Genomic DNA, 56,141 nt, shown 5'->3' with positions numbered 1-56,141 from the left:
CCGCGTGCCGGACCCGTCCTGCAACCCGTACTTCGCCTTCGCGGCGATGCTGATGGCGGGCATCGACGGCATCCGCAACAAGATCGAGCCGCCGGAGCCGGTCGACAAGGACCTCTACGAGCTGCCGCCGGAGGAGGCCCGCAACATCCCGCAGGTGCCCGGCTCGCTCACCGACGTGCTCAACGCGCTGGAGGAGGACCACGACTACCTGCTCGAGGGCGGCGTCTTCACGCCTGACCTGATCGAGACGTGGATCTCCTACAAGCGGGAGAACGAGGTCGACCCGATCCGCCTGCGCCCGCACCCGCACGAGTTCGAGCTGTACTACGACGTGTAGTCCGGCCCGGTCTTCCGGCCTCGGCGGCCTTCTGCCGAACGGCCGCTGAGCTGGAAAGGCCTTGTGGTCAGCTGTCGTTGCCGAGCAACGACAACCGGAACGGCCCGGCATCGTCATCGATGCCGGGCCGTATCCGTTCTATGGGGACTCAAGACTGCTTCGGGCCTGCTGAGCAAGTGGACGGGTACAGTCCGATACAGCGGGGCCATGTTGCCTCAAGGGGCTTTCCGCCGGTGCTGATCGCCGGAACGCGGAAGGCCGGTCCATTCCACGACGGTGGTGAGCTTGCCCGCACATTGATGCGGCTGCGGTCGAACAGGGCCCGAACGAGATTCTCGGTGCGCGATCGTCCTGCGGCCCGTAATCGGGTCGCCGGCAGGACCGTACGAAGCCGGTATGGATTTGCGCTGCCCCGGACGAGTACGTCGTAGTGGGCACATATCGGAATAACGATCGAGCCCCCGACGGGAAACTACAACAGGTTCTATTGTGTTACACAACTTTGGCTACCCGTTGTCCCAGTCATCCCAGCCGCCGTGCCTCTGCCTTCCCCTGCCCATGACAGCCACTCCTCTTGACTTTCCTCTCACCTGATGCAGGATTGATATGGCAATCCACCGCATATGATCTATGCCGGCTTCCACGCAAACAGGATTTGCGCGGAAGCGACCCCGTCACGGATCACCAGGGGCATGCATGTCAGAAACAGGCATACCAGCACTACATCCCGACGACGAACGATTTGGATATCAGCGTGTCGTTCGCCGGTCCGTTGTGTTCGTCATGCTTCCGATATGCATCATAGTCCTGCTCTCCATGAACTTCGCCTGGGAGATAGCCCGCAACAACATGGAGCAGCAGCTGCGCAGCGACGCGCCGTTCAGATTCACCATCATCGACGCCCAGACGACCGCGAACATATTGGCATTGGCCATCGGACTCCTGCTGGCCAGGCTGCAATATTCTCGCGCCACCCGCCCGCTCATCAGTATGGCGATCGATGACGAAGGTGCTCAGTTCAACCCGAAGACAGCGACAAATGGCGGGTTTGGCTGCACAATGCAGGCCCAGGAATGGCCACGCTCGAATACATCGGTTACTATGTCAAATTCTTGGGCGAACCGGCGCTCAATGACCAGTATCACTGGGTGCATATATCAATAGTCAACCAGCAGATGCAGTCCCGTGGCCTCGTGGACGGCATCGACTACTTCTTCCGCTGGAAGACCAGAGGGTCGCCGCTGCCTTCGATGCCCAACTATCTCGACGGGATCCAGATAGCCCGCTTCACCATCAAGGCGCTTGCGGAGATGGAGCGTTTCGACATCAAGATGCGCATCGTCGACGGGGTCGGCGACTCGCACGAGAGAATCTTCCCGTGCATCAACCGTCTTCCGAGTGTGACGCAGCGAGCGATTGACAACCATCGGGAAGCGTCGGGACGTGCGGTCCGAGGTGGGCGAGCGGACGGCATCAGGTGAACCGGCCGTCAGCAACGCTCCCTTATCGCGGCGTACAGGATCTGGTCGTACCACCGCCCCATACGCCACTGAGCCCTCCGGAGCACCCCCTCCTTCTGGAAGCCGGCCTTCTCCAGGGCGCGCTGCTCCGCAATGTTGTTTATGTCAGTGGAAGCCTGGATCCGCTCTGCCAGGGTGTGCGAGAACAGGTAGTCGCTCAACTCCTTCTGCGCCGCGGTCCCGACGCCCCTGCCCCGGAATTCGGGAAACAGGATTATCCCGATCGTCCAGCTCCAGGACGTGTCCTCAGGGCCCCAGCAGTGTTTGACCCAGGAAACCCATCCCGCGATCGATCCTTCGACGTCGACAACAAACGCCCCTGAATCCGGGCCGATACACCCGTCCTCGGTCAGTCTTTTTCTCATCTTCTGAAAAGAGCGGAAACCGAACCACTGGAAATCACCAACGCCCTCAGGGGTGGCGGCTTCCTCCTCCAGGACGTTTATGTCCGGCTCACGGATCGGCCGCAGCCTGACTCGCATATGGCACCCTCCCGCCCGCCACCAGCGTCGGTAGACCCTAAGTTTCATCGCTCGCGGCGATCCTGTCAACCGTATGAGCACTCACTAAGACATGACAAAAGCACCGGTTCACCAGAATCAGAAACGAGAGTCATGAAATGAGATTGATTCAGATAAATGGCTGCGTGGACATGGGCCGGTCCGTCCTCGTCGAAAGCCCGTTTGCCACGCCGCCGCTTCGTCAGGGCACGAGAACCGGCGAAGGATGGCGGCAGGCACTCGGCGACAAATCCACTGGCCGTACCGCACGCTCCGAATTCTGCCGCCGAAGCGAGCGTCCTTCCACCGAGGGCGGCAACGGGGCCATTGTTCTTTAGTTCACTCCCGACAATCCCCGGAACCGTGCGCGTACGGGCCCGCCCTCCACCGTAGGCGACAAATCCGACGCTTGGCGTTTCCGGTGACCACGTCTTCTCCTACCGGCAAAGCCCAAATCTCGCACAAGAGCGTGACAACACAAAACGCGAGAAAGCTTCTACTCACCCGGCAGTCGATTACCTGGCGCTGCGACAAGGCTTCGTCAAAGCCGACCGGCGGGGCCCTGGACTCCAGCGAGATCGCCACCTGCGGCGACCCACTGCGACCGGCTCAGCTTTCGCCTGCCGCTGCGCTTCGCCCGGAACGCCACAAACACCCGGACTTCGGAGTGCCTCCGATCGGCGTCACGTCAGGAACTCGAACCGGGGCTCGGACGGGGCGAGGATCGCGGATTCCGGTGTCACGGGCCAGACGGCGGACAGCTCGTCCGAGAGCGTGGAGATGAGGGAATCGACGTCCTTCCAGGCCGTGTCGTGCAGCGCCTCAGCGACGATCAGGACGTCGGTCGTCGTGTCGCGGACGGCCGAGTGGCCGCTCTGGCGGTTGGTCCAGCGGCGGGCGTGCGCCCTTCCCGCCGCGTCGGCGAAGATCACCTCGCCGGGCGGCGGGTGCTCCGTCTCGCCGGAGAAGGTCAGGTACGTCTCGTCGCCCGCCGCATACCTGACCTCCACGTACTGCGAGATCTTGGAGACGTCGAACACCGCCACCGGGATCGCGTACGCGATGGAGACCGCGTTGCAGAGGTCGATCAGCGGGTGCAGGCGCGGCAGCGCGCCTTCCTTGCGGAAGCGGCGCAGCAGGGATTCCGAGGCGCAGCGGTACTGGGTCGGCTTGAGGCCCATCTTCGAGAACGCCCGCCGCCACGCCTGGATCTCCGGCAGCTCGCCCTCCGAGGAGGCCGCGAGCCGCTTCGCGGCGAGCTCGCCGAACCGGGTGACCCGGTCGTCGACGGAGACACCTGCCGAGACGCCGGTCGCCACGAGCACGCCGGGGACGAGCTCCGGGAAGTCCCGCCAGATGTCACTCGAATGCTGGAAACGCACGGTCCACCTCGCCATCCCCGATGTAAAGCCCCCGGCCCTGCGCCGATCACGATACTCGCCTCGTCACGTCAGGGCGGCCGTACGGGCGCGCCAGGCGCCCGCCGCGTAGCAGAGGCAGGTCAGGGCCGTCAGGACGGCCGCCGCCAGCAGGGGCCGGCCGATGACGCCCATGACCGCCACGCCGAGGGTCGCGCCGGCCTGGCGGAACGCGTTCAGGACGCCGCCCGCCGTGCCCGCCGTCCCCGGCGGCGCGCTGTTGAGCATGCCCGCCATCAGCGCGGGCAGCACGAACGACAGCCCGAACCCCGTCACCACCAGCCACAACGCCAGCGTGTCCGTGAGGGCTACGCCGGCCAGGCCGGTCGCGAGCAGGGCCAGGCCGCACAGGATCGGCGGGCGCGGGCCGTAGCGGGCCACCAGGCGGCCGGTGAGCAGCGGGTTCACGGTCATGGGGAGAGTGAGCGGCAGGAAGGCCAGCCCGGCGGCCAGCGGGGGCAGGTGGCGGGTGTCCTGCAGCAGCAGGGTGAGGACGAACAGGGCGCCGGAGAAGGCGAAGTTGGCGACCGTGCCCGCGAGCAGTTCGGGCCAGGTGGCGGCGAGCAGGCCGCCGGGCAGCGCGGGGGCGTGGCTGCGGCGCTCCACCGGCACCAGCGCCGCCAGTACGGCCAGGGCCGCGACGCCCGCCAGGACCGAGGGACCGATCAGTGCCTGCGCCACCAGGCCCAGGAACGCGCAGGCCAGCGCCTGGACCCGCCAGTCGATCTCCCGGTGGCCGCGCGGCGAGCTGACGCGGCGCATGACCAGCAGGCTGATCAGGGCGAGGGGCGGGTTGAGCAGGAAGACGGCGCGCCAGCCGTACAGGTCCACCAGGAGCCCGCCGAGCAGCGGGCCGGCGGCGAGCGCGGTGCCGGTGATGGCCGCCCACAGGCCGGTGGCGCGGGCGCGGGCGGCCGGGTCGGGGAAGAGCTGCGGGAGCAGGCCGAGCGAACCGCCCGTGCAGAGCGCGCCCGCCAGGCCCAGCAGGGCCCGCAGCCCGACCAGCACGCCCAGGTGCGGCGCCGCGGCGCTCAGCAGCGAGATCGCGCCGAACGCCACCACGCCGGCCTTGAAGATCCGGGCCGCGCCGTACCGGTCGGCCACCGCTCCCCCGATGAGCAGCGAGGCGGCGAAGGCCACCGTGTACGCGTTCACCGCCCACTGCTGCCCGGCCAGCGAACCGCCGAGCGAGGCCCGCAGGTCGGGCAGCGCGATCGTCAGCACGGTCGTGTCGAGGATCACGAGAAAGTAGGCGAGGGAGAATCCGAACATCATGCGCCTCAGCCTGCTGAAACCCCCAATCCCTCCTCAACAGGCGCGGCCTCAGGGGGCGTTCGGGAAAACCGTATGCTGGCGGCTATGGATTTGCGGCAGTTGCGGGGGTTCGTCGCGGTGGCGGGGGCGGGCACCGTCACCGGGGCGGCGAACAGCCTCGGCCTCGCCCCCGCGTCGGTGTCGGAGCAGGTGCGCCGGCTGGAGCAGAGCCTCGGGGTCGCGCTCTTCGAGCGCACGCCCCAGGGTATGCGGCTGACCGAGCAGGGCGCCACGCTGCTGGTGCGGGCGCAGGGGCTGCTCGACCACGCCGACGAGGTGCGCCGCGCCGTCACCGGCCGGCGGCGCAGGGTGCGGATCGGCGCGCTGGAGATGCTCGCCGCGGCCAGGATGCCCGCCGTGATCCGCCGCCTGTCGGAACGCCGCCCCGACCTGGACGTGGACGTGCACTCGCACACCAGGCAGTCGCTGCTGGCCGGGGTGGCGGGCGGCGAGCTGGACGCGGCGCTCCTGCTGGACACGGGCCTGCGGATCGGCGGGCTCGGATTCGCCGTGCCGCACGTCCCGGACTCCGGGCCGGCGGCACCCGACCTCGACTTCCTGGACGTGGGCGAGGTCGGGCTGGCGCTGGTCGCGGCGCCGGACGGGGATCGGGAGCCGCTGCTGGTCAGCCCGCCGGGCTGCTCGATCCGGCTGGCCGCCGACCGGGCGTTCGGCGCGGAGGTGCCGCGCAGGGAGCTGACCAGCATCGCCACCGCCCGCGAATGGGCCAGGCAGGGGCTCGGCAGCGCGCTGCTGCCGGACTTCGCGCTGGAGCCCGACCTGGCCTCCGGCGCGCTGGTGCGGCTCGGCTTCGAGGCGCCCGCACTGGCGCTGCGGCTGGTCTGGCTACGCGGCCGCGAGCCCGCTCTGCGCGACGTCCTCTACGCCATGAGCGCCCCTACGGACGCTTGATGCGGTAGGTCACGTGAGGGAACAGGGAGTGGTCCGGCGCCAGCCGCGGGTGGCCGAAGTCGGTCATGTGGGTCATCCCCAGGCGCTTCATCACGGCCTGGGAGCGGGTGTTGGTCTTGGCCGTCATGGAGATGATCTCCTCCAGCCCGGCCTCCTCGAACGCGTACCCGAGAGCCTGCCTGGCCGCCTCGGTGGCATACCCGTGGCCCCAGGCGGGGCGTGCCAGCCGCCACCCGATCTCCCACGCGGGCAGGAACGGCGCGTCGAACGTCTGCCAGATCAGGCCGGCGAAGCCGATGAACTCGCCGCTCTCGCGCACCTCCAGCGCCCACAGCCCGTGACCGGCCTTGTCGAACTCCTCCTCGATCCTGTCGACGAAGTGGTCGCTCTCCGGGCGGGTGAGCGGGGCGGGGAAGTGCTCCATCACCTGGGGGTCGGCGTTCATGGCGGCGAATGGTTCCCGGTCTTCGTCGCGCCATCTGCGCATGATCAAACGCTGGGTCTCCATCCCGCCCACGATAGGCCGTCCACGCCTCTCCTCAGGGGGACGGAGCGGCGGGGGCCTAAAGCACGCGGCTGAGGAACGCCTTGGTGCGGGGGCTGGTGGGGTTGTCGAGGACCTCCTTCGGCGTGCCCGACTCGACCACGACCCCGCCGTCCATGAACACCACCCGATCGGCCACCTCCCGCGCGAACCCGATCTCGTGGGTCACCACGATCATGGTCAGCCCGTCCTCGGCGAGGCTCTTCATGGTGGCCAGCACCTCACCCACCAGCTCCGGGTCGAGCGCGCTCGTCGGCTCGTCGAACAGCATCAGCTTGGGCCGCATCGCCAGCGCCCTGGCGATCGCCACCCGCTGCTGCTGCCCGCCGGAGAGCTGCCTGGGGTAGCTGCCCGCCCTGTCCTCCAGGCCCACGCGGCGCAGCAGGCCGAGGGCCCGTTCCCTGGCCTGCTCGCGGGGCTCGCGGCGGACGCCGACCGGCGCCTCCATGACGTTCTGCAACACCGTGAAGTGCGGGAACAGGTTGAACTGCTGGAAGACCATGCCGATCTCCCGCCGCTGGCGGGTGATCTCGCGCTTGCGCAGATGCCGCACCCTGCCGCCGGACGCCTGGAACCCGATCAGCTCCCCGTCCACGAAGATGGAGCCGCCGTCGATGGTCTCCAGGTGGTTCACGCAGCGCAGGAACGTCGACTTGCCCGACCCGGAGGGCCCGAGGATCACCACGACCTCCCCCGCCTGGACGTCCAGGTCGATGCCCTTGAGGACCTCGAGGTGGCCGAAGTGCTTGCGCACGGCGTGGGCGTGGACCATGGGGACGGTCATGACGTCACCTCCGAGGGACGGCGCCGGCGGAAGGTCAGGAAGGCCCAGAAGCTCTGCGGCGCGTGCCTGGTGGCCCCGCGGGCGTAGTGCCGCTCGATGAACGACTGGCCGACGTACAGGATCGAGGTGATGACCAGATACCAGACGCAGGCGACGATCAGCAGCGGGATGGTCTGGAAAGTGCGGTTGTAGATGGACTGCACCGTGTACAGCAGGTCGGCCAGCGCGATGACGCTCACCAGCGACGTGGCCTTCAGCATGCTGATCACCTGGCTGCCGGTGGGCGGGATGATGAACCGCATGGCCTGCGGCAGCACGATCCTGCGGAAGGTGCGCGCGTTGCTCATGCCGAGCGCCGAGGCGGCCTCGGTCTGCCCGGGGTCCACCGACATGAGGCCGCCGCGGATGATCTCCGCCATGTACGCGCCCTCGTTCAGCCCGAGCCCGAGGATGGCCGCCAGCAGCGGGGTGATGACCAGGTTCGTGTCGGCGCTGACGAACTCGGGGCCGAACGGGACGCCGAAGGAGATCTTGGGCAGCAGGTACGACAGGTTGTACCAGAGCACGAGCTGCACCAGCACCGGCGTGCCGCGGAAGAACCACACGTAGAGCCCGCAGGCCGCCCGCGCGACGGGGTTCTCGGAGAGCCGGCCGATGGCCAGCAGCACCCCGAGCACCACGCCCACGAACATCGCGATCACGGTGAGCAGCAGCGTGGTGAAGACGCCCTGGCCGATGATCTGCGCGTTGACGTACTTGAAGACCACGTCCCACTGGAAGTTGGGGTTGGTGACCAGCAGGCTCACGAGCTGGGCGGCCAGCACCAGCAGGATGATCGAGGCCACCCAGCGCAGCGGATGGCGCGTGCGGGACGCGCCCGCGACGTCGACGTCCGGCAGTCCGCTCATGATCCCGCCAGGTTGACGCCGGCCTTGTCCAGCTTGTTGTCGGACGTGCCCCACTTGTCCATGATCTTGGCGTAGGCACCGTTGTCGATCAGCTTCTGGATGCCGTCCTTGACCACGTCACGCAGCGGCGAGTCCTTGCCCACGACGGCCCCCTGGTAGAGGTCGTCGAAGCCGTTGCTCTGCCCCTTGCCCGCCAGCTCCAGCTTGCCGCCGGACTGCGACACGAAGTACGTGAGCGGCGCCTGCGAGGAGAAGAACGCGTCGGCCCGGCCCGAGCTGACCGCCAGCACCGAGGTGGGCTGGTCCTTGTACGACTGCACGGTGATCTTCGGCTTGCCGTCCTTGGCGCAGGTCTCGGACTGGTTCTTGATCACGGCCTCGGCGGAGCCGCCCGCCATGACCGAGATCTTCAGCCCGCACGTGTCGGCCACCGAGTTGATCTTGTTGGGGTTCCCCTTCGGCACGGCGAAGACCACGAACTCCTTGACCCAGTCCACGAAGTCGTTGGCCTTCTGCCGGTCGGGGAAGTCGCCCACCGGGCCGATGGCCAGGTCGTAGCGGCCCGACGCGATGCCGGTGAGCTGGCTGGGCAGGCCGTCCACGGTGACGTGCTCGATCTTGACGCCGAGCACCTGGCCGAGGGCCTCCGACAGGTCGGCCGCGGCGCCGGTCATGGACCTGCCGTCCGCCCCGGCGATCTCGTACGGCGGGAACGAGCCGTTGTTCACCGAGACCAGCTTGCCGGCGGTCTTCACCTTGTCGGGCAGCCGGTCGTACAGGGCCTGGTCCTTGCCCTGGGCGGCCACGGTACCGGAGGCGGCGGGCTGGGAGCTCAGCGCGCCCTGGGCCTCTTCGGGGTTGGCGCCGCAGCCGGCCAGCAGGAGGGCGGCGCCGAGCAGGGCAGCCGTCGCGTACTTAGACATCTCGCTCCAATCGGGGGTCGACGGTGAAGCGCCGGTTCTCGAGGACGGGGAGGCTGAGGCGGGCTCGCTCGAGCTCTTCCATGGAGGCGTCGGCCCAGAGCAGGCCCGGCGCGTCGCCGAGGCGGGCCCGGGTGATGCCGAGCGGGTCGACGATCATGCTGGCGCCGATGTTGCGGCGGCCGCACTCGCCGGAGGCGGCCAGGTACACGGTGTTCTCCAGGGCGCGGGCGGTCACCATGACCTCCCAGTGCCATTCCTTGGCCGGCCCGCGCACCCATGCGGTGGGCAGCGCGATCACCTGCGCGCCCTGGTCGGCCAGGAGCCTGGCCAGCTCGGGGAAGCGCACGTCGTAGCAGGTCATCATGCCGACCTTCCAGCCGGCCACGTCGATCACCACGGGCGCGTTCGTGCCGGGCACGACGTTGTCGGACTCGCGCCGGCCGAAGGCGTCGTACAGGTGCAGCTTGGTGTACGTCCCGACGATCTCGCCGTCCCTGGCGGCCACCAGGACGTTGAACACGCGGCCGTCGCCCGACGGGGTGTGCACGCCGGCGATCACGGTGGTGGACGAGCCGCGCGTGCGCTCGACCAGCCCGCTGACGAACAGCCCGTCCAGCGGCTGGGCGGCCTGGCGGATGCGCGTGGGCTCGTCGACGAACAGGGCCATCGCGCCCTCGGGCAGGACCAGCAGGTCCGCACCGCCCTCGGTGGCCCGGTCGACCAGGTCCTGGCAGGTCTTGAGGTTGACCGTCCAGTCCTCCGCGGACTCGAACTGTCCAACGGCGATTCTCATCTGTCGAAGACCTCCTCGGGTCGGATGCGGCGGTTCGAGATGCCCTGGGCGTGCAGTTCCTCGCAGAAGGCGGAGACCATGGCGGCGTTGGGCTCGACGCCGTACGGCATCCAGTCGGGGCCGAAGGTCCGCGCCGTCTCCGTCAGGTCGGCGAGCAGCCAGGGCGTGGTGTCGGCGAGCAGCCGCCGCCGGGCCAGCCAGTGCCGCTTGGAGCGTTCGAGCAGGTCCTGTACGGCCCGCGGCAGCCCCGGATCGCGCTCGACGGCCTCGCGCTTCAGCGTCACCAGGTGGATGCCGGGCACGAAGCCGGTCTCCCGGTAGTAGACCAGCTCGGCGGCGCGGTGGTCGGGGAGCAGGTGGCGGAAGCGGCTGTCCGCGGTGAAGAGCTCGTCGGGCATGAACGGGGTCATGATCGCGTCGTAGTGCCCCTCGGCGAGCCCTTCGGCGAGCCCGTCACCGGTCAGCGAGACGTTGTCCGGGAACGGGACGGGGCCGACGCGGTCCTTGCCGGTCTCCCCGGCGACCAGCGGGCCGACCGTCCACTCGATGCCTCTGACGTCCACGCCGGCGGCCCTGAGCAGGGCGCGCGTCCAGGTGTTGCCGGAGTCCGGCCAGCCGGTCAGGCCGATGCGGGCGCCCTTGAGCTCCTCGAGCGTGGTCAGCTCGCTGTCGCGGCGGACCAGGACGCACCGGTGCCGGAAGCCGCGCATCACGAAGACCGGCAGGCCCACCAGGCGGTCGTCGCCCGCGGCGCGGCCGAGCACGTACCTGCTGAAGGACGTCTCACCGCCGTCCAGGCCCGGCTCGCTCAGGACGTCCGGGGTGACGGCGCGGGACTCCAGGTCCAGCTCGAACCCCTCGGGCCGCACCTCCCCCGTCGCCACCGGTACGAGATGGTCCCAGTCCCGCAGACCCAACCGAATACGCACAAACACCCCAAAGTTCCCTTGCTTTGAATTGCTGGAAACCATATGTTCAGGGCGTTTCCCCGCACAAGACGATCTTTGTTGCTGAACAAAGATTTACAGGAGGTCATGTGGAATCCGCCTGGCTGGCGCAGCACATCGGCGAGCCGACCGCACGCGGGATCGCCGCCGCCCTGACCGATCTGATCAGACAGGGCACGGTCACCGCGCAGACGCGCCTGCCGACCGTGCGCAGCCTGGCCAGGGAGCTGGGCGTGAGCTCGGGGACCGTCGCGGAGGCCTGGTCGGAGCTGCGGCGGCACGGGATGATCCACACCGATCGCCGCCGCGGCACGGTGGTGCTCGGGCCGCCCGACGTGCCCCGTCCCATCCGTTACGAGCGCATCGGTCACTGGGGCGACCGGCTGGCGATCGACCTGGCCATCGCCTCCCCCGACCCGGCGCTGCTGCCGCCGCTGGAGGCCGCGCTGATCGCCGCGGCCGGCGCCGAGGGGCTCAACGACTACGCCCGCGAGACGATCACGCCGCGGTTGCGTGCCGCCGTGGAGCCGGACTGGCCCTTCCCCGCGCAGGGCTGGCTCGCGGTCGGCGGCGGGTACGAGGGGGTGCAGCTGCTCTGCCAGACGACCGCGCTGCCCGGCGACCGGATCGCGATCGAGGAGCCGACCGCCGCCCGGCTCCTCGACATCCTGGAGACGATCGGCGTGCAGATCGTGCCGGTGGCCTGCGACGAGCAGGGGCCCGTCCCCGAGTCGCTGGCCAAGGCGCTGCGGGCCAGGCCGGTGGCGTTCGTGTACCAGCCGCGCGGTCAGTCACCCTGCGGCCACGCCGTGACCGCCGAGCGCTCGGCCGAGCTGGCCGCCCTGCTGGAGCCGACCTCGACGCTCATCGTGGAGGACGACGGGATCGGCGAGCTGTCGGTCTCGCCGATGGTGAGCATGGGGACGCGCTTCCCCGACCGTACGGTGCTGGTGCGCTCGTACTCCAAGTCGCACGGCCCCGACCTGCGCATCGCGATCATCGGCGGGGCGGCGGACGCGGTCGAGCGGGTACGGGTGCTGCGGAGCTTCGGCATCGGCTGGACCAGCAGGATCCTGCAGGACACGCTGGCCCACCTGCTCGGGGACGGCGAGGTGCGCGAGCGCGTGGCACACGCGCGCACGGTCTACGCCGGGCGGCGGGCGCGGCTGAAGTCGGAGCTGGCCGAGCGCGGCGTGCGCACCGGCGGCGGCGACGGGCTGGTGCTGTGGGTGCCGGTGCGCGAGGAGTCGGCGGCGCTGGTCACGCTGGCCGCGCACGGCATCTCCGTGGCGGCCGGCAGCCGGTACGTGATCCGCCCCACGAGCACGCACCACCTGCGGCTGGCCACGGCCCGGCTCACCGACGACCCCGGCGAGCTGGCGGCCCTGGCCGACGTGATCACCCTGGCGGCCAGGGGCGGGCTCAGCGCCGGCTCTTGACCCCGGTGAGGCGGCGCAGCACGTCCCACCAGAACGACGCCCCGAACAGCAGCGCCACGTACGTCAGCAAGAAGCCGGGCCAGTGGCTGGGCGTGGTGATCCGCTGCCACCACAGGCCGCCGTTCCAGTGCACGGACGGGTCGCCCTCCGCCGGGATCGACACGCTGACCAGCGCATGGTCGAGCATCTTGACCAGCGCCGGCTGGCTCAGCGTCTCGGTGACGCACGGCACCGGGTCGCCGCCCGTGCAGCGCGCCTTGAGCTCGTTGTACGCGTCCGGCCCCGACCCCGCCACGGCCGTCACCGAGGCGCGGAAGGCGTTGTCGCGCAGCAGCGTCTTGGCGTACTCCAGCCCGTCCATCGTGAACACCAGGGTCACGACCATGCCGAGCGCGGCCACGACCCACTTGACGTAGCGCTTGTAGAGCATGGACAGCCGCTGCATCTCCCCGTCGAACCAGCTCTCCACCCCCTGCCTGAACCGGTCGAGGTCGCGCTGCGCGGTCTCCCACACGCCCTTGAGGTGGCCGTAGAGCGGGCTGCGCATGGCCTTGAGCTTCTCCAGGAAGCCCTCGACGCCGTCCGGCTCCCCCGCGGCCAGCTCCATCAGGGCCACCGCGAAGCGCGCGGGAGGAATGTTGGAGATGCTGGTACGGCCCTTCTTCGGGTGGTCGATCCCCTGGACCCGCTGGTAGAGCAGGTTGACCATGGCGTCCTCGGCCTTGGTCTCCTGCGCCGGCAGCTCCCCCGGCTCGGGGGGCGAGGGCTGGTCGCTGTGCTTGGGGCGGGGGTCGCGTACGAAGGGCAGCGCCGCGAAGACGTCCCGCACCTTGGCGGGCAGCCACGACCTGCCCTGCGCGTCGGAACCGTCCATGGTGTCCCTGAGGTAGGCCCACAGGAACTTGCTGCGGATGGCGAGCACCCGCACGAACGCCTCGTTGAGCCCGCTCACCAGCAGCGACAGCAGCAGGAACGACACCACCACGCCCAGGGCCAAATCCACGTAAACGGATAACACCGGGCTTTGATACACCCCCGCGCAGCGCTGATCAAGCCCCGTAGAAGACTCGGTCCACCACTTGCCGTGCGCGGCGCGTCACGCGGCGGTAGTCGTCGAGGAAGTCCTCCGAGCCGTCGGGCGGGTAGCCGAGCGTCTGGGCGATCAGCTTGCGCTCGCCCGAGTCGCGCGGGACGCTGTCGCCCGGCCGGCCCTTGACCAGCATGATCGCGTCGCGGATGCGGGAGGCGAAGCGCCACGCCTCGACCAGCACGGCCTCATCGGCCGGGGCGAGCAGGCCCTCGGCCACGGCCGCGCGCAGGGCTTCGAGCGTGCGGGGGGTGCGCAGGGATCCCAGCGTGCCCGCGTACCGCAGCTGCAGGAGCTGGGCCACCCACTCCACGTCGGACAGCCCGCCGGGGCCCAGCTTGGTGTGCAGGCCCGGGTCGGCGCCGCGCGGCAGGCGCTCGGCCTCCATGCGGGCCTTGAGCCGCCGGATCTCCCTGACCGCGTCGTCGTGCAGGCCGCCCTTCGGGTAGCGCAGCTCGTCGACCATCGCGGTGAACTCCTGCCCCAGCTCCGCGTCACCCGCCGAGAACCGGGCCCGCAGCAGCGCCTGCGACTCCCACGGCGACGACCAGCGCGCGTAATAGGCGCGGTAGGAGGCCATCGTCCGCACCAGCGGGCCCTGCCGCCCCTCGGGACGCAGGTCGGGATCGATGATCAGGGGCGGGTCGGGGGCGGGCAGCGAGAGCAGCCGGCGCACCTCGTTGGCCACGGCGAAGGCGGCGTCGGTGGCCTCGCGCTCGGCCACGCCCGGCGGCGGGGAGTGCACGAACATGACATCGGCGTCGCTGGCGTAGGAGCTCTCCATGCCGCCGAGCCGGCCCATGGCGATGACGGCGAACCTCGTGACGCGGGGGACCTTGGCGAGGGCGACGTCGAGGGTGGCCTGGAGGGTCACGTCGGTCAGGGACGACAGGGCGCTCCCGACCGTCTCGATGTCGATGAGCCCGAAGATGTCGGCCACGGCCGTCCGGAACAGCTCTTTCCTCCGCAGCGCCCGCACGGCGGCGACGGCCGGCTCGGAGGCGCCCTGGTGTCTGGAGACCGCCGCCGAGGCCTCGTTGGCCAGCGACTCCCGGGAGCGCACGGCGAGCTCGTCGTCCGAGCCCAGCATCGCGACCGCCTCGGGCGCGTTCATGATCAGACCGGTCGCGTAGCGGCTGGTGCCGAGCACGCGCGACATCCTGGAGGCCACCGCGGTCTCGTCACGCAGCAGCCGCAGGTACCACGGTGTGCTGCCCAGCTTGTCGCTGACCTGCCGGAACCCGAGCAGCGCCGCGTCGGGGTCGGGCGTGTCGGCGAACCACCCCAGCATGACGGGCAGCAGCGTGCGCTGGATGGCCGCCCGCCTGGACACGCCCGCGGTGAGGGCGGCGATGTGGTGCAGCGCGCCGGTGGGATCGACGTAGCCGAGCGCTTCGAGCCTGGCCTTGGCCGCCGCGGTCGACAGCCGCGCCTCCGACTCCTGCAGCCGCGACACGGCCTGGAGCAGCGGCCGGTAGAACAGCTTCTCGTGCAGCCGCCGCGCCTCCATGGCGTGCCGCCGCCACCGCGCCGTGAACTCCCCCACCGGGTCGGTCGCCATGCCGAGCGCGCGGCCCAGCCGGCGCAGGTCGGACTCGTCCGAGGGCACGATGTGGGTGCGCCGCAGCCGGTGGAGCTGCAGGAGGTGCTCGATCTGGCGCAGGTACGAGTACGCCTCCGCCAGCCCGCGCGAGTCGTCACGGCCGACGTAGCCGCCCCGGGACAGCGCCGCCAGCGCGGGCAGCGTGGCCCTGCGGCGCAGCAGCGGGTCGAGCCTGCCGTGGACGAGCTGGAGCAGCTGCACCGCGAACTCGATGTCGCGCAGCCCGCCCGGCCCCAGCTTGAGCTGGCGGTCCCCCTCGGCGCGCACGTGCGCCTCGACCCGGCGGCGCATGGCCTGCACGTCCTCGACGAAGTGCTCGCGCGTGGCCGCTGCCCACACGAGGTCGTTGACCGCCTCGACGTAGGCCGAGCCGAGCTCCATGTCGCCCGCGACCGGCCGGGCCTTGAGCAGCGCCTGGAACTCCCACGTCTTGGCCCAGCGCCGGTAGTAGGCCAGGTGGCTGCCGAGCGTGCGCACCAGCGGGCCCGACCGGCCCTCCGGGCGCAGGCCCGCGTCCACCTCCCAGAGCGAGCCCTCGGACGTGGTGACGGAGCAGGCCCGCATCATGGCCTGGGCCAGCCGGGTCGCGGTGCGCAGCGCCTTGGTCTCGTCGGCGCCCTCGCGCGGCTCGGCCACGAAGATCACGTCGACGTCGCTGATGTAGTTGAGCTCCCTGGCGCCGCATTTGCCCATGCCGATGACCGCCAGGCGTACCTCGCCGTCGTCGACCTCGGCCCGGGCGATGGCCAGCCCGGCCTCCAGCGCGGCGCCCGCGAGGTCGGACAGCTCCGCCATGACCTCGGCCAGCGTGGCCTCACCCGTGAGGTCGCGGGCGGCCAGGTGCAGCAGCCGGCCCCGGTAGGCCACGCGCAGCGCCTCCAGCGGGCGCTCCGCGGTGGCGGCCTCCCCCGGCTGCGCGCCGACCGCCTTCAGCAGCTCGGCCCGCGCGTCGCCCGGCAACGGCGCGGCCAGGAGCGCGACCTGGCCGGGATGGCGCACCAGATGGTCGCCGAGCGCGGCGCTGACGCCCAGCACGGCCAGCAGCCTCGTGCGCAGCTCCTCGTCGCGGCGCAGGACGTCGAGCACGGCGGGCTCGCGCTCGGCCAGGCGGGTCAGCGAGACCAGCGCCTGGTCGGGGTCGGCCACGTCCACCAGGAACTCCAAGAGCTCCTCCACTTCGGCTCCGGCCTGCCGGACGAGCTGCGCGGCCCTGGCGCCGTCGGCGAAGCCGAGCCTGGCGAGCCGCGCGGCGGTGGATTCGATCCTGGGCACCCCTCCATCTTGACAGGACTTTCGCGACAGCATAGAAACGCAACGTTGCGTTGCATTCTGGGGAGGCGATCGGCGATGGTTCCCTCTGCCGTCACGTGGGGCCTGCTGGCCGCGTGGGCGGTGCACGACGTGGAGGAGCTGGCGACCATGGCGGGCTGGACGCGTTCGGCCCGGCCCCGGCTGGAGGAGCGGCTGCCGTGGGTGCCGTGGGAGCGGCTCGAGGTCTCGCAGCGGCACGTGAACGTGGCCGTCGGCCTCATGGGCGGGGTGATGGCGGGGGCTTCGGCGCTGGGGGCGCGTACGGGCGGGCGGAGCCCGGTGTTCCAGGCGGCGCTGCTGGGGTTCGGGGCGCACGGGGTGATGCACCTGGCGCAGGCCGCGGTGACGCGGGGGTACACGCCCGGGGCGGTGACCGCGCCCGTGGTGGTCATCCCGTTCTCGGTGTGGGCCTGGCGGCGGCTGCGGGCCGAAGGGGTGCCGGTACGGGCGGGGGCGTCGGGCTGGGCGGGCCTGGCCGCGCTCCCGGTCGTGCTGGCCGGCGTCCACGCCGCGGCCCACGCCCTGACCCGGCCCCGCGTCCTCGCGGCGTTCAGGAGGATCAGGCGCGGCCGCCGGTCCTGACCACCTCCGTGAACGCCTCCGCGACCGGCCGCCAGGTGGCCACGAGCGCGCTCTCAGCGGCCTTGACCTCGGCGTTGAGCTCCTCGGCCGCGTCCAGCCCCGATCCGTCGGTCCAGGACGTGAAGATCTCCGGCGTGGCCTCGGGGTGGAACTGGATCGCCCACGCGGCCTCGCCGAGCCGGTAGGCCTGGTTCGGATACTGCGCCCCGGTCATCAGCGGCACCGCGCCGTCGGGCAGCCGCGTTATCGCGTCCTGGTGGTACTGGACGGCCACGGCCGTCCCGACCCCCGCCAGCAGCCGGTCGTCGGCGGCCGCGGGCAGCGCGACGACCTCGCGGGCGCCCACTTCGAGCCCGTTCGTCCCCCGCTCGACGGCGCCGCCGCAGGCCATGGTCAGCAACTGCGCCCCCAGGCAGATGGCCAGCGTGGGCGTGCCCTCCGCCACGGCCCGGCGCAGCAGGTCGCGGGTGGCGGGCTGCCAGGGGCTGCGCTCGTCCTCCCAGGCGGCCGCCGCACCGCCGAGCACGATCAGCCCGTCCGCCGGGCGCGCGGGGATCTCCTCGCCGAGGTACGGCCGGACGACGTCACAGGGGAGCCCCAGCCAGTCACCGAGGTATCCGAGCCCGGCCTCGTCCTCGTGCTGAACAACGGTAATACGCATATCAGGGGATTATCCGGAATATCACTACACTCCCCCACACCGCCCCCTGCACGTCGATCACCCCTGATGCCTAAGCTCCGACCATGAGCTTCGAGTTGGACGATGTCGGCGGTCTGCGGATCGCCAGGTTCGGCACGGGACCGCGCACGATCATCGCGGTCCACGGGATCACGGCCTCCCTGATGGCCTGGGGCGCGGTGGCGCGGCGGCTGCCCGAGGAGTGGTCGATGGTCGCCATGGACCTGCGCGGCCGGGGTCACAGCGCCGCGCTGCCCGGGCCGTACGGGCTGCCGAGGCACGCCGAGGACGTGCTGCGCGTCGCCGACCACGTGGGGGCGGGGCCGGACGCGGTGCTGACAGGGCACTCGATGGGCGCGTACGTGGCCGCCCTGGCCGCCGCGGAGCGGGACTTCGCGCGGGTCGTGTTGGTGGACGGCGGCCTGCCCTTCCCCCCGCTGCCCGAGGGGGTGGACGCCGACGAGGCGATGGAGGCCACGCTCGGGCCGGCTCTCGCGCGGCTGCGCCAGACGTTCCCCACCGCGGACGCCTACGTCGACTTCTTCAAGGCGCATCCGGCCTTCGTCGGCCACTGGAACGCCGACGTGGAGGCTTATGTCCGCTATGACCTGACGGGCCCGGACGGGGCGCTCAGGTCGCGGGTGGCCCCGGAGGCGGTGCTGCAGGACGGGCGCTGGCTGCGCCTGGAGTCGGAGGCCATCGCCGCCGCCCTGACCGCCATCACGTCACCGCTCTCCCTGCTCAGGGCGCCGCGCGGCCTGCTCAACCAGGACGTCGGCATGCTGCCCGACGACCTGGCCCGCCCCTGGTCCGCCCGCCTCCCGGGGCTGCGGGACGAGGTGATCCCGGACTGCAACCACTACACGATCCTGTTCGACGACCACTGCGTCTCGTCCATCGTCGCCCACCTGACCGCGCCGTCCTGAGAACGCCCCGTCCTGACACCCGGGCCGTCCTGACACCGCGCCGCGCTGACACCGGGCGTGCTGACGCCCGGGCCGTCCTGAGAACGCACCGGGCGGTGCCGGCCACCGCGGCCCGAGCGACGCCACGTCCCGCTCGGGGCGCGAAGGGGGCGGGCGGGAATCGGCGTGGGACGCGGGCCGTGGACGCGGAAACGGCCCCCGAGCCGTGCTCAGGGGCCGTTCTCCGAGATCGCCGGGACCGCTGGTCAGCGTGGAGCGATCCAGGTGGCGCGAGCGGCGGCGACCAGCGTGCCGTCCGCCTCGTAGATGGCGCTCTGGCCGTACATCTTGCGGCCGTCACGGCCGGTCGGGCGGGCCACGACGGAGTAACGGCCGCCGGGGTGGACCGGGCGGTGGATCTGCACGGCCAGGCGGCCGAGCAGCGCGCTCTCGCCGGGGCCGAAGTGGGCCCAGCCGGTGATGCAGTCGAGCACGGCGCCCACGATCGAGGCGGGCACGCCGTCCTCGCCCGTCACCGTGAACGGCACCCGCCAGCCGGCCGCCACCAGGTCCGTGCCCTCCACCGGGCCGGGGAAGATGCGCAGGCCGTCACCCGGCTCGCGCAGGCCGCAGGCGAAGCACTCGGCGAACGGGTGCGCCTTGAGGCCCACGAACCCCGCCTCGGCACGGGCGGCGTCGTTGAACGGCACGAACCCCGGGCCCTCCAGGTCCTCGGCCACGGGGATGGCCTCGACCAGCAGCTTGTCGCCGTCATAGAGGGAGACGGAGTTGGCGACGTGCTCCAGGCGCAACTCGGTTTGCAAGGGGGTCGGCGCATGCAACGTGACCTCGACCGCCGATCGGCCTCCGTTCAGCGCCTCCGCCATGGTGCCCGCGATCCAGCCGCCGTTGGCGACCCCCGCCGGGCCCCGGAAGCGCTCCGGAACCGTCAGCACTGTCTGCAGGGCAGACGTCGTCATGCCACACCCTCCAATATCGCCACATACGGCGACAAGTCCAGAAATGTCAATAGAAGCAGGCCGATTTTACTGGACGCCCGGTTTCGCCAGATCTCGGGGGTCCTGAGGCTGATCGGCACCATCACATAACGCCTCGAAGGGGCCCGAAACTTCCCACCCGCCGAGACGCTATGCGCCGCACATCGCCGGCACGTGACTCGGGGGTCAGAAGCAACGAAAATCGGCCCCACTCCGGGCTTCCCCTGAAGTGAGGCCGATCAAGACGTTCCCTTTACCTTATCCCGGGTTTCCCTTGCCCCGTGACCAAAACCGCCGATCCGGGGCGCGCGCCCGGGGCCAACCTCGGAGAAGCTGTAAGCAACACGAGAGAAGCGGGGTGGGTTGGTGCAGGAGGCGAGGTTGCGGTTTCCGCCGGGGTCGCTGGTCATCTTGACGGGGCTGCCGGGCGCGGGGAAGACCACGCTGCTGCGGCGCCTGTACGGGCTGGACGGCGCGGAGAGTCTGCCCGTCACCGTCGGCGCGGTCGTGGTGGTCGACTCCTACCAGTCCAAGCGGCACTGGCACGAGCGGCTCGGCTGGGCCCCCGGCCCGTTACGCCGTGCCGTGGTCTTCGTCACCCACCTGAGCCGCATCCGCCGCGCCCTGGCCCTGGGCCACTCGGTCGTCGCCCACAACCGGGGCTGCGCGCCGTACGTGCTGCGGGGTTTCGCCTGGCTGGCCCGCAGCCACCGCGCGAGCTTCCACCTGCTCCTGCTCGACGCACCGCCGGAGGCGGCGCTGGCGGGGCAGGTGGCCAGGGGCCGGGTGGTCGCGCCCAGGACCTTCGCGCGCCATCAGCGCAGGTGGGAGAGCCTGTCGGCCAGGGTGAAGTCCGGCGATCCCGCGCCCGCCGCGGGCGCGTTCATCGTCGACCGGGCCCAGGCCGGGCTGCTCCAGGAGATCGTCTTCGATCGGACGCCGACACCCACGCGATGAAATTTCCGCGCGCCGGATGTCGATATGGCCGCGCCGCGTTCGTGTGAGAGGTGACGGAAAGGAAAGTCACATGAAGCAGTACGTGCTCAGCATGCAGCAGCCCGACGGGCCCCCGCCCCCACCCGAGATCCTGGACCCGATCATGCGCGACATCGGCGCCGTCGAGCAGGAGATGCGGGAGGCGGGCGTCTGGGTCTTCTCGGGCGCGCTCCAGTCACCCGGCCAGGCCCGCGTGGTGCGGATGCGTGACGGCGAGCCGCTCACCACCGACGGCCCCTACGTGGAGGGCAAGGAGCACGTCGGCGGTTTCACGATCATCAAGGCGCCCGACATGGACGCGGCCCTGGAATGGGCCCGCAAGCTGGCCGGGGCGGTGGCCCTGCTGCCCGTCGAGGTCCGCGAGTTTCGGGGAAGCGTCTAGAGCACCGGCAGGTAGCGGCCGAGCTCGAACTCGGTGACGTGCCGCCGGTATTCGCGCCACTCCGCGCGCTTGTTGCGCAGGAAGAAGTCGAAGACGTGCTCCCCGAGCGTCTCGGCCACCAGCTCGCTCTGCTCCATCACGGCGATCGCGTCGTTGAGGGAGCCGGGCAGCGGCTGGATGCCGAGGGCCCGCCGCTCGGCGCTGGTCAGCGTCCACACGTTGTCCTCGGCGGCGGCAGGCAGCTCGTAGCTCTCCTCGATGCCCTTCAGGCCCGCGGCCAGGATCAGCGCGAAGGCGAGGTACGGGTTGCACGCCGAGTCGAGCGACCTGAACTCGATCCGCGTCGAGCCGCCCTTGTGCGGCTTGTACATCGGCACCCGGACCAGGGCGGAGCGGTTGTTGTGGCCCCAGCACACGTAGGAGGGCGCCTCGCCGCCCTGGCCCGCGATGGCCTCGGCGCCGCCCCACAGCCGCTTGTAGGAGTTGACCCACTGGTTGGTGATGGCGGTGATCTCGGCGGCGTGCTTGAGCAGCCCGGCGATGAACGAGCGGCCGATCTTGGACAGCCGGTATTCGGACCCGGCCTCGTAGAAGGCGTTCCTGTCGCCCTCGAACAGCGACATGTGGGTGTGCATGCCGGAGCCGGGGTGCTCGGTGAACGGCTTGGGCATGAAGGAGGCCCAGATGCCCTGCTCCAGGGCGACCTCCTTCATGACCAGGCGGAAGGTCATGATGTTGTCGGCCGTGGTCAGCGCGTCGGCGTAGCGCAGGTCGATCTCCTGCTGGCCGGGGGCGCCCTCGTGGTGGCTGAACTCGACCGAGATGCCCATCGACTCCAGCATCAGCACCGCCTGGCGCCTGAAGTCGTGGCCCGCGCTGTGCGGCGTGTGGTCGAAGTAGCCGCCGGAGTCGATCGGCTCGGGCCGCTCGCCGGCCTCCGGGCGGTTCTTCAGCAGGAAGAACTCGATCTCCGGGTGGGTGTAGAAGGTGAAGCCCATGTCGGCGCACTTGGCGAGCGTGCGCTTGAGCACCCAGCGCGGGTCGGCGTGCGACGGCGAGCCGTCCGGCATCAGGATGTCGCAGAAGATGCGGCCGGCGCCCGGCGTCTCGCTGCGCCAGGGCAGGATCTGGAACGTGGCCGGGTCGGGCTTGGCGAGCATGTCGGACTCGTAGACACGCGCGAACCCCTCGATGGCCGAGCCGTCGAAACCTATGCCCTCGGCGAACGCGCCTTCGAGCTCGGCCGGTGCGATGGCCACTGACTTGAGGAAACCGAGCACGTCAGTGAACCACAGCCGGATGAACCGGATGTCGCGTTCCTCGAGCGTGCGGAGCACGAACTCCTGCTGGCGGTCCACGGCGTCCCCTCTATCTGTCAGTACAGGTCCAGCTACCAGCATGCCGCGCCCGTGTTTCGCACACGTTACGGGGGGTGCCGGTGCGAGCCTCGCTGACAAAGGCCCCGCCCGAGCTTACTGTGATCACGCAGTCAGTCTCGGGGGAGGCATTGGTGGCTATCGACCTGCTCAATCACAAGCTAGATCGGGCATTCGACCACATCGACGCAAGCGGCAACGGCGTCGTCGAGCGGGAGGACCTGCTGGGTCTGGGCGCCCGCATCCTGGTGGGCTTCGGGGAGTCCCCCACCTCGGTCACCGGGGCCAGCCTCGTCGACGGCTTCGACGAGATCTGGTCGGCCCTGTCGAAGGCGCTCGAGCGCGACATCGACTTCGGGATCGCGCGCCCGGACTTCCGCGCCGGGATGGTGGCGGCGTTCGTCACGGGCGACCAGTACGACGCGGTGTTCAGGCCGGCGACCGTGGCGGTCGCCGAACTGTGCGACGGCGACGGTGACGGCGAGATCGGCCCGGGCGAGTTCCGCACGATGCTGAGCGCGTTCGGCGTGGCGTACGACGACGTCGACGCGGCCTTCGACCGCCTCGACCGCTCGGGCAGGGGCACGCTCACCGTGGACGAGCTGGTCCTGGCCGCCTCCGACTACTACCGCGGCACCGACCCCGGTGCCGCGGGCAACTGGCTCTTCGGCCCGCTGTGAAGGCCGGCGTGAAGACCGCTGCGAAGAGCACGGAGAGCACCGTGAACACCACAGGGAACACCACCGGGAGCACCACCGTGTTCGCGACGGTGCGTACCGCGCTGCGTTCGGCCCTGACCTCGGTGCTGCCGCTGCCGCGCAGGGGCGGCTCGGCGGCGACGGCGCTGCTGCCGCTCACCGAGCGGGTGCCCGCGATGGCGGCCCCGTGCCGGATGCACCCGGCCGTGTACGCGATCGAGGCCGCGGTCATCGACTGGGCCAGGAGGACCGGCCTGCGGGCCGCCCCGGGCGTGGGCTACCACCGGATGGCGGGCCGGGCGTTCGCCGAGTTCGACGCGGCCGCGGCGGCGCTGTTCGCCCAGTGGCTGACGTGGCTGTTCCACCTGGACGACGAGCTGGACGAGGGCTCGTGCCCGCTGGACATCTTCGACGGCATGCTCAGGGGCGCGGCCCGGCATCCGCTGGAGGCGGCGTTCGCGGACCTGTGGCGGGTGACGAGCGCGCGGATGAGCGACCGGTGGCGGGCCAGGTTCGCGGTCGGGTTGCGGCGCCAGCACGACGCGTGCCGTACCGAGGCCGACAACCGGGCGGCGGGCCGGATGCCGACGCTGGAGGAGTACCCGGCGCTGCGCAGGGGCACCGTGGGGCCGTACCTCTATGACCTGGTCGAGCCGTGCCTGCGGGTCGAGGTGCCCGTGTGGGTGCACGAGTGCGAGCCCTGGCAGCAGCTGGTGAGCGCGTGCAGCGACGTCACGGCGTGGTGCAACGACGTGGCCTCCCGGCCGAAGGAGCGCGGCGACGTGCACAACTTCGTCGTGCTCGCGATGCGCCAGCTGGGGCTGGGCGAGCGGGAGGCGACGGCCTGGGTGCTCGACCGGATCGCCGCGCGCTGCCAGGACATGCACAAGGCCGCCAGGCGGCTGCCGCTGGAGGATCTGGAGCCGAAGGAGGCGAGGGACGTCAGCAAGGTCGCCTGCGCGTACCTGGCGGCGCCGCGCGCCCACCTCGACTGGCTGCTGGAGTCCAAGCGCTACGCGTGACCCGCCAGCGTGTCGCCCGTGGGGGTGCGGCGGTAGACGACCTGCTTGCCGACCCGCATCCCCACGGTGAGCCCGCCGCCGCTGAGCACCCCGAGGTGCTGGCTGACCGCGCCGGGCGTGAGCGCCATGCGCGCGGCCAGGGCCGAGGTCGTGGCGGGCTCGGCGAGCGCGAGCAGGATCTGCGCCCGGCTCCTGCCGATCAGCGCGGCGAGCGCGCCGGGCGCGGGCGGCGGGCCCTGCTCCCACAGCGTCCCGGCGCCGAGGACGGGGTAGACCAGCGTCGACTGGTACGGCGCCGTCATCACGGCCACGGCCGGCCCCCAGAACGCGCTGGGCACCAGCACCAGACCGTCGCCGTGCAGGCCGCCCGCCTCGCACCACGGCCGGTCGATGAGCAGCCGCTCCCCCGTCCACACCACGGCCGGATCGAGCGCGGCGAACAGCTCGTGCGCCCCGCCCTGGGCGAGCTGCCGTGACCGGCGCAGCACGTCGCGTTCCAGCAGCCCGTACACCCGGGGCCAGAACTCGGCGAAGCACGCCTCCCAGTACGCCTCCAGTGTGGCCGCGACCCTGACCACGCCCGCCTCGGGGTCGGCCATGAACCGCTCCAGCACGGCCCGGTCGGTCCCCACGATCTTCGCCGCCTCCGCGCGGGCCTGCCCGGGATCCGCGCTCCTGACCCGCTCCAGCTCGGCGGCGAACTCCGGCATCGGCGTGTCGGGCGGCGGCGTGATGAAGTCGGCGATGTAACCGGTCGGGGGCACGAGCGCGAACAGCTCCGCCAGGTCGAACGCCGCCAGGCGGGGGCGTACGGCCTTGAGCCAGGGCAGGTGGATCGACTGCCTGGACGGCCCCTGGAGGGTGCGCAGGCTGGCGACCAGCTCCCACATGGGCGAGAACGCGAACCGGATCCGGGCGACGTCCTCCGGCTTCAGCATCCACTCGACGGGCATGCTTTTAGCCTGCACTAAATCGTTCGCCCCCACAAACCCGGCATATGAGGCTTTGTCGCGTGTCGAGCAACACTCTTGAGCGAAGGTCGTTTTTCCGGTCCCAGCTGGGCGGGCTGCCCCGCGCGTTCTGGGCCCTTTGGGGCGGCACGGTGGTGAACCGCCTGGGCACCATGGTCATGCCCTTCACCGGCGTCTACCTGACGCAGAGCCGCGGCCTGTCGGTGGCGGCGGCGGGCCTGGTGATGGGCGTGTTCGGGGTGGGCTCGCTGCTGTCGCAGCTGGTCGCGGGGGTGCTCACCGACCGGATCGGGCGCCGCGCCACTCTGTCGGGCGGGATGCTGGCCACGGCGGCGACCATGCTGGCGCTCGGCTACAGCTCCTCGCTGCCGGCGATCGTGGCCTCGATGCTCGTGCTCGGCCTGGTGATGGACGTCTACCGGCCCGCCTCGGCCGCCCTCGTCGCGGACCTGGTCTCGCCCGAGGAGCGGCCCCGGGCGTACGGGCTGCTGTTCTGGGGGATCAACCTCGGGTACGCGGTCGGCGTGACGGCCGGGGGCTGGCTGGCGAGCCTCGGGTTCCTCTGGTTGTTCTGGATCGACGCGCTGTCCAGCGTGGTCTTCGCCGTGCTGGTGTGGCGGGCCGTACCCGAGACCAGGCCGGCGGCCCGGGAGTCGGCGGGCGGGTTCGGCGTGGTGCTGCGGGACCGGGTGATGGTCGGGTTCACCCTGGTGGCGCTGGGTAACGCGCTGGTCTACTCGCAGACGTTCACCATGCTGCCGGTGGCGATGACGAAGGTCGTGGGGCTGTCGGCCGGGGAGTTCGGGGTGGCCATGGCCCTGAACGGGATCCTGATCGTCATCGTGCAGCCCCTGGTGTCGGGGTGGCTGGGGCGACGGGACCCCGCCCGCATGTTCGCCCTCGGGCTGTCGGTGATGGCGCTCGGGTTCGCGATGACGGCGTTCGTCGAGACCACCTTCGGGCTGGTGGTGACGATCGTGGTGTGGACGGCGGGCGAGGTCGTCACGGCGGGCATCCCGGGCGCGATCGTGGCCACCCTGGCGCCGCCCGAGCTGCGGGGGCGGTATTCGGGGCTGTTCGGGTTCTCGTGGTCGCTGGCGGCGGTGCTGGCGCCGCTGATCGGCGGGCCGCTGCTGGAGATCGGCTCCCAGGCTCTGTGGTTCACGGTCGGCGGGGTGGGGGTGCTGTCGGCGGCGGGCATCCTGCTGCTCGGGCCCGCGATCCGACGCCGCTGACAGCGTCGCGGGTAGCGGCGGACAGGCGCCTTGGGAGAACTTGCCATATACCCACGAACCGTCTCCCTCTAAAGTTACGCCTGACATGCTGACATTCACCGCGCTGGGACCGTTCCAGGCCTGGGCCGACGGCGTCCCTCTCGATCTCGGCGGCCAGCGGCAGCGGGCGGTGCTCGCGCGCCTGCTCGTCGCCGGCGGCCGCGCCGTTCCCGTGAACACCCTCATCGACGAGCTCTGGCCGGGCGCGCCGCCCGCGCAGGCCCTGTCCACCATCCAGGGGTACGTCTCCCGCCTGCGCCGCGCCCTCGAACCCGATCGGGCACCCCGCGAGGAGGCCCGCGTGCTGGTCTCCGCGCCGCCCGGATACGCCCTGCGCGCCGGGACCGAGCAGGTGGACGCGTGGCGGTTCGAGGCCCTGGTGAAGTCAGACGGCGACCCCGGCCGGGTGTGGGCGGCCATGGACACGGCGCTGGGGCTGTGGCGGGGGCCCGCGCTGGCCGAGTTCGGCGAGCTGAGCTGGGCCGCGACGGAGGCGGGCAGGCTGGAGGAGCTGCGCCTGATCGCCGTCGAGCGCCGGGCCGGGGCCGGTCTCGCGCTGGGCCGGGCGACGTCGCTGGTGGCCGACCTGGAGGCGCACGCGTCGGCGTACCCGCTGCGGGAGGAGGCGTGGCGGCTGCTCGCCACGGCTCTCTACGGGCTGGGGCGCCAGGGCGACGCCCTGGCGGCGCTGCGCAGGGCGCGCTCGGTGTGGCGGGACGAACTGGGCCTCGACCTGTCGGCGGGGCTGCAGCGCCTGGAGGCCGACATGCTGGCCCAGCGCCTGGAGTCCCCGGCCCCCGAGGAGCCTTCGCAGGTTTCCGTGGAGGCGCCCGCCGCCGTTTCCGACACCGCGCCGCTACGGGTCGTGGTGGCCGACGACCAGGCGCTCGTACGGGCGGGCGTGCGGGCGATGCTGGACGCCGAGCCCGGGGTGACGATGGTCGGCGAGGCGACCAACGGCGAGGAGGCGATCGCGCTCGTGGCCGGGACCGGCCCGGACGTGGTGCTGCTCGACATCCAGATGCCCCATCTCGACGGCCTGGCCGCCGCCCGCCGCATCCTGTCCGAAAACCGGCCGCCGAAGGTGATCATGATGACCACGTTCGGCAGCGACGAGAACCTTTATGCGGCGTTGCGGGCTGGAGTGAGTGGATTCATCCTGAAAACGTCGGCTCCCGAGCAGTTCCTGGCCGCGATCAGGGCCGCCTCCGCCGGGGACGCGCTCATCGACCCGACGATCACCACCCGGTTGATCGCGGGGTTCGCGGGACGCGTCGACCCCGACTCTCCCCCGGCGCTGGCCGGGCTCGCCGACTCGCAGCTCGACGTGCTGAAACTCGTCGCCCGTGGCCTGACGAACCGCCAGATCGGCCAGACGCTCTCCTTGCCCGAGGAGGAGGTGGGCATCGTGGTCAAGTCGCTCTTGGAGCATCTCGGGCTGTTCGACCGCGCACAGCTGGTTATGGCCGCGTATGAGTCAGGTTTTGTTACACCCGGGGAAAAGACTTCCTTTTCGTCGCTTTGACGATAAAAATCGCGCCGTACTAGGCTTGGCGACGTGGCACAACTGCGTATCGCCCTGGCCCAGACGAACCCGACCGTCGGCGACCTTGACGGCAACGCCGAGCGGCTGATCGCGTGGACCCGCGACGCCGCCGACCGTGGAGCCCATCTCGTCGTCTTCACCGAGATGTCCCTCACCGGCTATCCCGTGGAGGACCTGGTGCTGCGTACGTCCTTCGTGGACGCCAGCATCCGGACCCTGGAGGAGGTGGCGCGCAGGCTGGAGCGGGAGGGCCTGGGCGACCTGCCAGTGGTGGTCGGCTACGTCGACCGCGCGGGACTGGCGCCCCGGGTCGGCCAGCCGAAGGGCGCCCCGCTGGACGCGGCCGCGCTGCTCCACAAGGGCGAGGTGGTGACCCGTACGGCCAAGCACCACCTGCCCAATTACGGGGTGTTCGACGAATACCGCTACTTCGTGCGCGGCGACCGGCTGCCGATCTTCCGGCTGCACGGCGTGGACGTGGCGATCGCGGTGTGCGAGGACCTCTGGCAGGAGGGCGGCCCCGTGGCCGTCGTGGGCCAGGCCGGCGCCGGGCTGCTGATCTCGCCGAACGCCTCGCCGTACGAGAAGGAGAAGGACGACGTACGCCTCGAACTGTGCGCGCGCCGGGCACGCGAGGCGGGCTGCGCCCTCGTCTACGTCAACCAGGTCGGCGGTCAGGACGAGCTGGTCTTCGACGGCGACTCGATCGTGGTGGACGCCTCGGGCGAGGTGGTGGCGCGGGCGGGCCAGTTCCGTGAGGAGCTGCTGACCGTCGACCTGGAGCTGCCGGTCTCGGACGCCGAGCCGGGCTTCTTCCCCTACGACGCGGGCGACGGCTCGACCATCACCGTCGAGCGCATGGTGCTCTCCTCGGACCCCGTGGAGCCGTACGAACCGGCGCCCGCGACCATCGCGGAGCACCTGGACCTGCACGGGGAGGTGTACGCGGCCCTGGTCCTGGCGGTGCGGGACTACGTGGCCAAGAACGGCTTCCAGTCGGTCATCCTGGGCCTGTCCGGCGGCATCGACTCGGCCCTGACCGCCACCATCGCCTCCGACGCCATCGGCCCGTCGCGCGTCAACGTGGTGCTCATGCCCTCCCGCTACTCGTCGGACCACTCCCTGGCCGACGCCGAGGAACTGGTCCGCAGGCAGGGCATCAACTCCCGGATCGCCCCGATCGCCGACATCGTCGACGCCTTCGAGAAGGAGATCGAGCTCTCGGGTCTGGCGGCCGAGAACCTCCAGGCGAGGGTACGCGGCATGATCCTCATGGGCCTGTCGAACCAGCACGGCCACCTGGTCCTGACGACCGGCAACAAGAGCGAGCTGGCGACGGGCTACTCGACCCTTTACGGCGACTCGGCCGGCGGCTTCGCCCCCATCAAGGACGTCCCGAAGACGATGGTGTGGGAACTGTCGAGGTGGCGCAACGCCAATTCGCTGCCGCAATTCCTGCTCGACGCGAAAACTCCCATCCCGGAAAATTCCATCACCAAGGAGCCGAGCGCCGAACTCCGCCCCGACCAGCGCGACACGGATTCCCTTCCGCCCTACGAAATCCTCGACCGCCTGCTGGACGATTACGTGGAGAAGGACATGGGGTCGAAGGAGCTCATCGCCGCCGGTCACGATCCGGAGCTGGTCACGAGGGTCATCAGGCTGGTCGACCTGGCCGAGTACAAGCGCCGCCAGTATCCGCCGGGTCCCAAGATCACCCCGAAGAACTTCGGCCGCGACCGCCGCCTCCCCATCACCAACAGGTGGCGCGAAACCACCGACTGAACGGTCATATCCCAGCACAACGATCAATCGACGAAACAGCCATCACCTCACCGCTGATATGGCCCGGCCGATCCTCGGGACGCCGGGTCATGTCAGCGGAAGAGGCACCACCTGACATTTCCGAGGATCGTGCCGGGGGTGGTGGTCGCGGGCTCCTGGCGCCTATCCGTCGCGGGAGGCTGACACCAGGCCCGCTTCATAGGCGATGATGACCAGCTGGACGCGGTCACGGGCATGCAGCTTGGTCAGCAGCCTCGTCACGTACGCCTTGATCGTGGCAACGCTCAGAACCAGGTCGCTGGCGATCTCCGTGTTGGACAGCCCACGAGCGATGAGGGTCAGCACCTCACGTTCCCGATCGGTGATGCCGCCGAGGGACCGACGGCGCGGAGCGGGCTGAGGGCGAGCGGCGAACTCCTCGATCAGCCGACGGGTGACGCTAGGCGCGATCAGGGCATCTCCAGCGGCGACCACCCGAATCGCGCCAAGAATGTCATCAAGCGCCATGTCCTTGACGAGAAACCCGGACGCCCCGGACCGCAACGCCCCATACACGTAATCGTCCTCATCGAACGTCGTCAGAACGATGACGCGGGCATCGGTGGGGCCGGCCGTGATCAAGCGGGTGGCCTCGATGCCGTCCATGCCAGGCATGCGGATGTCCATCACCACGACATCGGGCCGCAACGCCTCGGTCAGCCGAACCGCCTCCGTACCCGTTCCCGCCTCGCCGACGAGCTCAAGATCCGGCGCGTCGGTGATGACCATCTGCAGGGCGGTACGAATCAGCGGCTGGTCATCGGCCAGCAGGACGCGGACGTTCATCGCATCCGCGCCGGCACGGGCAGGCGCGCCACCACCCGAAAACCGCCTTCCTGACGTGGTCCAGCAGAGAAGACACCGTGCAACAGAGCCACTCGTTCACGCATCCCGACCAGACCATACCCAACCCCCGCCATACGCCCCCGACCTCGTCCTCGGCCACCCTGAAACCCAAAACCACGACCAGCACCAGAGCCGGAGCCGGAGCCGCGGGCAGGGACAGCACCGAGACCAGGACCGCTGCCGTCCGAGGAAGAACCCGAACGGAGCTCCGTGGAAAAACCCAGGCCGCGATCCGAGCAAGAGCCCAAGCTGCCGACCGAGGAAAGACTCGGGCGGGAGCCCGGGGAAAAACCGGGGCTGTGCTCTGAGGAAAGACTCCGGCTGCGGCCATAGGAAAAGCTCGGGCTGGGGTCCGGGGAGAGGCCGGGGTGAGGGCTGGGTGCGGGATCAATGACCTCGATGGCCAGCTCCTCGTCGCCGAAGTCGATAGTCACCTGGCACGAGGGGTGCTCGGCGTGGCGGGTGACGTTGGTGACGGCCTCCTGCACGATGCGGTAGGCGGACATGTCGATCTCCGGAGGCAGCGGACGTCGTACACCCCGCCAGCGCAGCTGGACCTGAACACCGGCGGCCGTCGTCGTCGCGGCAAGCCGCTCCAGATCGGCCAGGCCAGCCGGGGTGAGGCCCGGATCGCACCGAGCGAGGCCCGGATCGAGCGGGGCGGAGGCCGGATCGCACCGAGCGAAGGCCGGATCGAGCGGGGCGTGCGGCGCTGTCGAAGGTGTGGGGCCAGATTCGGGTTGGTCGAAGGGCACAGCCGACGGCGCCTGGCCCGATTCTGGACAATCGGACCCCATCCGCTGTGACGGCTCGACCGACGCGTACTGGCTGCACGGCGCGTGCTGTCCCAACCCAACCGATGCATCGTGCCTCTGCTCGCCCGGCGCAGGCCAACTGAGCACCGCATCGTGCCTCTGCTCTACCGGCGCGGGCCGGCTGAGCGCCGCATCGTGCCTCTGCAACACCAGCGCAGGCTGGCTGAGAGCTGTATCCTGGCCCTCCTCAACCGACGTAAACCCGCCGAATGAGCCACCCGGCCCCGACTCGGCCGGCGCACACGGACCGGTAGCCTTTTCAACCAGATCAGCGACCGCAGAGCCGCCGAGGGACGCGCCCGACCTCAGTTCGGCCGGCGCACATCGACCGAACACCTCCTCATCCACCGCAGACCCACCGAATGGAGCGCCCGACTCCAGTTCAATTCGCTGGCCGGGCTGGTCTTCGACGGGCGTGGGGCGGCTGGACGACGCGTCCGGTCGCTGCTCGGTCGGTGTGGGCTGATCGGGCAGCGCGTCCGACCTCTGGTGGGTCGGTGTGGGCTGATCGGGCAGCGCGCCCCTCCTCTGGCCGGTCGGTGTGGATTGATCGGGCAGCGCGCCCCTCCTCTGGCCGGTCGGTGTGGATTGATCGGGCAGGGCGCCCGGTCTCTGGTCGGTCGGTGTGGAGCGGTCGGACGACTCGCTCTGCGGTGGCTGGGCTGGATTGGGGCCAGGAATGGGTGTCGTCTCTCGTGGGTGGGTCGGCTCGGGGTGACGGAGGGCCCCTAGCATTCGGCGTAGGCCGGAGAGTGTCTCGCGGCCGACCGTCTCGATCTCGCCCAGCGCTTCGCGAGCGCGTACGGGCTGAGTGTCGATCACTCGCCGGGCGGCACCGGCCTGCAGGGCGATGATGCCGATGCTGTGCGCGACCATGTCGTGGAGCTCGCGCGCGATCCGGAGGCGTTCGCTGGTGATCGCTTGGGCGGTGGCTTGGATGCGCAGGCTCTCGGCGTGCTCATGGGCCTGGTGCACCGAGCGGCCGACCAGCCACGCGATGACAGCCGTCATGGCCACGGCGAGTTCCGCCGAGGTCCCGACGACCCAGCCGAAGAGCAGCCGGGTCCCCAGATAGCCCGCCAGCGTGATGAGCGACATGGTGATGGCGGCGATGCTCGTACGGCGTGGGGCGGTGGCCGCGATGAAGTAGAGGGCGGCGTCGACCGCCAGGAACTGGGCCGAAGGGATCTCTCCCACACCCAAAGGCATGCATGCCACGGCGGAGGCGGCCAGCAGCAGGGTCAGGGCCCGGAGTGGGCGGCGGTCCAGCAGGACGCTGCCTGCCACGACCAGCGCGGAGGCCACAATCAGGAATGACAGGCCGTCCCATCGGTAGAGCAACGCGCCGGGGCTGTAGGCGGGCTCCGCCTCACCTGGGAGCCTGACGCGCATCAGGAATGTGAGCGCCAGGCCCGCGCACCAGGCCAGCGCCGTCCAGACGCCGGACGGCACCCGCCTCAGCAGTGGGAGGGGTGGGGTGACCTGCATGGGCCGATGGTAGCTGCGTGATGTTGGGCGGGGCATCGGACCACGGTCGTACATCCTGGGTCCACCCTGGGTCGTTGGAATGCGGTCGTGGGTTCGATGTGGTGGGGATGTCGGGTGCGGCAGCGTCGCCTGAGTGATCGAATTTCATGAAGAAGTCCCACGTTGCGGGATGGCGGCACGAGCCGACCGGGCGACCCAAGCAAGGCGACCCATCCGAGCCGGACAGGCAGCCCGAGCAGGGCGAGCCGGACAGGCAGCCCGAGCAGGGCGAGCCGGACAGGCAGCCCGAGCAGGGCGAGCCGGGCGGGCAGCCCGAGGCCGACGGGCCACCCAAGCCGGACGGGCCACCCAGGCCGGACGAGCCGCCCAAGCAAGGCGAGCCTCGCGAACAAGGCAAGCCTCCCGAACGGGGCGGGCCTCCCGAACGGGGCGGGCCTCCCGGACAGGGCAGGCCCTCCGGACAGGGCAGGCCCTCCGGACAGGGCAAATTTCTGGAGCAGGATCGGTACCCCGAGCGGGATCAGTGGCCGCTGCGGGATCCGTGCTCCGAGCGGGACGCGTGGCACTGCGGCGCGGGAGTGGAAGCCCTCAACGGCGGTGCCGGAGTCGTGGGAGACGGCATGGGGACCGGCTGCAGAGGTACGTGAGGCAGACGCCGTGGTTGGCGAGCATGGCGCCGCAGTCGGCGGGGATCGCGCCATGGTCGGCGAGCATGGCGACGTGGTCAGCGGCGATGGCGCCGTGGTCGGCGAGCATGGCGACGTGGTCAGCGGGGATCGCGCCACGGTCGGCGAGCATGGCGACGTGGTCAGCGGGGATCGCGCCACGGTCGGCGAGCATGGCGACGTGGTCAGCGGGGATCGCGCCACGGTCGGCGAGCATGGCGCTGCGGTCGGCCAGCATGGCGTCATGGTCGGCCGCGATGGCGCCGTGGTTGGCGAGAGTAGCGGCGTGGTTGGGGGCGATGGCGCCGTGGTTGGCAAGGGTGGGGCGGGGGTGTGGGAGGTGGCGGCGGGCCAAGGAGGAGGGAGCGCTTCGGGGAAGAGAGTGGTGGCGCTTTCTGGTTGGCGCGTTTGTCGCCGTCGCCGTGGGCGTGCCGGTTTCGGGAGCGGCGTGGCCTGGGGCCGTGCCGGCGCCCGTACCCGATCGTCTCGCGCCGCTCCGGAGTGCTGCTCCCGCTGCCCTTGCGCGGCGGTATGCCGCGAGCCGGGAGGACATTCGGACGGCTGAACGGATGGCGGTCCGGTACGGGCATCTGTGGCGGGCTGCGATGTTGCGGGACATGGCGGATGCCTCCCGCCGGTTCCTGGCCTTCGACGGGCGTGACGGTGGCCGGGCCGTCGAGGTGTTCGGCGATCTGGCTACGGCCGACACGGTCGCCGTCCTGGTCCCTGGCTCCGACACCAATCTCGACAAGTACGGGCTCCTTCGCGGTGGTTCCATGCGGCTGCGGGAGGTGCTAGGGGACAGAGCCGCCGTCATCGCCTGGCTCGGGTACCGGACCCCGAGCACCGTCAGTCTGGCGGCGATGTCGGCCGGTTGGGCTGATGGGGCCGTGCCCGGGCTGCGGGCGTTCGTACGGGAGCTCCTCGCCGCCAAGCCTGCCGCCGCGATTTCGCTGCTGTGCCACTCGTACGGCTCCGTGGTGTGCGCGCGGGCCGCGTCCGGGCTGGATGTCGGCAACATCGTCCTGTACGGGAGCCCCGGCGTGATCGCCCCCAACGTCGCCGCCCTGCGGACGAGGGCCACCGTCTGGGCCGGTCGGAGTGCCAGGGACTGGGTCGCGTACATCCCGAGCATGCGGCTCCGTCTGCCCTTCCTCACTGCCGGGTTCGGCACCGACCCGGTGTCCCCGCAGTTCGGTGCCCATGTCTTCGCGGCGGGCGGCGGTGGGCACAGCGACTATCTCAGGCCCGGTTCGCCGGCATTGGAGAGCATCGCCAGGATCGTCGCGGGGCAGGCCGTCCGCGAGGCGGGCCGTAATGCGTGAGCCCGCTTACATGGACGCGGGTGTCGTCCGGCCCGGGCTGTCCCGCGTTCTCGCGCCGCTGCGCAACTTCGCAGGGCGGGGTGCCCACGGCGGCTCGCCCGAACAGCGCCGCGCTGTCGAGCCGGTACGCAACCTCGCATGGCGGGCCGGCAGAGCCGCCGTGACCGGGCGGCGCCGCGTTCTCGCGCCGTTGCGTGACCTCGTGGGGCGGGTCGAGCGTGCCACGCCGCTCGATCGTGACCGTGCCATCGACGCTCTCCGGGCGCTGGCCATCGGTGGGGTCGTGCTCGGGCACTGGCTGGTGACGGTGCTGGTGCTCGACAGCGGCGCGATACGGGTGACCAGCCCGCTGCGGTACCTCCCGCAGCTGACCCCCGCGACCTGGCTGTTCCAGACGCTGGCGGTGTTCTTCCTCGTGGGCGGGTACGCGGCGGCGAGGAGCCGGGGCGCGGCGGCCGGGACGTACCGGCAGTGGCTGGGCGCGCGGCTGGCGCGGCTGTTCAGGCCGGTCGGGGTCGTGATGGCCGTCTGGAGTGTGACGGCGGTCGGGATGCTGGCCGCCGGAGCCGACACCGTTACCGTGGCCAGGCTGGTCAAGCTGGTGCTGTCGCCGATGTGGTTCCTGGTGGTGTTCGCGGTGCTGACGGCGGCGACTCCGCTGGTGGCCCGGTTGCATCCGCTGTGGCCGCTGGTGACCGTCGCGGTGATCGATCTGGTCCGGTACGGCGTGAGCTGGCCCTCGTGGCTCGGCTCCGTCAACGTCCTGGCCGGGTGGCTGGTCCCGTACTGCCTGGGTGCGGCCTGGGCGCGAGGGGCGCTGCGGAGTCGTACCGCCGGATGGGGATTGTTGGCCGGCGGGACGGCGGGAGCGGTGGGGCTGGTGCTCGGGGCGGGGTATCCGGCGGCCATGGTCGGGGTGCCGGGCGCCGCCGTCTCCAACCTCGACCCGCCCACGCTCGCGGCCGTCTCCTTCGGGCTGGCCCAGTGCGGGGCGGCCCTGCTCCTGCTCGGCCCGCTGCGGCGGGCGCTGCGGCGGCCGGCCGTGTGGACGGCGGTGGCGCTGGTGAACGTGTCCGCCATGACGATCTTCCTGTGGCACCAGAGCGCGATGATCCTGGTCACCGCGCTCGGGCTGCTCGCGGGCGAAGCCCTCCCCGGCCTGCACACGGTGCCCGACGGGCCCGCGTGGGTGCTGGCCCGGCTGGGCTGGCTGCCGGTCTTCGGGATGGCGCTGGCGGTGTGCTGGGTCGCGTTCCACGCTCGCGAGCGGGCGCCGTCCAGGAAGACGCGGCTGGCGAACGCGTAACCGATGGGTTACGCTTTCCCCGTGGACGAGGTGGCAGGAGCGATCGCGGACCCGGTGCGGCGGCGGATCCTGGAGATGCTCAGGGAAGGGCGGCTGTCCGCCGGGGAGGTCGCCGAGCGGTTCGCCATCAGCCGGCCCGCTGTGAGCCGGCACCTGCGGGTGCTCAGGCAGAGCGGGCTGGTTCGCGCGGAGCTGATCGGCAGGCAGCGCTTCTACGCGCTCCAAACCGAGCCGTTCGAGGAGCTCGTCACCTGGCTCGCCCAGTTCGGACGGCCCTCCGGGTGGGAGCACCGCCTGGACGCGCTGGAGACCGAGGTCTACCGGACGCGCCGCGAGCGCCGCCCGATCACTGAGATCGGGAGCAGCGGCAGAGAGGAGGAGACAGCTTGACTTCCTCGCTCTCGTCATCGAGAGGGATTCCCACGGTCGCCCGTGGAGATTCCTGTTTCACCGCCGGTCGCCCGCCCGAAAGGACTCTCGTTGAGGTCTTACACCAGCTCCGCAGGCGTTTCACTGGTCCGCTCGTCTCTTCCACGAGCAGGGCGACGAACCAACCGCCCGCCGCGGCCCGGGAGACGGCGACCGTGGACGGGTCGGCACCCTCCGGCAACGGGCGCGACCACCGAATCCTGTAGGCCCGCATCCCGGTCTGCGCCGCAGTTCACATTTCCGTACGCGATCAGTGTTCGATCCGGCTTCCACACTAAGGAGATCTGATGACTCGCATCCCCACCGGCAGGTTGTTCGGGACGAGCGAGGGGAGCGACCTCGTTCTGTCCCGTACGTTCCGCGCGCCCGCCGAGGACGTGTGGGCCAGCATCACCGAACCCGACCGCACCGCCCGCTGGTTCGGCCCCTGGGAGGGCCACGGCGCGCCAGGTCAGACGATCAAGGTGCGGATGGTGTATGAAGAGCAGGCTCCCTGGCTCGAGATGCGCATCGAGGCATGCGAACCGCCGAAGCGGCTGGCCGTGTCCGCGCTGGACGAGTTCGGGGCCTGGCGGATCGAGTTGCTGCTGGAGGAGCGTGACGGCACGACGGAGCTGCGGTTCGTCCACCATCTCGACACCGAGGACGCGATCGGCGAGGTCGGCCCCGGCTGGGAGTACTACCTCGACATGCTCGTGGCCGCCCGCGACGGCTCCCCCTCGCCGGCCTTCGATGACTACTATCCCTCGATGCGGCCGTACTTCCTCGAGCTGTCCCGGGAGGGCTGAGGGCTCGTAACCGGCGGAGCTGGGGAATCGTCTCCCGGCAGGGCTGGAGGATCGTCTCCCGGCAGGTCTGGGAGATTGTCTCCCGGCAGGGCTGGGAGATTGTCGGTGGCGGCTGGCACAGTGGGCGCGTGCCTCAACCGCTCAAGGACATGATCAACGCCAAGTCCATATCCGTGCTGGCCGACGGGCTGGCCGCCGCCTGGGCGCCGTTCCCACGGGCCGGCTTCATCGAGCGCGCCCTGGCCGGGCTCGACGGGCTCGAGCTCAAGGACCGCGTCCGGCATGTCGCCGCGGCCCTGCACGACGCGCTGCCGCTGCCCTACCCGCAGGCCGCCGAGGTCGTGCGCGAGTGCGCCTCGCGGGTCGGGCTGGACATGTGGAGCGGCTGGCCGGCCACGGATCACACGGCCGTCCAGGGGCTCGATCACCTGGAGGCGGGGATGGGCACGCTGGCCGTGCTGACGCCGTACGCGACGGGTGAGTTCGCCGTACGGCCCTATCTGGAGCGCTACCGCGACGACGCGCTCAAGATCATGTACGGCTGGGCGGAGTCCCCTGACGAGCATCTGCGCCGCCTGGCGTCGGAGGGATCGCGCCCGCGGCTGCCATGGGGCGCCCGGGTGCGCTGGCTGATGGCGCCGGGGCCGACCCTGCCCCTGCTCGACCGGCTGCGCGACGACCCGAGCGAATACGTCCGCCGCTCGGTCGCCAACCACGTCAACGACCTGGCCAAGGACCATCCGGAGGTGGCGCTGGAGCTGCTGGCCCGATGGCGTTCCGACGGCGGCTCGCACGTGGAGAAGGTGCTGCGCCACGCGGTGCGCGGGCTGCTGCGCTCCGGCCACCCAGAGGCGCTGGCGCTGGTGGGCGCCACTCCGGGCAGCGGCGCGGTCGACGTGCTGGCCCTCGAGTCCGACACGGTGGCCGTCGGCGGACGGCTGGCCTTCGCCGTCACGGTCACGGCGGGCGCGCCTGGGCCGGTGCTGCTCAAGTACGCGATCCGGCGGGCGGGCTCGCGCCGGGTGTTCCACCTGGGCCAGCGGGAGGTGGCGGGGCCGGGCACGACGTTCACCGTGCGCAAGAGCCATTCCTTCCGCCCGGTCACCACCCGCGACGAGCCGCCGGGCGCCAGAGAGCTCGACGTGATCGTCAACGGCAGGGTCGCGGCGAGCGCCGCATTCACCTTGGTGGACGCGACAAGCACCGCAGTCACGCCGGTAGACGTGGCGAGCGCCCCAGTCACGCCGGTAGACGTGGCGAGCGCCGCTACCACGCCGGCGCACCCGGCAAGGGCCGCAGTCACGCCGGTGGAGTCGTGACCGTCGGCCTGCTCCGCGTCGAGCTGGGGGTGATCTGGCGCCTCGACGGCCGGGGCCGCCTGCCGGGGCCGGAGGAGCTGGTGATCGGTGTGGCGGCCGACGGCATGACCGCCGCGGTCCGCGCCGACGTGCCCGGCTCGGTGGCCACCCGGCTCCTCGACCTCGTCTCCCAAGGCGTCCCGTCGCCCCCCGGCCAGCCGCCTGACGTCCTGGCGCGGTGCGACGCCCTGCTGGGCGGCGGGCGGGCGGTGTCCGGAGGGCCGTGCTATCTGGTGCGCCCGCCGCTCCGGTTCGAGGCGCCCGCCGAGGTCATCACCTCGGACGACCCGTCGCACGCCGCACGCCTGCGCCCGCTACGCCCCCCGAACTGGATGCCCGGGGAGTGGGACGAGCTCCTCGTCGGCGGCGCGGGCGCGCCCTGGGCGATGATCGTCGAGGACGGCCAGGTGGCGGCGATCTGCCACAGCGCCCGGCGGACCCCCGAGGGGGCCGAGGCGGGCACCTGGACGTCGCCCGCCTTCCGGGGCCGCGGGTACGCGGCGGCGACCACCGCCGCGTGGGCCGGCCTGCTGCCGGGCACCCGCCTGTTCTACAGCACCGCTGCCGACAACCACTCCTCCCAGCGGGTGGCCGCACGGCTCGGGCTCGACGCGATCGGCTGGCTCTGGAAGCTCACGTCCCACGGCTGGAAAGCCTCACGGACGTGATGCCGTGCCGTCGTGGAGGACCTCCCGTTCCCACCGTTCCCGAGGCTGGGTGTGCAGGCGCCAGTAGTGCTCGGCGATGTCGTCGGGGTCGAAGGCCGTGCCGGGCGCGACCGGTCCGGCCACGGTGACGCTGGCCACGTGCACTCCCGAGGGCCCGTATTCCTGGTCGAGCAGCGCCGCCAGCGTCCGCACGCCCGCCTTGCCGAGCGAGAGGCTGACGTACTGGGCCTTGGGCTCGGGCATGCCCCCGGTGATGAGGAAGGACCCGCTGCCGCGCCGGGCCATCGCGGGCGCCACGTGCGCGGCCGCGATGAGCGCCCCCACCACGTTCACGGCCCAGGCGTCCAGCTGGGCCCGCACGTTCGCCTCGCCCGGCGCGTCCGGCCGGATGAGCGCCGCGTTGTAGATCACGGCGTCCGGCGTGCCCAGTTCGGCGGCGGTCGCGTCGAGGGCCGCCCTGAGCCCGTCCTCGTCGGTGCCGTCGGCCTTGTACGCGAGCACCCCGTCCAGATCGAGCGTCGTGCCGGTACGCGAGACGAGCGCGACCGGCAGCCCTTCCCGCGCGAACCGGCGGGCGACGGACCGGCCGATCCCCGGTCCCGCTCCGATGATCACAACTCCAGGCATCATCGGCCCCTTTCCGTTGTTGTGATCGGAAGCTAAGGCGTCACATCGATGTGAAGGTCAAGGAGCCCATGAAGATCGGAGAGCTGGCCCACCGCACCGGGGTGAGCAGGCGGCTGCTGCGCTACTACGAGGAGCAGGGGCTGCTGCGGCCGGTGCGGCTGTCCAACGGCTACCGCGAGTACGGCGAGCCGGACGTGGCGTCGGTCCGCCACATCCGTACGATGCTCGCCGCCGGACTCCCGACGACCGTCATCGCCCTCCTGCTGCCCTGCGTCCACGACGACGGCGCCGGGATGGTGCCGACGGCGTGCCCGGGCATGGTGAGCAACCTGCGGAAAGAGCGCGAGCGCATCGCCGGGACGATCGAGCGGCTGCAGACCTCCCAGCGCGCCCTCGACACCATGCTCGCCATCGTCCAGCCGCCCGCCTAGCGCCGGGCAGGGCCGGGGCGCAGGTCGGTCCGCACCTCGCCCGTGGCCGGGTCGTACGGGTAGGAGACGTGCTGGTGGATCATCACCCACGAGCCGTTGCGCCGCTCGAACACCCGCGTCCCCCGCGACCACGTCTCGGCGTCCCCGCCCACGCGGACCCGGTTCAGCCCCCACGCGACCGCGAGGTCCTCCCTGGCCATGACCTTCAGTTCCGGCATGTCGAAACGGACGTCGGGTCCCTCGTCGAGGCCGCGCGCGCAGACCTCCCGCACCGCCTCGACGCCCACGTACTCGAGCGGCGCGTCGTGCTCGTACGACACGACGTCGTCGGCGATGGCCGCCATCATGCCGTCCAGGTCCTTGGCCGCGGTGCCCGCGTACCACCGCTCGTGCACCCCGCGCACCTCCCGCACGGCGGCCCCGTCGTCGGCGATCGGGAACGAGTGGTGCTCGTGCGCGACGACCCACCGGCCGCCCTCCTCGCGCAGGCCGAGCGTCAGCCGCAGCCGCCGGTCGTCGGCGGGCATGCCGCATCGCAGCAGCGCGTACGCGAAGGCGACGCCGTCACCGGCGACGACGTCCAGCGACTCGACCTCGAACGCCGCCCCCTGCGCCTGCCACTCGAAGAACGGCGGCCAGGCCTTCTCGTACGCCTCGATGCCGCGAACGTCCTCCGGCACGTCGAACATCACGATGTCCGCCGCGTGGTCCGCGAGGACCGTCTCCAGGTCGCCGCGGTGCACCGCCTCGGTCCAGCGCAGGACGAGGTCGCGGATCTGGTCTTCGTTCGTGGCCATGGGTGGGTTCCTTCCGGGCCGATGCCTTCGTTCCGGACGTACAACCCGGGCGGATCCCGAAACTCATCGCACGTCCTCGGGAAGGCCGAAATCGGCGAAACCGGCCTCCAGGAACGACACCACCTCCGCCACCTGGCCGCCCCGCACCGCCAGCAGGTCCAGCCCGGCCGGAAGGTAGGCCGCCCGCTTCTCGTCCCACATGTACGTGCCGAAGGCCAGCTGACCGTTGGCCCGCGCGGGCAGCATCCGCCAGCGCTCCTTGAGCGGCCCGTCGAGCAGGAAACCGCGGATGCGGTCGCGCCCCTCGAACCAGGCCGCCAGCGGCGGCATCGAGTATTTCGCGTCCTCGGCCAGCATGGCCACGATGGCGTCCACGTCCCCGGCCTCCCAGGCGGCCGCGTACCTGCGGGCCAGCTCCCGGCTCCCCGCCTCGCCCAGCTCGCCGAGGGTCTGCCGCTGGGTGCTCGGGGGAAGCAGCTCGGCGAGGTTCCTCCTGGCCCGCTGGAGCGCGCTGTTGACCGCCGCGACCGTGGTGTCCAGCAGTTCGGCGACCTCGCGGGCGGCGTACCCGAGGACGTCGCGCAGCAGCAGCACGGCCCGCTGCACGGCCGACAGGTGCTGCAGCGCCGCCACGAACGCCAGCTCCACGCTCTCCCTGGCCACCACCCGCGCCTCGGGGCCCAGCCCCGCCGTCCAGGCCATCAGGCTGTCCGGGTACGGCTCGAGCCACGCCACCTCGCCGCCGGCCGGGTCGAGGTCGGCGGGCAGCTCGCGGCGGCCCCGGCGTTCGATGAGCGTCAGCGACCTGTTCGTCGCGATCTTGTACAGCCACGGTCTGATCGACCCGCGGTCCTCGAACCGCGCCAGGTTCCGCCACGCCCGGTCCAGCGTGTCCTGCACGGCGTCCTCGGCGTCGTGGACGGATCCCAGCATCCGGTAACAGTGGGCCCGCAGCTCGTCCCGCAGCGGCCCGACCAGCCGCCCGAACGCCAGCTCGTCCCCACCCCGCGCCGCGGCCAGCAGCTCCGCCGCCGTCGCTTCCGCCGCCGTCGCTTCCGTCGCCGTCGCTTCCGTCGCCGTCTCCTCGCCCGCCATCACCTCGCCCGCCATCACCTCGCCCGCCATCACCTCGCCCGCCATCGCCAGTCCCCCTCCCGGTGCGCCCCAAGCTACAGCGCCCGGATCGCCGCGCTCTGCCACGATCGAGGAGAGATGACGACACGCTGCGCCCTCTGCGGCGGCGGCACCGTGGCCCCGGACGGCCACTGCTGGGACCGCGGCCAGGCCCCACCGGCCTTCCGCTCACATGTGGAGATCACGACAGGCGGCGCGGCGGGAGTCAGCGACCGCGGGCTACGGCGCGGCGTCAACGCCGACGCGATGGCGCCGGCCGGGGACGGCGCGCGGACGATCGGCGTGGTGTGCGACGGCATGTCCATGTCGCCCCGATCGGATGGCGCCGCCCGGATCGCGGCCGACACGGGCGCGTCCATCCTGGCGGCGCGGCTGCGGGCGGGCGCGCCGCCGGAAACCGCGCTCGCCGACGCGGCGATCCGCGCGGGCCGGGCGGTCGCCGCCCTCGCCGAGCCGGCGCACGCCGCGCCGGCCTGGCGCTGACCGAGGACGACACGGGCGCCCACGAAGCGCTCTCAGCCTGGCTGGGCGCCGACGCCGGCGAGCCGTACCCGCGCGTCCGCAGCTACCGTCCCCGGGGGCCGGGCCGCCTGCTGCTGTGCACCGACGGCCTGTGGCGGCACCTGCCCGGCCTGGACCGCCTGCGTCCTCGGGGCGATCTGCCGGCGGACGCGCGGGCGCCGTGAAGGACAGATCGCGTACGGCGGTCACGCCGCCGTACCGCTTGGTGAGCTCCCGTACCTCGATCATGTCTTCGACGCTAGAAGAGGGGCCTGCGGCGGACGACCGACCAGAGGCTGAACCCCGCCGCCCCGGATCTCCACCGGAAGTCGTGCCCGTTCCGCTCACAGCAGCAGCGTCAGGCCGCCGATCGTGTAGCAGACCATGAGGACGAACAGCGGGATCTGGCCCGCGACCGCGCGACCGGGCGGCAGGAGGCGGACCGAGCGGTCGTGGGCGGCCACCACCCCCACCACGTGGCCGATCACGATGGCCAGCACCTGGACGGTGGCGATCGTGGCGGGTTCGACGGCGTTCGGGTCGGGCCGGGCGGCCACGCCGAGAGCCAGGAGGAGTCCGTGCCGGCCCTCGATGACCAGCAGGGAGAAGTAATGGGCGATGAGATAGCCGGTGGCGATCGGCACCAGCGAGTGGGCGAAGCGGGCGGTCAGCCCCCTGGTGCCGCCGATCAGTCCGGCCGCGCCAAGGCAGGCGGCGTACAGGAGGGTCACCCCCGCGACGGCCGTCAGCAGGCCGAGCGTGCCCAGCCCGATGCGGCCGAGCGGGCCCGACTGCAGGGCGTTCACCCAGGCGGGGGTGCCGGAGAAGCCGTCGTACGCGGTGCCGCCGAGCAGGACGCAGACCGTGGCGACCAGGCCGGGGGCGGGCTGGATGGCGTCGAGGCCGTCGAAGGGGCTGCGCAGGACGCGATCGCCGTTCGCCCTTCTGCCGAAGGGTGACAGGTGGCCGATCAGGGTCGAGTACACCTCGAACGGGTCGCCGCGTTCCAGCCAGGCGTGGCCGTACACGAGGGTGCCCGCGAGCTGGGTGGCCGCGTACAGGGCGAAGAAGGTCAGCAGGGTGAGCGGGGCCGCGGGCTCGGGGGCGACCAGCTCCGTCCAGGTGAACGCGAGCAGGCCCGCGGCGGCGGGCCGGTAGCCGAGCCTGGGCGGGAGCGGGCGCCGGGGCCGGTCGGGCAGCAGCCGGAACGGGCTCAGCGCCCGCCACACCGGCCCGAACAGCAGCGACGCCGGGACCAGGCCCACCCAGAAGAGCACATACACCAGGTACGGGCCCGCGTTCCCGTCCTCGGAGCCGGCCGCGAGCCAGCCGATCGCGTAGACGGCGACGAGGAGGGCCAGCACGCGCGCCGGGCGGCCGGGCAGGCGCAACGGGATCACCAGCCCCGCCCGGTCGCCGCGGAAGCGGGAGTCGGCCCAGAGCAGCCCGAGCGCCAGGAACGAGACGACGAGCGCCGCGAAGGCGCCCGCGTAGGCGTAGAAGAGCGGGATCGGCAGGTCGCCGCGCGTACCGATCCCGTGGGCGAGCACCCCCGCCGTCACCGGACCGCCAGTTGCGTGAGGACCAGTTTGCTCCTGTGGGTCTCCACCTCGAACACCCCGGTCAGGCCCGCCGTGAAGCGCACGGTCGCGGGCACCCCCGGCCGCAGCTCGGCCTCGATGTCGTAGCCGTGCACGTGCAGCTCGTCGGCCACGTCGCTGGTCACCGTGATGCTGACCTGCCGTCCCTTGGCCACCTCCAGCCAGCCCGGCGGCGGGCTCACCTGGCCGCGGGCGATCGTGATCACGGCGTCCGCCTGCCCGCTCGGTGCCGCCGTGGCCACCTCGTGGCTGTTGCCCGGATTGTGGTGGGTCTCCGACAGCGTCCCGCACGCCGTGACGAGCCCGCACGCCAGCACGCACCCGGCCACCCGGACGAACTCTCTCACGCGCCCACCTCGGCCTCGGCGGGCGTCTTCCGCACGCCGCCCTTGCGCCGCGGCGCCAGCACCACGACCGCGCAGAGCACCCAGAGCCCGGTCAGCAGCCCCCGGATCCATCCCGGTCCCAGCGGGACGACGGGGATCAGGTACACCAGCCGGTCGAAGGCGTCGGCGCAGGCCAGCAGCCCCACCACGATCGTGAACAGGCCGAACGCCGGCCGCCTGCCCCGCGACGCCGCGCCCAGGCAGAGCCACCACGTCCCCATGAGCAGCAGCGCGACCCCGGCCTGCGCCGTGCTGTCCACGGCCGCCGCCACCACGTCCAGCACGAGCCCGGCGGCCCCCGCGATGCTCCCGGCCACGATCAGCCGGTGCCGGCGCCGGACGATGGCCGTCGCCGCGGGCGCCACGCCGTTCCCGGACGGGCCGTCGCCGCCTTCGTGCCGGCGCGCGCCCCGCCGCGAACGCCACCAGAACAGCCCCAGCAGCAGCCCGAGCACCGCCGAGCCGCCGAGGGCGAGTTGCGCCTCCACCTTGCCGAGCCCCGACGCGCCGAACCAGTCGCACCCGGCCGGCAGGCGGGCCTGCGAGGCGCTGAAGTCGGCGCACAGGTACAGCTTGATCAGTTTCACGGGTTCGGCCAGCAGGCGGTTCGCGCCGCCCGACAGCGCGGGCGCCGTGGCGGCGCACACCGGCAGGACGGCGGGCGAGGACGCGCCCGTGTCGCCCTGCCAGCAGTTGCCGGTGCCCTGCCCGTCCCACCACACGTCCAGCCCGTTCGGCCGCCGCTCACCCGCCGGGCTCATGCCGAACACGTTGCGCTCGTAGCGGTTGTAGTCGGAGGTGTCGGCCTGCTTGGCCAGGTCGTTCTCGCCCCTGATGAACGCGGGCACCCCGAACAGGTGGAAGGCCGCCCGCCGGTGGCCCCACATGAGGTTGTTCCTGAAGATGTTGTAGTTGCCGCCCGCGACCAGGATGCCGGTCCCCGGGGGCACGCCCACCTGCGAGCACACCACGCCCCGCTCGTAGCCGCGCTCGGCCGGGGGCTTGGCGCAGGTGCCGTCGCGGGTGTAGCGGTAGTAGTCCCGGTTGTTGTCGTAGATCTTGTTGTTCTCGAACTTGGCGTGGTTCTGCGGCAGTCCGGGGTGCGAGGGCCAGAGGCTGTCCATCGTGGCGCCGACCATGTTGTCGTAGAACTCGTTGTCGTGCACCCACATCGAGTCGCCCGCGGTGCCCGAGTAGCCGAGCGCGTTGTCGTGGCTCTTGCAGCGGCGGATCTCGATGGCGTACCTGGGGACGTCGTGGCCGCGGCCGTCGTTGAGGTTGGAGGCGCTGCCCGGGTAGAGGCCGCCGTCGCCGTTCCCGTACGCCTCGCAGTCGGTGTAGAGGCCGTGGTCGCCGGCGAAGGTGAGGAAGCCGTACTCGTCGTTCCAGCGGGTGAGGACGCGGTCGATGACGAAACCGTCGGTTTCGAGCACGTACAGGGAGTTGAACGTGGTGCGCTGGGCGGTGAAGTTCCGGAAGTAGATGCCGTCGGTACGGTCGGCGCGGACGGCGTTGAGCTTGCGGTACTCCGCGTCGATCACGACGTCGAGCGGGCCGGCGCCGGTGCCCTCGATCTGCAGGTCCTTCTTGCCGAGGATGGCGACGAGGTTCTGGTTGTGGGGGCACTGCTGTTGCTGTTCGAAGGAGAGGATCTGGTAGCCCCACGTGGACCAGCGGGCGGGGAGCTGGGCGCAGGCGCCGGTGGGGGCGGGCCGGCTGGGTTCCTCGCGGTAGAGTCCGGGGAGAATGGCGATCGTCATTCCGGGGCGGTCGACCTGGTCGACGGCTTCCTGGAGGTGCCTGACCCCTTTTTGCTGACATTTCGCGAAAAGGTCGAGGTTGCGGGCTTTGAGCTCCCACGGAAATTTCGCAATTCGACGCTCAAAGTCGGCTTTATCCGTCTTGCACACCAGCAGGTCCGGCTCCCCGGACCGCAACACCGGCACCGTCCCCGTACCATCAGGCAGCGTCACCGGACGCTCCTCATGGGCGAAAGCGGTGCCGCCGGATAACATCAGGCCTGACGTGAGCACGACGATTGTCGCGATTTTTCGCATGGGGGGCATGGCCGCGAGATTAGAACAATGCTCACGTTCTGCCTAGGCCAGAACGATCTACGGGCCTTCGCCGCCACCGAGCCCGGCTGAGGCAAGGCCCGGCGGGGGCGGCGCTAACACGCCCCCGCCGGGAGTCATCATCCCCGAGCCCGATACCTCCGAAGGCAGCGGCGCCGCCCGCTCACACCATCGCTCGCAACCTGAGACACCGGCTCAGAGGGCAACGGACCACACGGTGCTCAAGCGTCGGCCGTCAGGGGGCCATTCCCGCCAGAGCCGCGTCCACGACACGTTCGGCGAGATCCGGGGCGAGGTCACCGTCCGGACCCCACTTGGTGAACCAGAGCATGGTGCCGCTGAGAACGGCCATGCCCATGGAGACGTCCAGGTCGGCGCGGAGCTCGCCGTTGGCGATGCCGCGCTCGATCACCGCGCGCATCGCCTGCCTGCGAGGCTCGATGGCCCGCTTGACGAACCGGTCCATCAACTGCGGATACCGATCGGCCTCGCTCATCGCGATCTTCATCACGCAGCGGTTGCGGGCCACGCCCGACTCGCTGCGCATCGCCTCGAGCAGGGAGATCAGGTCGTCGCGCACCGACGTGCCGGTGAGCGACGGCACCGGGGCCTTGAGCGTGGCGAGGGCGTCGACGACCAGGTCCTCCTTGTTGGACCAGCGCCGATAGATCGTCGTCTTGCCGACGCCCGCCCTCGACGCGATGGCCTCGATGGACAGATCGGAGACGCCCATGCCCTCGCCGATCAGATCGAGGGTGGCCTCGATGATCGCCTTCTCGGCCTTCTCGCTACGCGGACGCCCCGCCGGACGGGCGGTCCCTGATTCCTGGATCGTCATCGCTGCCTCACACTACAGCTGGCGCCTTCTGTTCCGCCTGTGTGACCGGGCGCGCCTTGCCCGGCATCCACTTTGCCACCACCGCGACGCCGGCCAGCGCGATCAACGCCGACACCAGCGCCGTGACGTGCATGCCGTCGACGAACGCGGCGAACGCGGGCTTGATCAGCGCCTGGCCCCTCTCGCCGAGCGCCTGGGCGACGCCCATGGTCTGCACGATCGACTCGCCCGCGGTGTGCTGGACGTCGGCGGGCAGGCCGGCCAGCGAGGGTGTGATCTCGCCGCGGTAGTTGGACGACAGCACCGAGCCGAGCACGGCCACGCCGAGCGCGCCGGCGACCTGGCGGACGGTGTTGCTCATGGCCGAGCCGACGCCGGCCTTCTCCCTGGGCAGCGACTCCATGATGGCGGTCGTCGCGGGCGGCATGATGTTCGCCATCGCGGCGCCCTGGACGAAGAAGATGATCTCGATCAGCAGGATCGGCGTGTCCTGGTCCATGAGCGCGTAGCTGGCCAGGGCCGCCGTCACCACGATCATGCTCACGGTGGCCGACAGCTTGGCGCCGAACCGCTCGTTCACCCGCTGGCTGAGCGGCGCGAAGATGAGCTGCGCGGCGGCGAACGGGATCATCAGCGCCCCCGCCTGCACCGGCGAGAAGGCCAGCACGGTCTGCAGGTAGAAGGTCAGGAAGAACATCCCGCCCATCATCGCGAAGAAGACGATGCCCATCATGCCGATGGCCGAGCTGAAGCGGACGTTGCCGAAGTTGCGGACGTCGAAGATGGGGTGGTCGATGCGCCGCTCCCACCACACGAACGCGCCGAGCACCACTATCCCGAACAGAGTCGGCACCAGGACCTCCGCGCTGAGAACCGTGCCGAGGCCGCCGCCGCGGATGATGCCGTACACCACGGCCACCAACCCGATGATCGACAGCAGCACACCGACCGGGTCCAGCTTGGACGGCTTCGGGTCACGCGACTCCGGTACGAGGGTCGCGATGAGGATCATGGCGATGATCACGATCGGCACGTTGATCAGGAAGACCGAGCCCCACCAGAAGTGCTGGATCAGCAGCCCGCCCGTGATCGGCCCGATCGCCACCGCGAGCCCCACGCCGCCGGCCCACACGCCGATCGCCTTGCCCCGCTCACCGGGCGGGAAGACGTTGGAGATGATCGCCAGCGTCGCCGGCATGATCGCCGCCCCGCCGATGCCCATCGCCGCCCTCGCCAGGATCAACTGCATCGGATCCTGCGAGTAGGCGCTGGCGAGCGAGGCCAGTCCGAACAGCGCCATGCCGATGAACAACATCCGCTTGCGCCCTGTTCGGTCCCCGATCACCCCGAACGTGAACAGCAATCCGGCGAACACCAGCGTGTAGGAGTTGATCGCCCACTCCAGCTCGCTCTGCGTCGCACCCAGACCGACCGTCTTGTCGGCGATGGTCTTCATCGCCACGTTGAGGATGGTGTTGTCCAGCACGACGGCCAGCAGGCTGAACACCAGCACGCCGAGGATCCCCCATCGGCGTGGATGGCCCGCGTTCGGGTCCACTACTACGTCTTTCACGAAGAGCCCCCAATTTCGATACGTACGAGTTTCGCAACGACACCGTATCGCAAGTTATTCCGATACGCAACGGTCTCGTTTCGTAAACCCTGGGTTAACTCTCCCCAACACCCCTTCGACCAGCCATCTCAGGCCCGTCCGCCCTCCTGCCCCAAGGCGGGAGGCGCTACCGAGAGAGGCGCGTACGCCGTCCGCGCACGCCGTCCGGTCACCTCCTCGGCCGGCTCGCCCTCCATCGGCCACCCCGGCCAATCACGCGCGGATCACCACAGCCGCACGGCCTCGCCCCACACCCGCCGGTAGACACCCTCCCGATCAGCACGCCGCCCCGCCTCCATAGACGCCCGCCCAAGGGTCACGCGGCCCTGCCCCGTAGATGCCCCCGGCCCAAGCAATCAGGCCGCCCTGCCCCCGTAGACGCCCGCCCAAGCAGCGCGCCGCCCTCGGGATCGACCCAGTCGGCCAGGCCGATCTCTCGCTGCACCACCCGGCCACGACAACCACCCACCTCACCCCGAAGGTGCCCGCCCATCGCCGAGACGGCAGTCCCCTCTCTCACCGTGAGGGGTCAGGCGCATGAGCAACTGACGCCGTGCGCCCAGGCCACCGCAGAACCGCCGACCCGCCGCACCGACGCGCACCCCGCGAGCACCACCCTGCGGCTCACCGACCTCGGGTCCACCGGTCGCCGGCTGGGGAGGTCACCGGTCAACAAGGGGAGGCGGCTTGCTGGTCACCGATTCATGGGCCTCGGCCGGGGTCGGAGTGGGCTCGGCGGGTGGCGACGGGGTCGGGGCCGGCAGGGTTGGGACGGGCTGGGCGGGGCGGCGGGGCCAGAAGGGGGCGGCGGCGAGCACCATGGCCACTCCCACCAGGCCCGCGAGCACGAACGCCCACGTCGGCCCGCTCGAATCGATCACGGCTCCCGCGATGGGGGCCGAGCTGGCGCCGCCGATCAGCAGGGCCGTGCCGTGGAAGCCCATCGCCTCGCCCCGCGCGGCGGAGGGCACCCACCGGGAAAGCACGTCGACCGTGGACGCCAGTGACGGCGCGCAGAGGAGGCCTGCCGGGAGGAGCATCACGACCAGCCATTGCCAGCCGCTCACCAGACTGACCGGGATCGTGAGCAGGCCCATGAAGGCGATGAGCACCAAGGGCGAGAAGCCACGCGACAGCCCGCCGTACACGAAGCCGCCGACGAGGGAGTAGACGCACCAGATGGCGACGGCGAGGCCGACCCACTGGGTCTGGCCGGCGTTGTTCATGGTCGCGATCAGGGACAGCTCCGTGGCCGTGAGCACGAACGTGGCCGCCGCCGCCGTCCCGAGCAGCGCCACGAACCCGGGCGTCAGCCACTGCCGCCTGGGCACCTTGACCGACTGCTCCTCGAGCTCGTCGGGCGATCGGGTGGGCGGGTTGAGCACGATCATGCCCAGGCCCGCCGCCGCCGTGGCGACCGCGATGGTCGTCATCGTCACCGCGCTGCCCAGCATCGTCAGCCCGGCCACCGCGAGAGCGGGACCGGCCATGTACGCCAGCTCGACCAGCATCGAGTCGAGCGCGAACGCGCTGCGCCGCTGGGCGACCGGCACCATGGCGGCCAGGCACTGCCTGGTCACGCTGAACACCGGCAACGCCAGCAGCCCCGCCACCGCCGCCGTCCCGATCAGGGCCGGGAACGGCAGCGCCCACGCGCACGACCAGAACACCGCCTGCGCCACGGTCGTCACCATGACCACCGGACGTAGGCCGTGCCTGTCGACGAACCTCCCCGCCAACGGCGAGCCGATCGCCATGCCGATGGTGTTGGCCATGGTGACCAGCCCCGCCTTGCCATATCCCAGGTCGAGCGCCACGGCGACGTGCAGGGTGAGCGTCATGCCCATGGCCGTGGACGGAACCCGCGCCAGCAGCCCCATCAGCAGCAACGCGGGGACGCCCGGGATCTTGAGCAGTCGTCGGTAAGGGGCGAGAGCCATGTAGTTTCAACCTCCGCGCTGATTCTGGCAAGAGGCACCGACAGTTTCGCCACAGGTTTTTCGGCACGTGACAGCGCGTGCCATCATCGGAGGGAGTCCGGGGACGCCACTGGGGCGCCTCGAGACGTTTCTGGAGGGTTCACACATGTCCTCTTCAACCACGCTGTACGGGGGCGTTTCCGGGCGCCGGGTCACCGTTCGCGACCTCGCCGCCGCCAAGGAGCGCGGAGAGCGGTGGCCCATGGTCACCGCCTACGACGCGATGACGGCCAGGGTCTTCGACGACGCGGGCATCCCCGTTCTGCTGGTGGGCGACTCGGCGGCCATGGTCGTCTACGGGTACGACTCCACGCTGCCCGTCACGGTCGACGATCTCCTGCCCCTGACGGCGGCCGTCGTGCGCGGCTCGTCCCGGGCGCTGGTGGTCGCGGATCTGCCGTTCGGGTCGTACCAGGCCTCGCCCCAGCAGGCGCTGGAGTCGGCCGCGCGCTTCATGAAGGAGGCCGGGGCGCACGCCGTCAAGCTGGAGGGCGGCCGCCGGGTCGTCCCTCAGGTGGAGGCGCTGGTCTCGGCCGGCGTCCCGGTCATGGCGCACCTCGGGCTGACCCCGCAGTCGGTCAACGTCCTGGGCGGCTACCGCGTCCAGGGACGCGGCCAGTCGGGCGACGAGCTCATGGCGGACGCCAAGGACCTGGAACGGGCGGGCGCGTTCTCGGTGGTGCTCGAGTGCGTGCCGGCGGATCTGGCGGAGCGGGTGACGGCGTCGCTGACGATCCCCACCATCGGCATCGGCGCGGGTGCCGGGACGGACGCGCAGGTTCTGGTGTGGCAGGACCTGATGGGGCTCACGCCGCGTCCCGCCCGGTTCGTCAAGCGCTACGCGGACCTGGGCGCCGAGATGGATCGCGCCGTCCGCGCCTTCGCCGCCGACGTGACCGCGGGCGCTTTCCCGGCTGCTGAGCACACGTACAACTGACAGCGGCCGACAGCACGCCCCCGGTACGCGACGCAACGGGCCCCTTACGGCGGTACGGCCACCTGACGGCGGTACAGCCACCTGACCGTTGGACCGGGCGTCCATGGCCGGGTATTCCAGTGCAGGCGTCCAGGACCAGGCGTTGGAGGGCGGACAGCGGGGTCAGGAACCCACGGCCAGGCCGGGCGCCCGTGCTGCGCGTCCAAGACGGGCGTCTGGGGCGTTGGAGGCCGGGCTCCGGGCTGGGGTTGCGGGCTGGGGTGCGGGCTGGGGTGCGGGCTGGGGTGCGGGCTGGGGTGCGGGCTGGGGTGCGGGCTGGGGTGCGGGCTGGGGTGCGGGCTGGGGCTGCGATTTCGTGAGCGCGGAGTCCGGTCCGTGGGTCCGGATCCGCGCTGCGGAAGTGCACGTGCCAGGCGACGGAGCCCGTGCGCGGGGTGAGGTGACGCCTCGTCCGTCGCTGGGCACGGGGTGGCAGGTGGTCAGGGAGTGGTGAGGGTGCTGGGGTCGGTGTTGGAGCCGCACAGCACCACCGCCACCCGCTCCCCCGGAGCCGGGGTGTACGCGCCCGCCAGCAGTGCGGCGTACGCCGTCGCGCCCGCGGGCTCGGTCGCCACCCGGTGACGCGCCCAGAGGGTACGCCGGGCCTCCACGATCGCCTCATCGGTCACCAGCACGCTCTCCACCCGAGGTGAGGAGAGGATCTCGAACGCGATGGCGCCGATCTTGGTGGCGCCCAGCGCGTCGGCGGCCACCCCGCTCACCTCGACGGGCACCGGGTGTCCCGCTCGCAGTGCCTCGTGGAGGGTCGGGATCCGCTCGGGCTCGACCGCGATGATCCGTGGCCCGGACCCACCCCCCGATGCGGAGCCGGGTGCCGGGGCAGAGCCGGCTGCCGAGGTGGAGCCGGGTGCCGGGGTGGGGGTGGAGGTGCCGAGGGTGATGCCGGCGGCGAAGCCGCCCCCGCCGACGGCGACCACCACCGTGTCCACCCCGCCCGTCTGCTCGACGATCTCCAGCCCCGTGGTCCCCTGCCCCGCCACCACCTCAGCCTGGTCGTACGCGTGCACCACCAACGCCCCCGTCTCCGCGGCCCGCTTGGCGGCGGCCTCGGCGGCCTCCGAGTAGATGGCCCCGGTCTGCGTGATGTGGGCCCCGAGGGCCTCGAGCCCGACGACCTTCACCGGGCTCGTCACCTCGGGCACGAAGATCTCCGCCCGCACCCCGAGGGCCCGCGCCGCGTAGGCGACGGCCAGCCCGTGGTTGCCGCCGCTGGCGGCGATCACCCCGCTGGGCGGCAGCTCGCCCGCCGACAGCATCCGGTTGAAGGCCCCGCGGACCTTGAACGACCCCGAGTGCTGCAGCAGCTCCAGCTTGAAGAAGACGCCGGGCGAGACCTCCAGCACCGGCGTACGCAGCACGAGCCCGTCTATACGACTGGCCGCCGCCAGCACATCCGAGTAATCCACACAGGCCACTATGCCAGCGCCTGCGAGACGTCGGCCCACAGGTCCTCGGGGTGCTCGATGCCCACGGCGATGCGTACGGTGCCCTCGCCGATCCCGTGCCGGGCCAGCTCCTCGGCGTCGAGCGAGCGGTGGGACGTCGTCGCCGGGTGCATGACGAGCGTCTCCACGCCGCCCAGCGACGGGGCGAGGAGCATGAGGCGTACGGAGCTCATGAACTTCTCCCCCGCCTCCCGCCCGCCGGCGAGGTCGAACGAGAGCACCCCACCGAAGTCGGACAGCAGCTTCCCGGCCAGTTCGTGGGAGGGGTGGGTGGCCAGCCCCGGCCAGTGGACGGCCGTGACGGCGGGGTGGGAGGCCAGGCGGGTGGCGAGGAGGCGGGTGTTGGAGCAGTGGCGTTCCATGCGCAGCGCGAGCGTCTGCAGCCCCCGCAGCGACAGCCAGGCGGCGAAGGGGTCGGCGGAGGCGCCCAGCTCGATCGCGAAGTGCCACACCTTCTCGTAGAGCTCGGTGGAGGCGAAGACGGCGAGCCCGCCCACCACATCGGTGTGCCCGGACAGGTATTTGGTGGTGGAGTGTACGACGATGTCCGCCCCGTGCTCGATGGGCCGGCAGAGCAGCGCCGTGGCGAACGTGTTGTCCACCACGGACACGATTCCCAGCTCGCGGGCCGCCGCGCACATCCCCGGCAGGTCCGCGACCAGCGTCATCGGGTTGCTGATCGTCTCCAGGTAGACGAGCCGCGTCTCCGGGCGGACGGCGGCGCGCAGGGCGGCGGGGTCGTTCTCGGGCACGTACGTCACCGTGATCCCGAACCTGCCCACCAGGTCGTTGATCATGGCGGCGGTCCCGCCGTACAGGGACTTCTGCGCGATGAGGTGGTCGCCGGGCTTGAGCAGGCCGAGCAGGACGGTGTTGATCGCGCCCATGCCCGAGCCCGTGGCGATGGCCCCCACCCCGCCCTCCAGCCCGGAGACGGCCTCCTCCATGGAGCGGACGGTGGGGTTGGTGTAGCGCCCGTACACGAACGGCCCGTCGGCCCGCCCCATCGCGTCGGCCATCACGGCGGGGTCGTCGAAGACGAATCCGGAGGTCTGGTAGATCGGCACGGTGATCGGCCGGCTGCCTTCGACGACGGGCTGCGGCACGTGGACGGCGCGCGTCTCGGGGCGGAGCTCGGAGGAATGAGAATCGGTCATGCATCAAGGATCGTCCGCAAAACGGTCCGACGTCAGAGCCAATGCGGCAGAATTGGTCCATGAATGGGGCCAATCTCGCCGACGGCGACCTCGTGGATCTCCTTGGCCGCTGGGCGTCCGGCCGCGGCCCGCTCTACCTGCTGCTCGCGGCCCGGTTGCGGGCGCTCATCGACGACGGCGTGCTGCCGCCCGACCGGGCGCTCCCGCCGGACCGGGTGCTGGCCAGGCGGCTCGCGGTGGGCCGCGGCACCGTGGTCGCCGCGTACGACCTGCTGCAGCAGGAGGGCCGCGTGGTGCGCCGCCAGGGCAGCGGCACCCGGGTGGCCCCGCTCGAGCTGCCCGCGACGCGGGCCGCCGACGGCGTGGTGGCCAACCCGCTCCTGCTCCACATCCTGCACCCGCCGGACGACGTGCAGCTCCTGACGTGCGCCGCGCCGGACGACATGCCGGCGGCGATGTTCGAGGCGTACGAGGAGGCGGGCGCGCGGCTGGCCGGCACCCGCGACCTGGGCTACCAGCCCGCGGGCAACCCGGCCCTGCGGGCCGCGCTGGCCGCCTACTACACCGGCCGCGGCGTGCCGACGACGGCCGAGGAGATCATGGTGACGACGGGCGCCCAGCAGGCGCTCACCCTGCTCACCGGGCTGCTGGTGGCGCCCGGCGACACCGTGCTGACCGAGGCGCCGACGTACCCGGGCGCGCTGGAGGTGTTCCGGCACGCCGCCGCCGTCGTGCGTCCGGGGACGGCGGAGGACCTGCGCGAACGCCCCGCGCTGGCCTACTTCGTCCCCACCAGCCGCAACCCGGACGGCGCGGTCATGGGCAACCCGGCCCGCCGGCGGCTGGCCGCGCTGGCCGCCGAGCACGACGTGCCGCTGATCGACGACGAGGTGTGCGCCGAGCTCTGCTTCACGGGCGAGACGCCGCCGCCGCTGGCGTCGTTCGAGCGGGGGGAGCACCTCATCACCGTCGCCTCGCTGAGCAAGCTCGTCTGGGGCGGGCTGCGGGTGGGGTGGATCCGCGCGGCGGCGCCGCTGGTGTCGCGGCTGGCCAGGCTGCGGGCCGCGCTCGACCTCGGGGGCGAGGTCTTCAGCCAGCTGGCCGCCGTCGCGCTGCTGCGCCGCCTGGAGGAGGTACGGGCGGAGCGGGTGCGCACGTTGCGCCGCCGCCACGACCACCTGTGCGCCGAGCTGCGCGAACGCCTGCCGTCGTGGAAGTTCGAGCCCGCGCTCGGCGGCCAGACCGTCTGGGTGCGGATCCCGCGCGGCGACGTGGACTCC

53 protein-coding genes (2 of these 53 cut by a window edge) are annotated in these 56,141 nt (G+C 71.3%); 24 read left to right on the top strand and 29 right to left on the bottom strand.

Going from position 1 to position 56,141, the window contains the following annotated elements; translation table 11 throughout:
• The 3 genes from glnA (ACFKCF_RS30525) to ACFKCF_RS30515 all read left to right on the top strand — a co-directional run.
• Positions 1-337 carry the end of a type I glutamate--ammonia ligase gene (gene glnA / locus ACFKCF_RS30525; protein ID WP_185072808.1) on the top strand. The gene continues 1,088 nt to the left of window position 1, outside the view, so 337 of the gene's 1,425 nt are visible here — the last part of the coding sequence; its start codon lies off the left edge, out of view; it ends in the stop codon at positions 335-337.
• Between the two features lie 816 nt (positions 338-1,153).
• Positions 1,154-1,501 (top strand): hypothetical protein, encoded by a 348-nt coding sequence (locus ACFKCF_RS30520; protein WP_394498713.1) that lies wholly within the window; start codon positions 1,154-1,156, stop codon positions 1,499-1,501.
• Between the two features lie 29 nt (positions 1,502-1,530).
• Entirely contained in the window at positions 1,531-1,818 is a 288-nt protein-coding gene (locus ACFKCF_RS30515) for a hypothetical protein (RefSeq protein ID WP_394498712.1), read from the top strand.
• An 8-nt stretch (positions 1,819-1,826) separates the two neighbouring features.
• On the opposite strand, the gene ACFKCF_RS30510 is transcribed toward ACFKCF_RS30515, so the two are convergent.
• From ACFKCF_RS30510 to ACFKCF_RS30500, 3 genes are all read right to left on the bottom strand, one after another.
• The gene (locus tag ACFKCF_RS30510) at positions 1,827-2,339 is read right to left on the bottom strand and encodes a GNAT family N-acetyltransferase (protein ID WP_394498711.1); all 513 of its coding nucleotides are present in this window, start codon (positions 2,337-2,339) and stop codon (positions 1,827-1,829) included.
• A gap of 701 nt (positions 2,340-3,040) precedes the next feature.
• The gene (locus tag ACFKCF_RS30505; RefSeq protein ID WP_394498710.1) at positions 3,041-3,739 is read right to left on the bottom strand and encodes a B3/4 domain-containing protein; all 699 of its coding nucleotides are present in this window, start codon (positions 3,737-3,739) and stop codon (positions 3,041-3,043) included.
• Between the two features lie 63 nt (positions 3,740-3,802).
• Positions 3,803-5,050, bottom strand: coding sequence for an MFS transporter (locus ACFKCF_RS30500; protein WP_394498709.1), 1,248 nt, complete (start codon positions 5,048-5,050; stop codon positions 3,803-3,805).
• Between the two features lie 84 nt (positions 5,051-5,134).
• On the opposite strand from ACFKCF_RS30500, the gene ACFKCF_RS30495 reads away from it, so the two are divergent.
• Positions 5,135-6,001 carry a LysR family transcriptional regulator gene (locus ACFKCF_RS30495; RefSeq protein ID WP_394498708.1) on the top strand — a complete coding sequence of 289 codons (867 nt, stop codon included), beginning with the start codon at positions 5,135-5,137 and terminating at the stop codon, positions 5,999-6,001.
• Here the strand turns inward: ACFKCF_RS30495 and ACFKCF_RS30490 are convergent.
• The 6 genes from ACFKCF_RS30490 to ACFKCF_RS30465 are packed head-to-tail and all read right to left on the bottom strand — an operon-like array spanning position 5,988 to position 10,882.
• Positions 5,988-6,509 (bottom strand): GNAT family N-acetyltransferase, encoded by a 522-nt coding sequence (locus ACFKCF_RS30490; RefSeq protein WP_394498707.1) that lies wholly within the window; start codon positions 6,507-6,509, stop codon positions 5,988-5,990. The two genes, ACFKCF_RS30495 and ACFKCF_RS30490, sit on opposite strands and share 14 nt — an antisense overlap.
• Before the next feature lie 55 nt (positions 6,510-6,564).
• Entirely contained in the window at positions 6,565-7,329 is a 765-nt protein-coding gene (locus tag ACFKCF_RS30485) for an amino acid ABC transporter ATP-binding protein (protein ID WP_394498706.1), read from the bottom strand.
• Positions 7,326-8,237, bottom strand: coding sequence for an amino acid ABC transporter permease (locus ACFKCF_RS30480; RefSeq protein ID WP_394498705.1), 912 nt, complete (start codon positions 8,235-8,237; stop codon positions 7,326-7,328). Before ACFKCF_RS30480 ends, ACFKCF_RS30485 begins: the two co-directional genes overlap by 4 nt.
• The gene (locus tag ACFKCF_RS30475) at positions 8,234-9,160 is read right to left on the bottom strand and encodes an ABC transporter substrate-binding protein (RefSeq protein ID WP_394498704.1); all 927 of its coding nucleotides are present in this window, start codon (positions 9,158-9,160) and stop codon (positions 8,234-8,236) included. Before ACFKCF_RS30475 ends, ACFKCF_RS30480 begins: the two co-directional genes overlap by 4 nt.
• Complete coding sequence (locus ACFKCF_RS30470) at positions 9,153-9,953, bottom strand: nitrilase-related carbon-nitrogen hydrolase (RefSeq protein WP_394498703.1); 801 nt, start codon at positions 9,951-9,953, stop codon at positions 9,153-9,155. The genes ACFKCF_RS30475 and ACFKCF_RS30470 overlap by 8 nt, the downstream gene beginning before the upstream one ends.
• Complete coding sequence (locus ACFKCF_RS30465; RefSeq protein WP_394498702.1) at positions 9,950-10,882, bottom strand: hypothetical protein; 933 nt, start codon at positions 10,880-10,882, stop codon at positions 9,950-9,952. The genes ACFKCF_RS30470 and ACFKCF_RS30465 overlap by 4 nt, the downstream gene beginning before the upstream one ends.
• Before the next feature lie 107 nt (positions 10,883-10,989).
• On the opposite strand from ACFKCF_RS30465, the gene ACFKCF_RS30460 reads away from it, so the two are divergent.
• Positions 10,990-12,339 carry a PLP-dependent aminotransferase family protein gene (locus ACFKCF_RS30460; RefSeq protein ID WP_394498701.1) on the top strand — a complete coding sequence of 450 codons (1,350 nt, stop codon included), beginning with the start codon at positions 10,990-10,992 and terminating at the stop codon, positions 12,337-12,339.
• On the opposite strand, the gene ACFKCF_RS30455 is transcribed toward ACFKCF_RS30460, so the two are convergent.
• Both ACFKCF_RS30455 and ACFKCF_RS30450 read right to left on the bottom strand, forming a co-directional pair.
• Positions 12,323-13,342 (bottom strand): hypothetical protein, encoded by a 1,020-nt coding sequence (locus ACFKCF_RS30455; protein WP_394498700.1) that lies wholly within the window; start codon positions 13,340-13,342, stop codon positions 12,323-12,325. The genes ACFKCF_RS30460 and ACFKCF_RS30455 overlap by 17 nt on opposite strands.
• Before the next feature lie 46 nt (positions 13,343-13,388).
• Complete coding sequence (locus ACFKCF_RS30450) at positions 13,389-16,301, bottom strand: bifunctional [glutamine synthetase] adenylyltransferase/[glutamine synthetase]-adenylyl-L-tyrosine phosphorylase (RefSeq protein ID WP_394498699.1); 2,913 nt, start codon at positions 16,299-16,301, stop codon at positions 13,389-13,391.
• 75 nt (positions 16,302-16,376) lie between these two features.
• Here ACFKCF_RS30450 and ACFKCF_RS30445 point away from each other — a divergent pair, with 75 nt between their 5' ends.
• The gene (locus ACFKCF_RS30445) at positions 16,377-16,922 is read left to right on the top strand and encodes an HXXEE domain-containing protein (protein WP_394498698.1); all 546 of its coding nucleotides are present in this window, start codon (positions 16,377-16,379) and stop codon (positions 16,920-16,922) included.
• Here the strand turns inward: ACFKCF_RS30445 and ACFKCF_RS30440 are convergent.
• Entirely contained in the window at positions 16,900-17,583 is a 684-nt protein-coding gene (locus ACFKCF_RS30440; protein ID WP_394498697.1) for a type 1 glutamine amidotransferase, read from the bottom strand. The genes ACFKCF_RS30445 and ACFKCF_RS30440 overlap by 23 nt on opposite strands.
• Before the next feature lie 83 nt (positions 17,584-17,666).
• Between ACFKCF_RS30440 and ACFKCF_RS30435 the strand changes: the two genes are divergently transcribed.
• Entirely contained in the window at positions 17,667-18,527 is an 861-nt protein-coding gene (locus ACFKCF_RS30435) for an alpha/beta hydrolase (RefSeq protein WP_394498696.1), read from the top strand.
• Positions 18,528-18,772: 245 nt separating this feature from the next.
• On the opposite strand, the gene ACFKCF_RS30430 is transcribed toward ACFKCF_RS30435, so the two are convergent.
• Positions 18,773-19,486, bottom strand: coding sequence for a hypothetical protein (locus ACFKCF_RS30430; RefSeq protein ID WP_364832087.1), 714 nt, complete (start codon positions 19,484-19,486; stop codon positions 18,773-18,775).
• Positions 19,487-19,885: 399 nt separating this feature from the next.
• Between ACFKCF_RS30430 and ACFKCF_RS30425 the strand changes: the two genes are divergently transcribed.
• Positions 19,886-20,461 (top strand): AAA family ATPase, encoded by a 576-nt coding sequence (locus tag ACFKCF_RS30425; RefSeq protein WP_394498695.1) that lies wholly within the window; start codon positions 19,886-19,888, stop codon positions 20,459-20,461.
• Positions 20,462-20,531: 70 nt separating this feature from the next.
• Positions 20,532-20,882 carry a YciI family protein gene (locus ACFKCF_RS30420; protein WP_394498694.1) on the top strand — a complete coding sequence of 117 codons (351 nt, stop codon included), beginning with the start codon at positions 20,532-20,534 and terminating at the stop codon, positions 20,880-20,882.
• Here the strand turns inward: ACFKCF_RS30420 and glnA (ACFKCF_RS30415) are convergent.
• A complete protein-coding gene (gene glnA, locus ACFKCF_RS30415) occupies positions 20,879-22,240 on the bottom strand; it encodes a type I glutamate--ammonia ligase (protein WP_363963329.1) in 1,362 nt (453 codons plus the stop codon). The genes ACFKCF_RS30420 and glnA (ACFKCF_RS30415) overlap by 4 nt on opposite strands.
• A 152-nt stretch (positions 22,241-22,392) precedes the next feature.
• On the opposite strand from glnA (ACFKCF_RS30415), the gene ACFKCF_RS30410 reads away from it, so the two are divergent.
• Positions 22,393-22,938 (top strand): EF-hand domain-containing protein, encoded by a 546-nt coding sequence (locus tag ACFKCF_RS30410; protein WP_394498693.1) that lies wholly within the window; start codon positions 22,393-22,395, stop codon positions 22,936-22,938.
• A 41-nt stretch (positions 22,939-22,979) separates the two neighbouring features.
• Positions 22,980-23,978: a terpene synthase family protein gene (locus ACFKCF_RS30405; RefSeq protein WP_394498692.1), complete on the top strand. Its 999-nt coding sequence runs from the start codon at positions 22,980-22,982 to the stop codon at positions 23,976-23,978.
• On the opposite strand, the gene ACFKCF_RS30400 is transcribed toward ACFKCF_RS30405, so the two are convergent.
• Positions 23,969-24,931 carry a DUF5937 family protein gene (locus ACFKCF_RS30400; protein ID WP_394498691.1) on the bottom strand — a complete coding sequence of 321 codons (963 nt, stop codon included), beginning with the start codon at positions 24,929-24,931 and terminating at the stop codon, positions 23,969-23,971. The two genes, ACFKCF_RS30405 and ACFKCF_RS30400, sit on opposite strands and share 10 nt — an antisense overlap.
• A 59-nt stretch (positions 24,932-24,990) precedes the next feature.
• Here ACFKCF_RS30400 and ACFKCF_RS30395 point away from each other — a divergent pair, with 59 nt between their 5' ends.
• The 3 genes from ACFKCF_RS30395 to ACFKCF_RS30385 all read left to right on the top strand — a co-directional run bounded on the left by ACFKCF_RS30395 (position 24,991) and on the right by ACFKCF_RS30385 (position 29,554).
• Positions 24,991-26,184 carry an MDR family MFS transporter gene (locus ACFKCF_RS30395; RefSeq protein WP_394498690.1) on the top strand — a complete coding sequence of 398 codons (1,194 nt, stop codon included), beginning with the start codon at positions 24,991-24,993 and terminating at the stop codon, positions 26,182-26,184.
• A gap of 85 nt (positions 26,185-26,269) precedes the next feature.
• Positions 26,270-27,748, top strand: coding sequence for a BTAD domain-containing putative transcriptional regulator (locus ACFKCF_RS30390; protein ID WP_394498689.1), 1,479 nt, complete (start codon positions 26,270-26,272; stop codon positions 27,746-27,748).
• 33 nt (positions 27,749-27,781) lie between these two features.
• Positions 27,782-29,554, top strand: coding sequence for an NAD+ synthase (locus ACFKCF_RS30385; protein ID WP_394498688.1), 1,773 nt, complete (start codon positions 27,782-27,784; stop codon positions 29,552-29,554).
• A 162-nt stretch (positions 29,555-29,716) separates the two neighbouring features.
• On the opposite strand, the gene ACFKCF_RS30380 is transcribed toward ACFKCF_RS30385, so the two are convergent.
• The 3 genes from ACFKCF_RS30380 to ACFKCF_RS30370 all read right to left on the bottom strand — a co-directional run bounded on the left by ACFKCF_RS30380 (position 29,717) and on the right by ACFKCF_RS30370 (position 33,762).
• The gene (locus ACFKCF_RS30380) at positions 29,717-30,379 is read right to left on the bottom strand and encodes a response regulator (protein WP_394498687.1); all 663 of its coding nucleotides are present in this window, start codon (positions 30,377-30,379) and stop codon (positions 29,717-29,719) included.
• The gene (locus tag ACFKCF_RS30375) at positions 30,376-32,742 is read right to left on the bottom strand and encodes a histidine kinase (RefSeq protein ID WP_394498686.1); all 2,367 of its coding nucleotides are present in this window, start codon (positions 32,740-32,742) and stop codon (positions 30,376-30,378) included. The genes ACFKCF_RS30380 and ACFKCF_RS30375 overlap by 4 nt, the downstream gene beginning before the upstream one ends.
• Positions 32,743-33,330: 588 nt before the next feature.
• Positions 33,331-33,762 carry a hypothetical protein gene (locus tag ACFKCF_RS30370; RefSeq protein ID WP_394498685.1) on the bottom strand — a complete coding sequence of 144 codons (432 nt, stop codon included), beginning with the start codon at positions 33,760-33,762 and terminating at the stop codon, positions 33,331-33,333.
• 262 nt (positions 33,763-34,024) lie between these two features.
• On the opposite strand from ACFKCF_RS30370, the gene ACFKCF_RS30365 reads away from it, so the two are divergent.
• The 6 genes from ACFKCF_RS30365 (at position 34,025) to ACFKCF_RS30340 (ending at position 39,281) form a co-directional block, all read left to right on the top strand.
• Entirely contained in the window at positions 34,025-34,732 is a 708-nt protein-coding gene (locus ACFKCF_RS30365; RefSeq protein WP_394498684.1) for an alpha/beta hydrolase, read from the top strand.
• Complete coding sequence (locus ACFKCF_RS30360) at positions 34,725-36,038, top strand: acyltransferase (protein WP_394498683.1); 1,314 nt, start codon at positions 34,725-34,727, stop codon at positions 36,036-36,038. Before ACFKCF_RS30365 ends, ACFKCF_RS30360 begins: the two co-directional genes overlap by 8 nt.
• A 21-nt stretch (positions 36,039-36,059) precedes the next feature.
• Entirely contained in the window at positions 36,060-36,428 is a 369-nt protein-coding gene (locus ACFKCF_RS30355) for a metalloregulator ArsR/SmtB family transcription factor (protein WP_394498682.1), read from the top strand.
• A gap of 326 nt (positions 36,429-36,754) precedes the next feature.
• On the top strand, positions 36,755-37,255 hold the full coding sequence (locus ACFKCF_RS30350) for an SRPBCC family protein (RefSeq protein WP_394498681.1): 501 nt from the start codon (positions 36,755-36,757) through the stop codon (positions 37,253-37,255).
• 128 nt (positions 37,256-37,383) lie between these two features.
• Positions 37,384-38,574: a DNA alkylation repair protein gene (locus ACFKCF_RS30345; protein WP_394498680.1), complete on the top strand. Its 1,191-nt coding sequence runs from the start codon at positions 37,384-37,386 to the stop codon at positions 38,572-38,574.
• Positions 38,571-39,281, top strand: coding sequence for a GNAT family N-acetyltransferase (locus tag ACFKCF_RS30340; protein WP_394498679.1), 711 nt, complete (start codon positions 38,571-38,573; stop codon positions 39,279-39,281). The genes ACFKCF_RS30345 and ACFKCF_RS30340 overlap by 4 nt, the downstream gene beginning before the upstream one ends.
• Here ACFKCF_RS30340 and ACFKCF_RS30335 read toward each other — a convergent pair.
• Positions 39,270-39,908 (bottom strand): SDR family NAD(P)-dependent oxidoreductase, encoded by a 639-nt coding sequence (locus tag ACFKCF_RS30335; protein ID WP_394498678.1) that lies wholly within the window; start codon positions 39,906-39,908, stop codon positions 39,270-39,272. The two genes, ACFKCF_RS30340 and ACFKCF_RS30335, sit on opposite strands and share 12 nt — an antisense overlap.
• A 68-nt stretch (positions 39,909-39,976) precedes the next feature.
• Between ACFKCF_RS30335 and ACFKCF_RS30330 the strand changes: the two genes are divergently transcribed.
• Entirely contained in the window at positions 39,977-40,339 is a 363-nt protein-coding gene (locus tag ACFKCF_RS30330) for a MerR family transcriptional regulator (protein WP_394498677.1), read from the top strand.
• Here ACFKCF_RS30330 and ACFKCF_RS30325 read toward each other — a convergent pair.
• Positions 40,336-41,136: a YybH family protein gene (locus tag ACFKCF_RS30325; protein ID WP_394498676.1), complete on the bottom strand. Its 801-nt coding sequence runs from the start codon at positions 41,134-41,136 to the stop codon at positions 40,336-40,338. The genes ACFKCF_RS30330 and ACFKCF_RS30325 overlap by 4 nt on opposite strands.
• 63 nt (positions 41,137-41,199) lie before the next feature.
• A complete protein-coding gene (locus tag ACFKCF_RS30320) occupies positions 41,200-42,276 on the bottom strand; it encodes a sigma-70 family RNA polymerase sigma factor (RefSeq protein ID WP_394498675.1) in 1,077 nt (358 codons plus the stop codon).
• Positions 42,277-42,348: 72 nt separating this feature from the next.
• Here ACFKCF_RS30320 and ACFKCF_RS30315 point away from each other — a divergent pair, with 72 nt between their 5' ends.
• Entirely contained in the window at positions 42,349-42,753 is a 405-nt protein-coding gene (locus tag ACFKCF_RS30315) for a hypothetical protein (protein ID WP_394498674.1), read from the top strand.
• A gap of 362 nt (positions 42,754-43,115) precedes the next feature.
• Here the strand turns inward: ACFKCF_RS30315 and ACFKCF_RS30310 are convergent, their stop codons facing one another.
• The 6 genes from ACFKCF_RS30310 to ACFKCF_RS30285 all read right to left on the bottom strand — a co-directional run bounded on the left by ACFKCF_RS30310 (position 43,116) and on the right by ACFKCF_RS30285 (position 51,223).
• Positions 43,116-44,333: a hypothetical protein gene (locus ACFKCF_RS30310; protein ID WP_394498673.1), complete on the bottom strand. Its 1,218-nt coding sequence runs from the start codon at positions 44,331-44,333 to the stop codon at positions 43,116-43,118.
• The gene (locus tag ACFKCF_RS30305) at positions 44,330-44,719 is read right to left on the bottom strand and encodes a hypothetical protein (protein WP_394498672.1); all 390 of its coding nucleotides are present in this window, start codon (positions 44,717-44,719) and stop codon (positions 44,330-44,332) included. Before ACFKCF_RS30305 ends, ACFKCF_RS30310 begins: the two co-directional genes overlap by 4 nt.
• Positions 44,716-46,731, bottom strand: a complete 2,016-nt coding sequence (locus tag ACFKCF_RS30300) for a hypothetical protein (protein ID WP_394498671.1) — start codon at positions 46,729-46,731, stop codon at positions 44,716-44,718. Before ACFKCF_RS30300 ends, ACFKCF_RS30305 begins: the two co-directional genes overlap by 4 nt.
• A 337-nt stretch (positions 46,732-47,068) precedes the next feature.
• Positions 47,069-47,671 carry a TetR/AcrR family transcriptional regulator gene (locus ACFKCF_RS30295; protein ID WP_394498670.1) on the bottom strand — a complete coding sequence of 201 codons (603 nt, stop codon included), beginning with the start codon at positions 47,669-47,671 and terminating at the stop codon, positions 47,069-47,071.
• A 7-nt stretch (positions 47,672-47,678) separates the two neighbouring features.
• Positions 47,679-49,244: an MFS transporter gene (locus ACFKCF_RS30290; RefSeq protein WP_394498669.1), complete on the bottom strand. Its 1,566-nt coding sequence runs from the start codon at positions 49,242-49,244 to the stop codon at positions 47,679-47,681.
• A gap of 701 nt (positions 49,245-49,945) precedes the next feature.
• Positions 49,946-51,223 carry an MFS transporter gene (locus tag ACFKCF_RS30285; protein WP_394498668.1) on the bottom strand — a complete coding sequence of 426 codons (1,278 nt, stop codon included), beginning with the start codon at positions 51,221-51,223 and terminating at the stop codon, positions 49,946-49,948.
• Positions 51,224-51,368: 145 nt separating this feature from the next.
• On the opposite strand from ACFKCF_RS30285, the gene panB reads away from it, so the two are divergent.
• Positions 51,369-52,199, top strand: a complete 831-nt coding sequence (gene panB / locus ACFKCF_RS30280; RefSeq protein WP_394498667.1) for a 3-methyl-2-oxobutanoate hydroxymethyltransferase — start codon at positions 51,369-51,371, stop codon at positions 52,197-52,199.
• A gap of 479 nt (positions 52,200-52,678) precedes the next feature.
• Here the strand turns inward: panB and ACFKCF_RS30275 are convergent, their stop codons facing one another.
• Positions 52,679-53,665 (bottom strand): pyridoxal-phosphate dependent enzyme, encoded by a 987-nt coding sequence (locus ACFKCF_RS30275; RefSeq protein WP_394498666.1) that lies wholly within the window; start codon positions 53,663-53,665, stop codon positions 52,679-52,681.
• 8 nt (positions 53,666-53,673) lie between these two features.
• Positions 53,674-54,861, bottom strand: coding sequence for a trans-sulfuration enzyme family protein (locus ACFKCF_RS30270; protein WP_394498665.1), 1,188 nt, complete (start codon positions 54,859-54,861; stop codon positions 53,674-53,676).
• Between the two features lie 59 nt (positions 54,862-54,920).
• Between ACFKCF_RS30270 and ACFKCF_RS30265 the strand changes: the two genes are divergently transcribed.
• On the top strand, positions 54,921-56,141 hold the 5' portion of the coding sequence (locus ACFKCF_RS30265) for a PLP-dependent aminotransferase family protein (protein ID WP_394498664.1). It continues 204 nt past the right edge of the window; 1,221 of the gene's 1,425 nt are visible here — the first part of the coding sequence; the start codon lies at positions 54,921-54,923; its stop codon lies off the right edge, out of view.

Origin of the sequence: Nonomuraea sp. JJY05, from assembly GCF_043496855.1 — a bacterium.
Lineage (GTDB): Bacteria > Actinomycetota > Actinomycetes > Streptosporangiales > Streptosporangiaceae > Nonomuraea.
This window is presented reverse-complemented; position numbering and strand designations above follow the sequence as displayed.

Bases quoted from the DNA above. Each gene is read 5' to 3' on its own strand.
- ACFKCF_RS30295 (WP_394498670.1), bottom strand. From the start codon at position 47,671: ATGACGATCCAGGAATCAGGGACCGCCCGTCCGGCGGGGCGTCCGCGT.
- ACFKCF_RS30495 (WP_394498708.1), top strand. From the start codon at position 5,135: ATGGATTTGCGGCAGTTGCGGGGGTTCGTCGCGGTGGCGGGGGCGGGC.
- ACFKCF_RS30485 (WP_394498706.1), bottom strand. From the start codon at position 7,329: ATGACCGTCCCCATGGTCCACGCCCACGCCGTGCGCAAGCACTTCGGC.
- ACFKCF_RS30475 (WP_394498704.1), bottom strand. From the start codon at position 9,160: ATGTCTAAGTACGCGACGGCTGCCCTGCTCGGCGCCGCCCTCCTGCTG.
- ACFKCF_RS30350 (WP_394498681.1), top strand. From the start codon at position 36,755: ATGACTCGCATCCCCACCGGCAGGTTGTTCGGGACGAGCGAGGGGAGC.
- ACFKCF_RS30500 (WP_394498709.1), bottom strand. From the start codon at position 5,050: ATGATGTTCGGATTCTCCCTCGCCTACTTTCTCGTGATCCTCGACACG.
- ACFKCF_RS30285 (WP_394498668.1), bottom strand. From the start codon at position 51,223: ATGGCTCTCGCCCCTTACCGACGACTGCTCAAGATCCCGGGCGTCCCC.
- ACFKCF_RS30430 (WP_364832087.1), bottom strand. From the start codon at position 19,486: ATGACGACGTCTGCCCTGCAGACAGTGCTGACGGTTCCGGAGCGCTTC.
- ACFKCF_RS30440 (WP_394498697.1), bottom strand. From the start codon at position 17,583: ATGCGTATTACCGTTGTTCAGCACGAGGACGAGGCCGGGCTCGGATAC.
- ACFKCF_RS30380 (WP_394498687.1), bottom strand. From the start codon at position 30,379: ATGAACGTCCGCGTCCTGCTGGCCGATGACCAGCCGCTGATTCGTACC.
- ACFKCF_RS30315 (WP_394498674.1), top strand. From the start codon at position 42,349: ATGACGACACGCTGCGCCCTCTGCGGCGGCGGCACCGTGGCCCCGGAC.
- ACFKCF_RS30435 (WP_394498696.1), top strand. From the start codon at position 17,667: ATGAGCTTCGAGTTGGACGATGTCGGCGGTCTGCGGATCGCCAGGTTC.
- ACFKCF_RS30375 (WP_394498686.1), bottom strand. From the start codon at position 32,742: ATGCAGGTCACCCCACCCCTCCCACTGCTGAGGCGGGTGCCGTCCGGC.
- ACFKCF_RS30480 (WP_394498705.1), bottom strand. From the start codon at position 8,237: ATGAGCGGACTGCCGGACGTCGACGTCGCGGGCGCGTCCCGCACGCGC.
- ACFKCF_RS30470 (WP_394498703.1), bottom strand. From the start codon at position 9,953: ATGAGAATCGCCGTTGGACAGTTCGAGTCCGCGGAGGACTGGACGGTC.
- ACFKCF_RS30270 (WP_394498665.1), bottom strand. From the start codon at position 54,861: ATGACCGATTCTCATTCCTCCGAGCTCCGCCCCGAGACGCGCGCCGTC.
- ACFKCF_RS30335 (WP_394498678.1), bottom strand. From the start codon at position 39,908: ATGCCTGGAGTTGTGATCATCGGAGCGGGACCGGGGATCGGCCGGTCC.
- ACFKCF_RS30325 (WP_394498676.1), bottom strand. From the start codon at position 41,136: ATGGCCACGAACGAAGACCAGATCCGCGACCTCGTCCTGCGCTGGACC.
- ACFKCF_RS30360 (WP_394498683.1), top strand. From the start codon at position 34,725: ATGCGTGAGCCCGCTTACATGGACGCGGGTGTCGTCCGGCCCGGGCTG.
- panB (WP_394498667.1), top strand. From the start codon at position 51,369: ATGTCCTCTTCAACCACGCTGTACGGGGGCGTTTCCGGGCGCCGGGTC.
- ACFKCF_RS30400 (WP_394498691.1), bottom strand. From the start codon at position 24,931: ATGCCCGTCGAGTGGATGCTGAAGCCGGAGGACGTCGCCCGGATCCGG.
- ACFKCF_RS30390 (WP_394498689.1), top strand. From the start codon at position 26,270: ATGCTGACATTCACCGCGCTGGGACCGTTCCAGGCCTGGGCCGACGGC.
- ACFKCF_RS30420 (WP_394498694.1), top strand. From the start codon at position 20,532: ATGAAGCAGTACGTGCTCAGCATGCAGCAGCCCGACGGGCCCCCGCCC.
- ACFKCF_RS30520 (WP_394498713.1), top strand. From the start codon at position 1,154: ATGAACTTCGCCTGGGAGATAGCCCGCAACAACATGGAGCAGCAGCTG.
- ACFKCF_RS30320 (WP_394498675.1), bottom strand. From the start codon at position 42,276: ATGGCGGGCGAGGTGATGGCGGGCGAGGTGATGGCGGGCGAGGTGATG.
- ACFKCF_RS30490 (WP_394498707.1), bottom strand. From the start codon at position 6,509: ATGGAGACCCAGCGTTTGATCATGCGCAGATGGCGCGACGAAGACCGG.
- ACFKCF_RS30365 (WP_394498684.1), top strand. From the start codon at position 34,025: ATGGCGGATGCCTCCCGCCGGTTCCTGGCCTTCGACGGGCGTGACGGT.
- ACFKCF_RS30445 (WP_394498698.1), top strand. From the start codon at position 16,377: ATGGTTCCCTCTGCCGTCACGTGGGGCCTGCTGGCCGCGTGGGCGGTG.
- ACFKCF_RS30510 (WP_394498711.1), bottom strand. From the start codon at position 2,339: ATGCGAGTCAGGCTGCGGCCGATCCGTGAGCCGGACATAAACGTCCTG.
- ACFKCF_RS30330 (WP_394498677.1), top strand. From the start codon at position 39,977: ATGAAGATCGGAGAGCTGGCCCACCGCACCGGGGTGAGCAGGCGGCTG.